The following is a 57,671-nucleotide window of genomic DNA, read 5'->3' on the forward strand; positions in this document are numbered from 1 at the left end:
TGCTTGGTAGCACCGCCGTTAGACGCTAGGTCGTTGGCTTGAGGAGGCGTATTCTACACTCCTCGTGGTTGGCGTCAAGGGCTTTTAAAAATTTAATTTTCAACCGCTTACTTATCACCCTGACTGCCTTTCAGCTTGGTTTAACAAGACTGGGTTGCCGTGTCAGTGGATGCGCATTATAGGGAGTTTAGATGTGAGCGCAAGGGCTAAACTTAATAAAACTAGCCAATAGCTTCCGAATGGGCACTTTACCGACAATGAGCTTACTTAAACAACAAATGTAGGCTTGAAACAGACGATATAAACGAAAAAGGAGCCTTAGCTCCTTTTATTTGCTCTTCACTCGCTATTGATTTAGCCAATAGCGACGAGTGCTTGCACTATTGGCTAAAGAAGCGCGACTCCTGTGTTGCTTCTATTAACTCATTGCCTGCGGTATTTGTCGTGACCTTAAAATCAATTTTGATCATGGGACGCGAAAGCTCTACAGGGTCGACGGCTACACTAATTGGTAAGGTTAACACTTCCCCAGCAGCAACCTTGACTTGCTGTGGACCAAACCATTGATACTCAGGTAAACCTTGCACCGACAATTTATATTCGTGGGCCTGTTCGGTTTTATTGAGGATCTTTATCGTAAAGGTATTCTCGATCAGTCCATCGTTATTCTCCCTGAATAACTGGTTACGATCTCGAATGATATCGATTCTAATTGGCGCTATGGTTGCACTGGCATAGACAAAGACCAATATCATCGCGGTTAGAACCACACCATAGCCGACTAATTTAGGCCTAAGAACCTTCTCTTTAATACCCTCGAGCTTATTCTCTGTAGTATATGAGATTAAGCCTTTCTTATATCCCATTCTATCCATGGTATTGTCACATGCATCGATACAGGCACCACAGTTAATACATTCATACTGAAGACCATTCCTGATGTCTATACCTGTTGGACAAACCTGAACGCACAGATCACAATCGATACAGTCACCTAAACCAAGTTCTTTTGGATCAGCCTTACGAGATCTAGGACCACGGGTCTCGCCTCTCTTGGAATCGTAACCAACTATAAAGGTGTTCTTATCAAACATCACCGCCTGAAAACGAGCATAGGGACACATATGAATACACATGATCTCTCGCATCCAACCAGCATTACCATAGGTCGCTAAGGTAAAGAGTACCACCCAGAAATAGATGCCCCCGCTTGCATTCAGGGTAAAGACTTCTATATATACCTCTCTACTCGGAACGAAGTAAGAAACGAAGGTCATTGCCGTCAGTAGGGATATCGTGATCCATGACGTATGCTTAGCAGTCTTGCGCCATAGTTTATTAAAATCCCAGGGCAACTGATCTAACTTCATACGTTTATTTCTCGCTCCCTCCAACTTTTCTTCGAACCAGATAAAGATAAAGGTCCAAACTGTTTGCGGGCAGGTGTACCCACACCAGACTCGGCCGAGATAAGTCGTCACAAAGAAGAGTCCGAATGCGGCTATGGTAAATAGTGCAGCCAAGAGTGTCAGATCTTGCGGCCATATGGTGAGCCCAAATATGTGGAATTTCTGCTCAGCCAGATTAAACCACACCGCCTGACGGTTCCCCCAAGGGATCCAGGGGAGTATGAGGAAGAATGACAGGGTGATCCAACCTAGTCTTCTCCTGAGCTGAGTCCACAGGCCGTTGATAGCTCTAACGTAAATTCTATTGCGAGGATTAAACCTATCAACTTTACTGGCATCCGGTTGGTGGATTTTAATCCGCTTAGCCTTAGAATAATCCTTATTATTAGAGTCTGTGCTCATCTTTGTAACCTTACCGCTTTAATCTTGCACGAAAATTAGCTTATTATACCTCTATAGTACATCTAAAAAACAAAGTTGGATTCAAAAATGAGAGGCTGGATTATATTAGGGTTAGGCGCCGGTATGCTGTATTACCTGGCAACTGAAACCAATACGCTAGATGACCCCATAGCGCAGACAAATGCCTTTCTGCAGCAGATAGAACGCAAGCTCGATGCCACGAGAGGCACTAAGATTATCAGGGTGGATAATAAGACATCTCAACTCAAGAAAGAGATATCTCAGCGCATGTCTACTGGGGAACTCGGCGCGCTCGATGATATATTGGAATCCGAATACAGTGTTCAATCATTTCAAGATAACTATTGTAGTGGCTCAGCCCCGAGACACGAGAGTTTAAGCCGGGATAACCTGCAATATATCTGCGACAAAATCAGGTAACTCCTACCTAATAACCCTCTGATTCTAGGTCCAGTCGGCATTTATCCCTGCCTATTATTGACCTAGGTTAGGTTTCCGCCTAGCCTTTGGGCACAAATGCCATTAGGTGCCACGTTGAAAAGGCTAGCGCAATGACCCAACAGGTTTCAGACATATTTGATCCCACTCTGTGGGAACAAGTTTCCGGATTCGATTTCGAAGATATTACTTACCATAGGGCTAAAGATCAGGGAACGGTACGTGTTGCAATTAATCGTCCTGAATGCAGAAACTCCTTCAGGCCTAAAACCGTCGATGAACTCTTCACAGCTCTGGATCACGCAAGGCAATGGTCTGACGTCGGCTGTGTGCTCCTTACAGGCAATGGTCCTTCGGCTAAAGATGGAGGTTGGGCCTTTTGCGCCGGTGGGGATCAGCGCATTCGCGGTAAAGACGGCTACAAATATGAAGGTGCCGAAGCAGGTAAACCAGATCCTGCACGTATGGGTCGTCTACACATACTCGAAGTTCAGCGCTTAATCCGCTTCATGCCCAAGGTGGTTATTGCAGTCGTTCCCGGCTGGGCCGTAGGCGGGGGTCATAGTCTGCATGTCGTTTGCGACCTGACTCTAGCTTCGAAAGAACATGCCATCTTTAAACAGACAGATCCAGATGTGGGAAGCTTCGACTCAGGTTATGGCAGCGCCTATCTGGCGAAGATGATAGGTCAGAAACGTGCTCGAGAAATTTTCTTCCTTGGCTTTAACTACAGCGCAGATGAAGCCTTCGATATGGGCATGGTCAATCGCTCGATCCCCCATGCCGAACTTGAAACTGAAGCGCTAAATTGGGCCAGAGAGATCAACTCTAAATCGCCAACGGCGATGCGCATGCTGAAATATGGCTTCAACATGGCTGATGACGGTCTGGTCGGCCAGCAACTCTTTGCCGGAGAAGCCACACGTTTAGCCTATGCAAGCGAAGAAGCCAAAGAAGGAAGAGATGCCTTCCTCGAGAAACGCGACCAAGACTTCAGTAAGTTCCCCTGGCACTACTAGGGCTTATGCTTATATAAGACGTGTAATCTAAATAGAGCCATCGTTTTCGAGGGCTCTATTATTTTCCAGTCAGTCCATTCTGAAAATCTATAAAACAAACTGTTAAACCAAAGCCTAATCGGTAAATGTAATTAAACTCATCTAGCAAACCCTCCTTACCATAAAGATGATAATGATTATTATTTAATCCATATTACCCAGAGGCTCTCACCATGACTAAAACATTCACCTTTGCCATATTACACTTCATCGTCGCATTTACCGTAACCTATCTGCTAACCGGTAGCGTGATCTTAGGTGGAGCCATCGCCATAGTAGAACCAGCTATTAATACCCTGGTTTTTTACTTCCATGAAATGGTATGGAAAAAAATTGAGCACGGCGAAACATCTCAAGTGTTTAATCAACCCAACGACAAACCCACCCAAGGCTATGTCTGCGGTGAGTTCGGTTAACAAATACTGAATTGAATGGCGTCCGCCATAAGGTGACTTGTTTCAATCATGTTAATGAGATAACTTAGGAAGTATGGGTTTATCGCAAATAAGGTCGAAATTCATATGGAAAGAATGAAAGAAGTTCAAGAACACCTTAAAAACGAATTCGAAATCTATAACAATGCAGCATCGAAGAAGTTACCACCAACCTCCTTAGGTGACACTGAAAGCCTTGAAGTATTGCTCGAGTGTGTCACCCGACGCGATTCTTTAGGCCAAGCCAGAACACAGGTCTTACCGCCGTCATCAAAATTGAAAGCCGCAATTGCCGATACTCTGCTTTTACTGGACAATTTCGATATTAAAATATCAAAGGATAAAGGTGCAGCAGAAAGGAACGCCTTAAACAAAAAAGCCCCTGGCTAAAGTAAAGCCCCTATACTGGCATGGCATAGAACCTCAAAAGGCCATCATCCAGGGCAATCAACATCTCCAGGCTCACCGACAGAATGAAAAAAACCGCCAATCAGGCGGTTTTTTCATTCGATGTTCCACTACATATCTCTAATTTACCAAACTCAATAGCGGTGTTTGTACAACGGATTAAAAATCCAGTGCCATAATCACACTCAAAGCAGTAATGGTCACGATGGAAAATCCAAACACCTGACGTGCCCAGCTCTGCAGCTTAATGCCATAAATCATCACTGCACGCACAGAGAGATCCCCGGTCACGGTAACTCGATTGCGGGTACGCTGCATCTTGGCATCGATGTCACGATCGATGCAATTATTGATCGCGCACCCCGAGGCTACCACTAGGGATAAGCCAATCATGGTTGTAAACATCATTGGCTGTATCGATATGATTTAGAGATTTTAGTAGACGGGAGTAACTTACTTAAAAGGATGAGGGATCTCTATTAAGTGAGCTTCAGCATCCGATACACCAGCATACAAGGTCACAGTATCTTTATTAAAAACCAATCCAGATGAAAAAATAACATCGACTAAATCAGAACGTTTAGCTGCACCTTGTTGAAACTGATCGCGAGAGGCGATAATTTTAAAGTCTCTGAAACTTTTCTGCTTAGGGTCAAAAATAAAACTTGCCGAGTAGTAATGACGCTCATTTCCCGTATCGTCACTAAAACAGGCCACATGTGCGAGTAAGCCTATTTCCCCATTTTCTAGCAAGTGAGTTTCATTGACTCCGCCCCAATCCATTGGGTGGAACATGCCCTCAATAAGAGGCGCATTATCTATCGCTTCAAGAGAAAGTTCAGCTAAGCTTGCGACTTCGGTATAGCCTATAGTACCTCGGCCGCCTATGTCGCCCTGTGGTCGTGTAAATACCGCAATGCGACCATTTTTCATGTCACAAAGGCGAATGTCTTTCATTCCTGAAGGACCACTGAAAAAGTGACTAAGATTAAAAATATCTTCACCACGATAAAATACGGTATGCCACAGCATACCCTGCTCAACTTCTTTCACTTCAACCCCACCAATGATTAATTCATCATTGATAAAGGTGAAAAAAGGATCTTGTAATTTAAAGCTTGGCGCACCATCAATCGGACACCACTGACCATCAATCTGTTCGAAAAATACCACATCAGAATGTTCTTGATCACGTGGCTCGACACGGCCAGCAATAACTGTCTTACCAGCAGATTGGAACGGGGCGGTAATGTTATAAACATCAAAACCATTAACACCGACAAAACTCAGCTTTTCAGTCTTGATATCTGTCGTTTGGCGAGTTTGTGTAAGCTCGTTAAAAAGCTCGGTTACACGCTTAATCTTAGTTGACATAAAAGATCCTTAACAAGTTGAAAGTCAATTTTAAAATGAGGTTGATATCGTTACAGCTCAAGACCTAAATAATGCCATAACTGATCATAATTAATTACCGCAAGCGCCATAGTTTCATCTGAAGCACCATAGTAGATATGTAAACATTCATCTTTAATAAGCGCTCCACAAGAGAACACTACATCGGCAAAGAAGCCATCGATTTCATAGCTGGCTGTCGGTTCAATTAATGGCTTATCTGAACGCGCAATGATTTTAGTAGGGTCATTTAAATCCGTTAAAAATGCCCCTAAACAGTATCGCTCATTCGCATCAACACCATGGTAAACTTGTAACCAACCATATGGGGTTTTCAGCATTGGCGCACCACCACCAATTTTGAGGGTATCCCAACCATCAGTTGAACAACCTAATAGGCGTTGATGATCACCCCAATGCATTAAGTCGGGTGATTTAGCAATCCAAATCTCTGGAGACCCAAAGTGCTTCGGTGCAGGACGATGCAAGGCCCAATAGAACCCATTAATTTTTTCAGGGAAAAAGCACACATCACGATTATCGGGTGCAAAAATTAACCCTAGCTTTTCAAACGTTTTAAAGTCTTGGGTTTTAGCTAAGCCAGTGGTGATACCAAAGTCTGACACCGCTGAATAATTTATATAATAAGTGCCTTCAATCAAGGTTATGCGTGGGTCTTCACAACCAAATAGTTCATAACGATTATCCGGAAAAAAACAAGGTACCTCATCAATTTCAAAGTTCACCCCATCATCGCTTCGCGCGATACGAAAGTGTGACAATGAAGTCAAAAATACTTTCGCAGGATTCTTTTTAAGTACAATCAATCGAGGATCACTAAAGTCATACTCTGGGTCATCTTTACTAAAAACTTTAACTTCAATGACATACTCGCCATTATATTCCGCCAAAAGGGGAACATTTACTTCAGTAGCATTAGAGCTAATAACACTTTCAGCGACCCTTACCAACTGTAAGATCTGCCCTTCAAATTCAACCACACCAGCATTAAATGTTCCTTCAACTTTAAAGTTTTTCTGGCTAGGTTTGACCATTTTCGGGGTGATCAGTGGGTTTTGTTGATTTCGTTGTACAAACATAGTTTATTCTCGTTCTTAGATTATTTCGGCAATGCAAACACCAAATGGTTGAAGCTTAATGGCATGAACTCCTTGCGCGCCAAAACTTGCAAGTATCTTGTATGGCTTATCCACATAGACAGTTTGGCTTTCTGTATTGAAGTTAATAAACACCACAACATTGGTTTGCTGGTATTGACGTTTAAGGGTCAATAATTGATTGTTCAAGGTTAGGCTTTGATAACTCCCTCGCGATAATGCTGGAGTTGAGCGTCGTAAATTCAGCAGTTCACGATACCAATACCACAAGCTTGAAGAAGTGAGTTGTTGTTCACAGACACTAGGCATTGTTTGTTGACATTTATCGCCAATCCACGGTTTAGTATCACTGAAGCCGGAATAAATACTGTTATCCCATTGCATGTACAATCGTGATTTATCGCGTGATTCATCTAGGGCTTTTTTGAATGCCTCGGCGTCAGAAAGTCTTTGTTGTTTAGCCAGTTCATAATGCGTTAATGCCTTAACATCACATATTTGCTCAATGTCAGCAGGCATAAAATCAGGCATGCCAATTTCTTCACCAAAGTACAAAAAGCTCACACCTTTAGCTGTTAACAGTAATGCAGCGAGTGCCTTTGCATGATCGACATTGTTTTGGCATAAACGGCTCATTGAGCGCGGCATATCATGGCTATTGAAAAATAGTGTCGGTAGCCCTTTATGTAGGTCTTCCATTTTGACCAACTGCTCATAAATATATTCAATATTAAATTCGGCCACTGAGCCCAAATTAAAATTAAAAACCACATCTAATAATTGTCGCCCTTGATATGGGACTAATTTTTCAAGCTTGTCATGCCCCACTTCTCCCACGAGGAAAGGCACCTTATTTAGCCCTTTGGCATAATCTTTTACTGAGGTTACCACTAATTGAATATTTTCTAGAATACTCGGCTGATCAATATCATAAAGATGTTGTTGCTCACCCTTATCATCAACAGGGTTATTTTGACCGATACCATCACAAGTTAGAAAATTAATCACATCAAAACGGAAACCATCTACTCCGCGGTCTAACCAAAACTGCAGCACCTTAATGAGTTCTTCTTTAACGGCTGGGTTTTGCCAATTTAAGTCGACCTGCTCAGGCGCAAATTTATGATAATAATATTGTTGACCATTAGGCTCTTTAGTCCATGCGCTGCCACCAAAAAATGACTCCCAATTATTAGGTTTATCTTGAAAAATAAAATAATCACGATAAGGACTATTAGGATCAATAATCGCGGACTGAAACCACTCATGTTTTGACGAAACATGATTAAGCACAACATCAATAATCACTTTGATGTCACGTTGATGTGCCTCATGAATGAAGTGGTCAAAATCAGCTAACGACCCAAAGTCAGGATCCACATCCACATAATTCGCTACATCATAGCCATTATCGACTTTTGGTGATGGGTAAAATGGGGTGATCCACAGCCCATTAATGCCTAAGCTTTTCAGATAGTCCAACCGTTGAGTTAGCCCTTTAAAATCGCCAATCCCATCGCCATTTCCATCTTGAAAGCTGGAAATATACACTTCATAAAATATGGTGTCTTGCCACCAACCTGTTGTATTTATTGACTTCATTTATTAATACTACTTAAGTGACAAAGACATTCCCTGCAGGAAGTATTTTCTAAATACGATAAACAGGACAAGTAAAGGTAAAGTCTGTAAAACTGCGCCGGCCATAACAGGGCCTACATAAAGACCATATTGTTTACTAAAAGTGGCCAGTAACACGGATAGCGGCATCTTATCGACATCGGATATTACAATAAGAGGCCACATGAAATTGTCCCATGCCCCAGTGAAAGTAAATAACGCCACAATTGCAACAATTGACTTATTCAAAGGTATCATTAACTTAAAGATAATCTGGTGGATATTGGCACTATCCAACTTAGCGGCATCGATATAATCGTTCGGCGTACCCTTAAAGACTTGACTCATCATGTATACACCCCAGCCAGACATTAACGTCGGAACAATCAGCGCGGCATAACTATCAATAAGTCCAAACTGTTTAATTAATACAAACAGCGGAATGGTAAGCATCATGCCAGGCAACACCATTTGGAAAATCAAGAAACCTTCAAGTTGTTTGCGTCCTTTAAAATCAATCTTAGCCATGGCGTAAGCCACATAAGCAGAAGTCAGCAGAACTGAGCAAGTTACCGTCACCGCCACAAAAAATGAATTAAATAAGGCGCGCATAAACGGGCGATTTAACTTCTCAGCCGTATCAAACAAGAACACAAAGTTATCTAAACTAAAGCTGCCTTCAAACAGCCCAGTGTTATAAATTTCTTCTGTCGACTTCAGTGATGAGGTAATCATCCATAGATAGGGGTATAACCATGTGATGGCCAACGCATACATAGCCAGAGTGATACACCAGGCGCCGATACTTTTTTTCTTAAAGGCCATCTAAACGATCTCCACATTTTTTTCGAAGATTTTTCTCACCAATTTGATAAGTAAATAACTTGCGGTAGCAATAATAATCGCCATTAAGGCGGCACGACTTGGCTCTAACCGTTTAAATGCAGTTTCATACATCACAATTTGTGGCATGTTGGTGCTATCAAGCGGCCCACCGCCAGTCATCATGAATGGCTCGGTAAAAATACCAAAGCCGACTGTGATTGCAAAAACTAGCACCATAATGATTTGCGCATTTAGCATTGGCAGGGTGATCTTAAATAATCGTTTAAAGCCAGATGCATTATCTAAAGTGGCGGCATCATAGATTTCTTTCGGAATAGCAAGTAAGCCCGAATATAAAATCAAACCGTAGTAGCCCACAAATTTCCATGTCACTACTAAAGTGATGGCTAACATTGCAAAGGTCGGGCTTGTTAACCATGGAATTTTGAAACCAAAATATTCAAACAAAAAGCTATTCAGTGGTCCGGTTGAACTATAAATCTTAGTAAAGACCAGTGAGTAGGCGACCCCTGAAGAAATATTGGCCAGTAAAAAACACAGCGCGATAAAGGCTTTTCCCCGACCAATAAATTGCAAACCAAACGCAAAAGCTAATGAGCAAGTTAAGACAATAGGGATATACAAGAGCAAAAACCTTGCGACATTCCACATTGAATTCCAAAACTCAGGGTCCTGTAAAATAAAAAATAAATTATCTAAACCAGCATAACTGGGCGTACCAAAAAAGCGCCAATCACTTAATGATAAAATCGCTAACCATAAAAATGGATATGCCCAGAAAACCAAATTGTATAACAAAAAACCGATGGCAATGGCTGCACCAACCTGTGCCTCTGTCACCCTATCAAATAATTTCATTATTTTAACCATTTCAATAATTTATCCGTTCTGGCTTGTGCGTCATCAAGCGCTTTTTGCGTGTTTTTTAACTGATGCTGTATTGGTTCCATCATTTCAACACTCATAATTTTTTGAACATCAATGGTGTGTTCAATAAATGCAGGCGGGACCGCGACATCCACATAAGTGGCATACTCTCTGGCTAATGGATTGTGCAGGTAAAAATCTACAAAAATAGGATTATCAAGTAAATCACCTCTTGCAGGAGGAAGGCCTGTGAGTTCTAACCAAAGCACGTTTAAAGTATCATCACTTAATACCCAGCGAACAAAGTCAAAGGCTTCTTCCTTTACTTGGCTAGAATTGAAAATTACTAAGCCCTTAGAATCAGAAAACGTATAATGTTTTTGATCACTTTTGCGGGCGCGAATCATAGGGCCAATGGCAATGTTTTTAAGCGTTTCTGGGTACATACGACTAAAGTAAGCAATATCCCAAGGGCCTCTTACTGCACCGACTGCTGTACCTATGACCAATGGATCTTCACTATCAAAGTCGGTGGACGTCCATTTGTTTTTAAACATGGTGTTAATAAAATCCAACACCTCTTTGCCCGCTGCGTTGTTATAGGTAACACGATTGTCCTCAATATAAGGCTGACCATTACTAGTCGCATAATAATAAGAAATAAAATCGAACCAGCGGTCAGCCCAATCATTACCAGCGATAATTTGCATGCCAAAACGGTCATTTTTATTGCCATAACGCTTTGACACTTCGTAAATATCATCAAAGGTTTCAGGTAATTTATCGATACCTAAGTCGGCTAAAATATCCTTTCGCCACCAAACCAAAGTCGGGTTTGAATATAAGGGAAGCACATAATATTTATCATCTTGTCGCCAACCTTGCATAACCCTGTCCATCTTGCGATGTTCAATTAGTTCCTCAAAACCCGTTAACGATGATAGGTCTGTTAATTGATCTAAGTTCACTAGTTGGGCGGCAAAACCTGAAAATATGTTGGTTGAGATATCTGGTGCATTCTCAGACACCAATGCTGTTAGCACTGCTTGCTCTGAGCTTCCTGTTGCAGGAATCGTAGTAAATTCAACTTGAAGACCCTTCCCAGACTGATTCCACTTATCAACAGCAGCCTTCCAAAACATCTCTTGTGTTTCATTCGGTGCAACCCACATTTTAATTTTTTGTGGCTCATCACCGGAGTCCACTTTTGAACAGGCATTCAAACTCAAAAAACTGAATACCAAAGCTAGCTTTATCATCAGCTTGAGCATCTTATTTCTCCTGCAATTGTTTGTTTTTTATCAGCACCATGAGACCTTCAATGGTCGACTCCGCACCTGAGTTTTGATTGACTTTATCTACTGAAATCAGTGCATCATAAAAACGACCATTTTCAGGGTGATACATGGCCACTTTAGTGTCGTTGTCGCCAAAAAACCATCCGGTTAATTTATGAGCAAGCCGTAAGTATTTCTTATCTTGAGTGATCTCATAAGCTTTAGCTGTAGCATAAACCATTGGGCGAATGCCGTAGGCAATTTGAGGAAAAGCATTTTTTGCCGATTGATGATATTCGCCTTGCACTTTTTCAATCCAAATCCCCTCAGCAAAACCAGACGATAATAAATGAGGATAAAAGTGATTAATTTCTATTAACGCGCTGTCGATATACTCCTGTTTGTTCAAGGCTTGCCCCGCCAGTAATAATGCATAGGCTTGATTGTTACCCCATGAATGCCATTGATTTTTCCAACTTAAAAACATTCCATAAGGGTAATTGTCAGCATCCCCTTTTTGCATCGCCATCAAACCTCTTGCTTGGGCGTGGAGTATCGCAAGAACCTCTTCATCATGATTGGCTTGATATAATGGCAGTAAGGAAATAATCGCTAACGCCGCCTGATCTGCAGCATAATCATTAGGTAACCAATTGGGAACTAGCACCCCTTCAAACACATTAAAGGCTTCTTTCTTGGGGGCTAAATCCACTTTAATATTATCAACTGCATTGTTAATCGCTTGATTGACACGCGCCACCAGTGCCCTATTACCCTCTAAGTAAGGAAGCGCAGAGCTCAAGCCCCATATAGCACGAAATGTCCACCAATTCATTTCAGCCACTGTGGTGCGATATTCGGTATTAATTGAGTGGTCATGCCAAATAAAGTTATTGAAGTAACCATTTTCATTTTGCATATACAACACGAACTCAGTCATTTTCTTTATTTGTTCGATATGCTGCTCAGAAGAGGTATCACTTTCAGGTAATCTCAAATATTCCGTTAACATCACCATAGCTCTAGCCACGTCATCGACACAGGTATAGCCCTCTGCAGGCTCGATAGCAAAGCGATAATCAGGTGCTTCACTGTAGATATGAACAATCCCTAAGGTCTTAACCTCAAGTGGACTTTGTTGAACCTGAATTTCGGTATAGAGATGATTGAAATGAGAAAGGTTGATACTAGGTAATACCAAAGGCACTTGAGCGAGCTCGGTTAACGAGGCAGCCGCATAACTACTTATTGGCATCAATGAGGATAATAAGAAAAAGATACTGCTGGCTTTATTTTTAATCATTTTTATCGACCTCTGTCTGTATGAGCAATCTTCACACTCGGGAGCGCATGATTACTTTAATGGACACCAACTCTTCAATGGTTGATTTCAACTTAGTTTAACGTTAAAGTTCATCAAAGATCAAGAAAATATATATAATGCTAAAGCATCGCTGTTATTAGGTTTGCAGACATACTTCATTGCGATCCGATGTTAATTCAGTCGCTTGAATCAACTTAAGCTTCACTTTACATACGGATTAGCCATCAGCATACTTAGCTATAAACCACATTGGCTGCCGAACAAGAGCACGAAGGAAAAAACATGAAGAAAAGGGAAACTCTTAAATCTATCGCAGCCACATTAGGCGTGACGCATACGACTGTATCTAATGCTTTTAATCGCCCAGAGAAAATGTCTAAAGAAGTCAGGAAAAAAATATTAGATTATGCAAAATCAATAAAATACTACGGCCCAAATCAAGCAGCTAAATCACTAAGAACGGGAAAAAGTGGCTCGATTGGTGTCATTTTTAACGACCAACTCAGTTATGCTTTTACGGATCCCTATGACATTTCGTTTTTACATGGGGTATCAACAGTCTGTGAGAAAGAAGGCTTAAACATAGTACTTATTCCACTCAAAACTAAAGATCACGGCATTAGCGATCCGCTAAGCGCTATGGTTGATGGTTACATTCTCAACGCACCCTATAAAAATAACATCGTCACCCAAGCGGCGTTAAACAAGGGCGTACCTATTGTAGTAGTGGATTTCGATGCACCAGAACACATCAATATCAATACCAACGATCTTGAAATGATGGGGGAAGTCACCAGTCATTTGGTTGAACTTGGACACAAAAATATTGGCATTATCACCTTTGGTATGCACGAAAATAAGCATAATTATTATACCCTTGAAGGTGAAATTGATACGGATAACTTTGTTGTTAAAAACAGGTTGTTAGGCTGCCAGAATAGTTTTATCGAACACAATGTCGATTTAAAAAATATTCATATTCAAGAAACCCAAAATAACGAAGAAAGCGGTGCTGAAGCTGCTGAAAAATTAAAACAGCGTTTTCCAGAAATTACCGCATTTATATGCTTTTCAGATCGTTTGGCCTATGGTTTGATGCAGTTTTGTCATCAACAAGGTTTAGCAATTCCTGCTGACATTTCTATTACCGGATTTGATGATATTAATCAACCACAGTTTGCTCAGCACTTTCCAGAATTGACCACAGTTAAGCAAGATCCACTTTTAAAAGGGCAACTAGCAACCAAAGCTCTCATTGATGATTCAATTGAACCCGGTAGTTATATCTATATTCAATCTGAATTTATCATCAAACAAAGTACTTCCAAAGCCCCATAACTAGGAAAACAATTATAATGGCCGATCTTAAACTTCAATCATTAGTTAAACGATATGACGATGTTGAAACTATTCATAAAGTTAGCGCTGACATAAACTCGGGAGAATTTATTGTATTGATTGGCCCTTCGGGTTGCGGAAAATCCACACTACTGCGCATGATTGCCGGACTAGAAGAAGTCACATCGGGTGATATTTATATTGAAGGGGAAAATGTCACCAATGTGGTCGCCGCAAAGCGTGGCATTGCCATGGTATTTCAATCATATGCTTTATACCCACATATGAATGTCAGAGAAAACTTAAGCTTTGGATTAAAAAATCTTAAGCATGAACAGAGTTACATCGATGAAAAAATCCAATATGCGGTCGAAACACTTCAGCTTTCTCAATACCTTGACAGAATGCCGAGCCAATTATCAGGCGGACAGCGCCAACGTATTGCAATCGGCCGTGCGATAGTTCGCGATCCAAAAATCTTCTTATTTGATGAGCCGCTATCAAACCTTGATACGGAACTAAGAGTCCAAATGCGCCATGAGATTATCAAGCTACATAAAAAGCTTGGTAATACAATGATTTATGTTACCCACGATCAAGTTGAAGCCATGACCATGGCTGATCGTATTATCGTGCTTGATAACGGCAATATCGCACAAATAGGTGCCCCTTTAGAGCTTTACAATAACCCTCAAAGCTTATTTACTGCCAGCTTTATCGGTAGCCCCAAAATTAACTTACTAAAGGGTGTGGTTAAAAGTAATACCGATGGTCAAATACAGGTCGACCTTGAAAACAAACAAACTATCAGTATTCACAAGCAGGTTAACTCCCTCAGTGCTGGAGATACTATTACCCTTGGCATTAGACCTGAGCACATTAACAATCAGTCTGTGACTAACTCCATCACATTTAATTTCACATTGGATGAAATAGAATGCCTGGGTGATTCCACACTTATTTATGCACAGTTAGACGGTGGCGCAGACGCTGAAAGCATCGATGTTAGAATCAAGCTTCAAGGGCAACACTCATATGTTTCTGAAACAAAAGCCACATTTCAAGTTTCTTCAGAACATGTATTAATTTTTAATGAAAACGGTCAAAATACGACTTATGATAATTAATCGGCCTTGTTTCCTTAATAGATTGAAGCTTTCATCGTTAGCGTGTTCTACCTTCTAGTAAGTATTTAGGAAACATGAAACCGGTAAAAATAACCAATAGGTCACAGTACAACAAGGCGTTAGTTAATCGAGGTTCGCTCACCTTCTGAATTGATATGTTGTGAGCATCATGGGCGTCGAGGTCGAGGGTACATTTACTCCGATGTAGCCACTGAAACGGCACAGGTTGTCAAAGGTGTATTCGACTTATCACTGCGAGTACTTGAAGATTTCACTAACTCGGCTTTCCAGCTTATGGGTATACCACTAGATGTATTAGCAAACGAGCCATCCTATATTACTCAGGATGGCTGCTGATGGCATCTGACACAAAGCGTGCCATAAGTTACTTCATAGCAAAGGTTGCAAAACCCACGATCCTGCCAAGAAGTAATGCTGGGTATTGTGAGGACGGGCATCCTCGAAATAAGCAGCTGCTCAGCCCGAAACTTAGCCTGCGCAATTATAACGCTCAGTTAGGTGAAGCTTTAGCGGGTGTAAAACCATTAACAAAGCCATAGAACTAGATATGCCAATTAGGAAATAAGATGCTTAGTTAACTCAAGCTGGAGTAATACTTTGGGGGCATTGCGTCTCTACTAGTGCCTATTTTCTTAACAACGCCTTATGAACCCATACTCGATGAATGAAACATGGATTCATACTTCCGCCAACTTAATTACTATAAATTAATGACCATGCAACTAAATAACAACTCTATCGATGAATTTCTTAATCAAAATAAACTCACCGCAAGTAATATTGACGAACAGAAATTTATCAATACCTTCATCAATCATATGGACTTAGGGCTGAATAAAGAGTCATCTTCTTTAGCTATGCTGAACTCCTATATTGATAGCGATACCCCTATAATTACCAATAAAAATATCATTGTACTGGATGCGGGCGGTACCAACTTAAGAGTCTGCTTAGTTAACTTCGATGAGAAAAAACAAGCCAACATTGAATACTTCTCTACTCACTCTATGCCTGGACTTTCAGAGCATTTATCGCAATCTGATTTCTATGCACGCTTGTGTGAGTATCTACAACCGGTAATCCATCTTTCAGACACTATTGGCTTTTGCTTTTCATACCCGACAGAGATTAATGAAGAAAAAGACGGGCGATTGTTATATTGGACCAAAGAAATCAATGTCCCAGAAATGGTTGGCCAATGGATTGGCCAAGGCTTATTAAACGCGCTTCACCATCAAGGGCATTCAAATAAACGCATCTGTTTGCTCAATGATACCGTTGCAACATTACTGGCCGGACGCCCTCAAGGTGAAAGTCTAGATTGCCAGCAATTTATTGGATTTATTCTTGGCACTGGCACTAACGCAGCGTTTGTGGCAAATGACGGCCAATCGAACAAGATATTCAATCTGGAATCAGGTGATTTTGACGAATTAATATTGGGTGATATCGATCGTCAACTTGATCGCAGCACTTCGAATCCTGGCTGTTATTTGTTTGAAAAAATGATTTCAGGGTGTTATTTGGGTGAACTTGTTACAATGGCTTTGAAACAGGCGACTATTGACTGTGTCATAGAGGATATATGGCCGTTCACAACCTTACCTGCAGCCATGTTGACAACTGCGCTAGTCAGCTTGCTTTTAGCCAGTCCAGAAAACTTCAATAATGAATATTTTCAAAATAATATTGATAGTACAACCTTGGTTAATATTAACCACATTGCACAAAGTATCGTCGATAGAGCGGCAAAACTGACCGCATTATCATTGAGTGCGATAATGCTAGCTTCGCAGAAGCATAATCAAGATAAAGGTCAATCCATCTGTATTAATCTTGATGGTTCAACATATTTTAAATTACATGGCTTTAGTGATAGCTGTAAAAAATACATGGAGCAATTAAACCAATCTCATGGTATTAATTATCACCTTATTTCTACAGACAACGCTCCCATTATCGGTGCAGCCATTGCTGCTATGTAATGGCGCTAAGCGACTAATAAAATCACTCTTATTAGGCTAATCACCACCCGGAGACCTAGGGCGGTGATAATAGGACCGGTGTTTTTAAGACAAGTGCTGTGGGATGCGGCTTCTAAAAATCTGCACATCACCGACCACTGAATATTGTCCAACTGAAGCAGGAACTAAATAGGAGTGACCTTTTTTAATAGGTAAAGTATTTCCGCTACAAAACAGCTCCCCTTCCCCACGACTACAAAACAAAATTTCTACACTAGCAACTTGGCAATCCACATTTTGCGATGCTTCAAGGTTAATGACTGATAAAGAAAATTCACTTGCGGGGGTCCGATACTCTTTTTCAGCATCTTGTGCTGTTGATTGAGCCGTTAATATGTCTAGGTCACCATAATTAAACGAAAGAACCTTCAACAACTCTGCTTTATCAACATGTTTAGACGTTAACCCTCCCCGCAACACATTATCTGAGTTGGCCATGATTTCCATGCCCACACCTGATAAATAGGCATGGTACTCGCCAGCTTCTAAATACATAGCCTCACCAGGTGACAGTGTGATCACGTTAAGTAACAAAGCACACAAAATACCAATATCATTAGGGTAAAACTCATTTAAATAATCAAGTGTTTGATACGCTTTATTATCTGCTTGCAGCTTTGCTGCAACCACTGCTGCCTGGGTTAACACCAAGCTATCTTTTTGAGACAATGACATTAGCCAACGATAAAACTCCTTTAAACCCGCTTTATCTTGACTCGCTTTTAGTTGTGCCAACGGTTTAACTAATAATGCTGTATCAATCAGTTCAAACAAAGCGATGATCTGTTCAATCCGACGAAATCCGTTTAATGCCTCAAATTGAGTAAGCGCACAGATAAGCTCAGGCTTATGGTTATCGTCTTTATAGTTACGCTCGAAAGCATCAAGCGGGATCGCTAACTGTTCCTCAGCATCATAGCCTGCCTTTGCTTGCGATAAATTAGGGTGAGACTGAATAGACAAGGGTTTACCCGCAGCAAGAACCTTAAATAAGAATGGTAGTTTATTGGCAAACTCTGTTGCTGCCTTTTGACCAAGACAAGCAACCGGGTCGCGGTCAATGAACTCAAGTAATGAAATAGAATCGTTTTCTAGCAAGACCTCAGATGGTGCTTTGGAATGTGCTCCCATCCATATTTCTGCTTGAGGTAAGTTTTGTGGGTTTTCAATAGCAAACAAATTGAATAATGCCTGCTTATCTCCCCAGTCATAATTTAAAATAGGGCTTTTCAATTGATAAACTTTATTCATACGACACCTTATTTTCAGCAATAAAAAATGCAGGACAGTTATATGGCCTGCATTAATTAGTCATCACGAAATGATAAAAATGATTTATTTAAAACTTATATCTGAGACCCACATTGTATCGAGCACCTGTATCGGTATATTCAATCAAGCGATCTTTATGGACTGAGTAGATAAACTCTTTCTCATTAGTGATATTGATGGCTTCAACAAATACAGTCAGAGAATTAGTAAAATGATAGCTTGCACTGGCATCTAATTGTCCATAATCATCAATCATACGTGGCTGACCACGGTTTGCATTTAACGATTCGGTATATCCATCTCGATAGTTATAAGCAAAACGAGCCTCAAAGCCATTATTCTCGTAGAATGCCACTAAATTATATGATTGTGAGCTGTTATCTAAATCACTATCATCGGTGGTTTCTTTAACGTCAGTGTAGTTAGCCTGAACACCAAAACCATCAAACGGATAAGGTAATTGAGTAAAGGTGTATTGGAATGCAAGTTCGATACCTGATACATTACCGTTTCCAATATTGGTTGGAGTATCAATTAAGTAAGTCACACCATCAATATCAGTTTCAACAGTGTGGGTGCCCCACTTATTCGTTAACTCTTTGTAGAAATATGCCAAACTCAAATAGCTAACATCATCGATATACCAAGCCAAAGAACTATCATAATTCCATGAAGTCATAGGCTCAAGTGAAGAGTTGTTAGTATAGCCTGTAAGTGCTGAATATCTGTGGTTAAAGCTTGTCGTCAACATCAAGTTACTCAATGTAGGTCGAGTAATGGTTTTTGCGACACCTAAACGTAATTCTAAGTCGCTCAGTAAATTCAGCTTAAAGTTAACAGAAGGCAACCATTCAGAGTAATTTCCTTCCTCAGAAATATGTATAGGGTCAGATAATTCTGGTATGTATTCACCGAATTTATCATCAGGAGTTAAGCTAATTATCTCTTGGGAAACGCCACTAGAAGTGACATCTGTATATAAATAACGTAAACCAAAGTTACCCGCCCAAGACATGTCTGCGAAGTAACCATCTAGATTAGCCTGCACATATGCACCGTAAGTATTTTCTTCAACAGTACCAGACTCTTGTGCACGATGAACAACGCCAAACCCACCGTTGTCCAATAAGGCTTGTCTTGCTGCTTCACGTTCCTCAGGGTCGGCAATGCCATCAATGCCATCAGTGATCATCCATTGGTATAAATCATCAATGCTGCCACTTAAGACATCTTCTGGAATGAAGCCTTCATAGCCACCAGAACAATATGTACATGCAATACTATCAGGAGTTTTATAAATATCACGAGATTTTGCACGGTGATGATAACTCACCCCAGACAAAATTTTGGTAAAGGCAGTATCGCCTGCTAAGTGATAAACCGTATCGAAAGTCACTTGTGATGCAGTATCTTCAATATTTCGACCTTCAAGCGTTGACCAACTTGGAGTTATCTCCTTAGAATTGATGTCACCAATATTTGTATACACTGGAATTAATTGACCAGGTCGTTTGGAGAAGGTTAACTCCCCAGGATTATTAAGCATACCGGTAAAGTAAGATTGGTCGCCTGCAATGATGTCTGTCGCTGTTGACCATGAAGCATCAAATACTGCGGTTAAATTATCTGAAATAATCCAGTCTACATTGATACCGACTTGCTTAGTTTCAGCAAAACGAGGACGGCTATATCTAACAAATTCTGTCGGACGAGCACCAGCCGATAACTGATAATCTGTAATGGTGCCATTTTCATCCACATCAAGGTTTTGAACCGCATCAGCAGGTGCCCACCAAGCGATACCCGATGTATCAGAATTAACATCTAGTCTTGAATACAAGCCGTCTACCGTCACCAACACATCATCGCTTGCTTGCCACTGACCAACAAGCGTACCACCGATGCGTTCGCGAGTGGACTGATCTACATCGTGGGTATAATAAGACTGATAATGTACCTTGCCATTTTCGTCAGCGTTCTCCTCAAGCTTTTCACGGTCTGCATCTGAAATGCCGGTAAAGTCACTGGCGTTTCTGGCTTCATAACCATCGGTATAATGTCGCTCAGTTCTAAATTGTCTTTTAGAGTAATTAAATGAAGCGAGGAGACCAAATCGGTCATCAAGAAAAGTATTACTAACTAGCCCTGAAAGCTGAGGAGTAATTTCGTCAGAGTTTTCATCATATTGACCTTTTACAGAAGCTACTGCTTGAAAACCATCTAGGTTAAGTGGGCGTGCTGTTTTTAAATTAACGGTAGAACCAATGCCCCCTTCTTGCAAACTAGCTGAAGGAGATTTATACACGTCAATCCCAGAAATCAACTCAGTCGCTAGCACATCAAAGCTAAACTCTCGACCATCGTTTTCTGTGGCTAAAATACGGTTATTTAACATCACCACGTTGTGTTCAGGACCCATGCCCCGAACCGTAATGAACTGTCCTTCACCGCCATTTCTTGAAATCGTAATCCCCGGTATACGTTGTAATGACTCAGAAATATTTTGATCAGGGAACTTGCCTAAATCTTCATTCGCAATCGAATCCATAACAGAGTCGGCGTTACGCTTATCATAAAGCGCTTCTTTTAACGCATTGCGGATTCCAGTGACCTGTATGACTTCTATAGTTTCACTTTTCAACGCTTCTGTTTCTACTTGTAACTTTTCAACCTCCTCTGCGGTGACTTGAAACGACATTGCTGTGATAATTGATACAGCGAGTAAGCTTTTATTAAATTGATTTTTAGCTAACATATCCCCACCTTCGTTACCCTCATGGGTCAGCTTGATGCAGTACTGTTTAATTGTTTTTACTGCGCTGACTCTCATCCATCTCAAAAAAGATTAACGTTAAACGAGGATCTTTACAACAAAAAGATTAACGTTAAACAAAAATGTGGCTACATCAATAATTTTGCGTTAACCTTTCGGTGTGATTAACTAATTATGATGATTATAAAATTTATTATTTATTATGATAAATAATAACAATGATATTTTTGAGGGTTAGGAATGACTGAAACACTTTCATGTTTTAAAGCCTATGATATTCGAGGCGAATTGGGAAAAGAGCTTAATACCGATATAGCGTACCGTATAGGAAGAGCTTATGGGCAAGCGCTGCAACCAAAAAACGTTGTTGTTGGAGGTGATATTCGACTGACTTCAAATGAGTTAAAAATGGCTTTAGCTGAAGGCCTAATGGACTGTGGTATTGATGTTATTGATCTAGGAATGACGGGCACAGAAGAAATTTACTTTGCTACGAGCCATTTAAATGCAGATGGGGGAATTCAAGTTACAGCCAGTCATAACCCCAAAAACTACAATGGTATGAAGCTAGTAAAGGCTAACTCAGTGCCTATTAGTGGTGATTCTGGTTTATTCGATATTAAGCAGCTTGCTGAAACACAAGTGTTCACTCCTATTTGCAGTAAAAAAGGCCAGTATACGCAAAAATCCATTTTAACAGAATATGTCCAACATTTACTTTCTTATATTAATCTAAAGAATATTAAGCAACTTAAACTAGTTGTTAATGCTGGTAATGGCGCCGCAGGTCATGTAATTGACCATATAGAGCAGCAGTTTACCGAGTTAAATGTTCCCATAACATTTATCAAAGTAAATCATGAACCTGATGGTAACTTCCCTAATGGAATTCCCAACCCGCTGCTACCTGAAAACCGTCAAGATACCATTGATGCGATAAAACAACACGGCGCAGATATGGGCATTGCTTGGGATGGAGACTTTGACCGTTGTTTCTTTTTTGATGAGAAAGGTCAATTTATTGATGGTTATTATATCGTCGGCCTGCTTGCCGAAGCTTTTTTACAAAAAAATAAAGCAGCTAAAATTATTCATGATCCGAGACTCACTTGGAATACAATTGATTTGGTTGAAAAAAATCAAGGCACAGCAATCATGTGTAAAACAGGGCATGCATTTTTTAAAGAAAGAATGCGCCTAGAAGATGCTGTATATGGTGGTGAAATGTCAGCTCATCATTATTTCAAAGATTTCTTTTATTGTGATTCGGGTATGATCCCCTGGTTACTGGTAGTAGAGCTTTTATGCGTTAAAAACATTCAGCTTTCTGAAGCGGTGGCAGAACGTATTGCGGCTTATCCCTCTTCAGGTGAAATCAATTCAACAATTGATAATCCGGCTGAAGCAATTGAAAGTATCTATCAACAATATAAAGCACTAGCCCACAATGAAGATCATACTGATGGTATTTCACTGTCTTTCATTGAAAATGGTGAGCATTGGCGTTTCAATTTGAGAAGGTCAAATACCGAACCGGTTGTTCGGCTTAATGTTGAAACAAAAGGTAACGAAATATTACTAAAAATTAAAACCCAAGAAATACTCAATAAACTCAGGAACGTATAAACTTAACACGGTTAAATAATTACACATACCATTAAATAACCGGCTTTGGCATAGTGCTTCCTCACAAAGGCGGCGCTATGAACCAATCGCAAAACACGATCTGGGAACTCAGATTCTCACTGTGCTTTTTCTCGCTGCAAGATCGTGAAATACTCAAACATACCAGAGCTTAAGTGTACTTCCCCCCACTGCTTGACTTCTTCCATGATAGACAATGAGTGCTGCTGATGGTAAGTCTGCTTGGCACTGCTAGGATGTGTGCATCATTTACCCAAATCTCAACATAGCGCGTCAGGATATGTTCAACTTCATCAGGGGAATGCGTTATCACTACCATGACTTATAGCCTTAGATCATAATCAGGAATTATTGTTTACCAATTAATCTAAATAAACACAAGATGTTAGTGATGGCATCATAGATAATGCCTATATATAATTTAGTCATGAAAATCTTCCGGATTATCCGGCGTGACTAAAGAAAATCATTCTGTATCAACAGAGTAAGCAGCTGCATCTCGAAGAACAATATCGCTTATCCCAGCCAAAGCAGTTCGGCAAAAGTGCTGAGAGTCACCCTAGGCAAGGTGAGCGGTTTAACGAGGAGGAAGTCGAAGCTGAAAACCTTGAGACTAAAGAGTTCGTTCAGGATAAAAAGCAATTTATAACATTAAAAAACCGCCATTTAGGCGGTTTTTTAATGGTGCTACAGGAGACAAGTTATTCAACCGTCACCGACTTGGCCAAATTACGTGGTTGATCCACGTCTGTACCTTTAATTAGAGCAACATGATACGAGAGTAACTGCATCGGAATAGTATAGATAAGTGCGGCCATAAACTCATCACAGTGAGGCACTTGAATCACCTTCATAGTATCATCAGATTTAAACTCGGCGTCCACATCGGCAAACACATACATCAAGCCGCCACGGGCACGCACCTCTTCGACATTCGACTTAAGTTTTTCTAACAGTTCGTTATTGGGTGCGACCACGATCACCGGCATATCGGCATCGATAAGCGCCAATGGACCATGTTTCAGTTCACCCGATGCATAGGCTTCGGCGTGAATATAGGAGATTTCCTTGAGCTTGAGTGCTCCTTCCATGGCGATGGGGTACTGATCGCCGCGGCCAAGGAAGAGTGCATGATGCTTGTCGGCAAAATCTTCGGCCAGCTCGGCAATAGCGCTATCGAGTCCGAGTGCCTGTTCAACTTTGGCCGGCATAGACTGCAGGCTCTGAGTGATCTTAGCCTGGATATCAGCGGACATGCCATTATGGCGACCGATAACGGCAGTTAGCATAAGCAGGCCGGCTAACTGCACCGTGAAGGCCTTAGTCGAAGCAACACCAATCTCGGCGCCCGCTTTCATCATATAAGCCATATCAGATTCACGTACCAGAGACGATCCAGCTGAGTTGCATATGGTCATGGTGGCCGTGTAACCCATCTCTTTCGCCAGGCGTAATGCGGCCAAAGTATCGGCGGTCTCGCCAGACTGAGAGATGGTCACCAACAAGCTGTTGGGGAACATGTGCGACTTGCGGTAACGGAACTCGGAAGCAATTTCCACGTTACATGACACACCGGCCCAATCTTCTAACCAGTAACGAGCGGCCATCCCCGCATGATAACTAGTACCACAGGCGATGATCTGCACATGCTTAATGTCTTTCAGAAATTCGCTCGCATTGTCACCGAAGGCAGTATCTAATACCTGCTTATTGGCGATACGCCCTTCTATGGTGCGACTCAATGCTAATGGCTGCTCATAGATCTCCTTGAGCATGTAGTGACGATATTCGCCCTTATCACCGGCGTCATGGGTCACATCTGACTCTTTAACCTCACGCTCAACCGCATTGCCATCGACATCATAGATAGCTACGCTACGACGCGTCACTTCGGCTACATCTCCCTCTTCGAGGAAAGAAAAAGAGCGGGTCACGGGGAGGAGTGCCAACTGATCCGAGGCGACAAAGTTCTCACCTAAGCCATAACCGATAACCAGGGGACTACCCGAACGCGCTACTATCATGCGCTCGCCGTCACGGCGGTCGATAACCACAGTGCCGTAGGCGCCTTCCAGCTGTTTAACCGTGACCTGAACCGCAGCCAGCAGAGTCTTATGGGATTTAAGCTCGTGATGAACTAGGTGACAAATAACTTCGGTATCGGTATCCGATGCGAAGCGATAACCTAAGCCTTTTAGCATCTCGCGCAGCTTATTGTGGTTTTCTATGATGCCATTATGCACCACCGCAATATCACCTTGTGACTGATGTGGGTGTGCATTGCGTTCACTGGGCTCACCATGGGTAGCCCATCGAGTGTGAGCGATACCGGTTCCACCGCTTAGCGGCGCAGCGTCGAGTGCACTGGATAACTCTTGCACCTTACCCACGCGGCGAGTACTGCTAAGCTCTGCATTATTAATCACCGCAACACCCGCCGAATCATAGCCGCGATATTCCAGACGACGTAAACCTTCGACCAGTATTTCGGCCACATCTCTTTGCGCTACCGCGCCAACTATTCCGCACATATTGATACCTAATATTTATATAAATTGAACAATTAAAATCGAATTAGCTTGAGTAAGGCGCCACGATAACTCGTACGCCTTGCTCGGAAATTTTTTCAGCAGCCTCATCGGGAAGCTTGTCATCTGTGACTATCACGCTGATATCACTCCAGGGCAATTCCAGGTTAGGAATGCGCCTGCCTATCTTATCGGACTCCAACATGACTATGACTTCACGGGACACCTCGGCCATCACCTTACTGAGTCCGGTTAACTCGTTGAACGTCGTGGTGCCACGTTCGATATCGATACCATCGGCACCGATAAAGAGTTGATCGAAGTTATAGGAGCGTAATACCTGTTCGGCAACCTGGCCTTGAAATGATTCAGAATGCGGGTCCCAGGTCCCGCCAGTCATCAAGAGCGTCGGCTCATACTCTAATTCATGGATCGCGCTGGCCAGTTGCAGGGCATTGGTCATCACCACTAGACCACGTTTACGGCCTAACTCTTGGACTAGACCCGAGGTGGTGCTGCCACTATCTATGATGATGCGATTATGATCTTTTATTAGCCTGGCCGCCGCCTTGGCAATACTCTGCTTATTAGCGGAAATAACTTCTGTGGTCGCTTGAGTCATCTCTCGAGGCACAGATACCGCACCACCATAACGCCTCAACAGCAGGCCAGTTTTTTCTAATGCGCTAAGATCTTTGCGAATGGTGACTTCAGACGTGTCAAAACGTAATGCCAGCTCATCGACACTCACCTCACCATCCTCATTTAAGAGACTGATTATGGTATGACGTCGCTGCTGAGTATTACGTTTAGTCATTAAAGTTTCGCTTAAGTTTCGTTTCGAAAGCAAGATTATAGACAAACGAAACATATTTGCAATCATTAGACAAATTATAGTCAACAAATTCGACTTGCTTGCTGCATTGATAATGACAGCAGACGGGACACACGCCACAATGACCCAAGGCAGCCCATTGGCTGCCTTGGGTCATTACATCTAGGATAGGTAAGGAGTGAAACTTAGAACTTAGCGTGCAGTGCTAGGCCGAAGTGACGTCCTTCACCCACAGTCACATCGGTAGTCGTACCGCCGGCTAGATAGTCTTCATCGAATAGATTCTTAACATTTAAGCGCACGCTAACATCACTGCCCATGACATCCATGGTATAAGCCGCGCCCATATCGAAACGAACATAAGCATCTTTAGTCACAGTATTACTGGTATTAGCGAAACGCTCGCCCACATAGATGGCGCCGAAGTTAAATGCCAGCTTATCTGTCATCTCATAACGGGTCCAAATGTTGGCCGACCACTCGGGGGCATCCACAGGTGTCATTCCATCTAAGTTATCACCTGTTTGATATTCAGCCTCTAGGTACATCATGGAACCGGTCATAAACCAGTTGTCGCTGACCTGACCCTGAGCCCCCATCTCGAAGCCTCTATGATGTTGCTCGCCGCTTTGAGTGGTGATCGTTTGCTTGCCGTCAGGATTATTGGTCTCTAATTGCTGAGTCACAGTAACGTTAGATACGGTAATATCGAACACGGCACCGGTTAATAGTAGGCTGCCATCGAATAACTCCCACTTAGTCCCTATCTCATACTGCTCACCGTACTCAGGATCTAGGTTAACACCATCGTTAACATCTTCTTCATTATTAACAATACCTTGAGGAGTAAAACTCTGAGAGTAATTGACATAGATACTGGCATTTGCCGCCGGCGAGTAGATCACACCAAACTTAGGTGATAGCGCATAGCTATTATTACCCGCACCATCCTTCTTCTGCTCGTCATAACGCATACCGGCCAATAGCTGCCATCGATCGTTAATCGTCATCAGGTCCTGAATATAGAAACCATAATGCTTATATTTTGTTGGAGTGCCAGGCTCTTCAAGCTTGTAATCAAGATCTGGCTTAGGGATCGGCTGACCCGGCATAACCAGCTGGCTGCTACCTTTCATTTTTGTTTGCTGATAAAAGTACTCCAGCATATTAGCACCGAGTAAGAACTGATGATCTAGGCTGCCGGTCGAGAAGTTACCGACAAAATCGATATAACTGGTCTTATGCTGCCAATCATCGTAACGATCGAATGGGCTAACATTGTAACCATACTCATAGGGATCTAGATAATTTCCATCAGCATCTTTTAATTGTGATGGCGAGGAGTCCAGACGCTGACGATTAAACTGCTGCTCGTTATACCCCGCTTTTACCTTCCAGTCGTCGCTGATCTGATAGGTGAGATCCGCGCCCATGTTAGTGATGGTGTTATCGGTGAAGGCCCAAGGTTGATCCCAGATGATGTCTTCGCCACCAATCAGGTCGCCGCTGCTATCTAGCCAACCACCACGGTCGATACCCGTCTTATCTTGGGTATGATCATATTTGAGTGATAACAAGAGATCGTCGCTAATATCGAACTCAAGGTTCAGATAGCCTAACCAACGATCACGCTCCTGGTTAGTACCTTCTTGCCCATCCTCTGCAGAATACGTGCGCCAATATTGGGTGTCTTGCTTAACCAGCACGGTGCGATAACGAATAGTTTGATCTTCATTGAGGCTGCCACCGGCATCGAGCTGAAAACGAGTTGAACCATGCTCATCGGTATCAAATCCAAGATCGAAAACTGTATCATAGGTCGGCTTCTTGGTGACCATGTTGATCAAGCCACCCGGGCCTGACTGACCGTAGAGCATGCTCGATGGCCCCTTAAGCACTTCAACCTGCTGCAGTGTCTCGATAGGCTGCACATAGTGTGACCACTGCTGATGGCCATTGATCAGGTAGCCAGAACCAGAAGACAGTTCGAAACCTCTAATGCTGAATACCTGACGGTTCCACTTCTCTGAGCCGCCAGTGACACTGGAATCGTTTACCAATACTTCAGATAAGTTAGTGGCTAGTTGTTCGTCGGTAATAAAATTGGGAATAACCGCTACAGATTGTGGTGTATCCATAAGGCTTATGTCGCCGCGCATGGCACCGGAAGCGCTGCCAATCTTGTAGTCATTGAAACTACGACCCGTTACCGAGATACGCTCTATCTCTGCGCTAGGTAGTGTTTCTGTCTTCGCCTCTTCGGCAACCGCAGGCACAAGGGTAAGAGCAGAGACAACTGCTACACAAATGGGTGAAGCTCTAAATGAACGGGAATGTAACGACATGGCCAACCTCAAAATGGATATCACGAAAGTTGGCGTAATATAAATAATAATAGTTATTATTTAAGGTTATTTACAGTAATTTACAATACGAGATTAATCATCTCAAACAATTGAAAAGTAACAATATAAAATAAAACATCGACACAACAAAAGTATCAAATTGTATCGCGATACGCTAGACCATTTTACGTATATTTTATCGCGGTTAAAACAAACCAGCGACCCGATTGGGTCGCTGGTCAACACGGGTATTTTAGGCTGTTTATTTAGGCTTCTTTACCGGCCTAACCCAAGCAGATAAGTGGCGCTGCTTTACTCGAGTGATAACCAACTCATTCTCACCCACATCTCGGGTGATAGTAGAGCCAGCACCCAAGGTTGCCCCTTTGCCGATAGTCACAGGGGCAATAAGCTGGGTATCACTGCCGACAAATACATTGTCTTCAATAACCGTGAGATGCTTGTTAGCGCCATCATAGTTACAGGTGATAGTACCAGCGCCTATGTTCACGCCGGCGCCTATCAGTGCATCGCCGATATAGGCCAGATGACCCGCCTTGGAGCCCTCACCTAACACCGCCTTCTTCATCTCAACGAAGTTACCGACATGAGCATCTGTTTTTAACTCGGTTCCGGGACGCAGACGCGCAAATGGCCCCACGCTGGCTTTGACGCCGACCTTAGCACTCTCGACGATAGAATAAGGCTTGATCTCGGCGTTATCGCCAATCTCACAATCGATAAGAATGGCGCCGGCACCGATAGTCACGTTATTGCCTATGCTGACCTTGCCCTCAATGATGACATTGATGTCTATCATCACATCCATTCCCACAGATACATCACCTCGAATGTCGATACGGGCAGGATCTCTTAAATTAGCCCCGGCCAACATCAACTTCTCCGCCTCACGAGCCTGATAGGCACGCTCTAGTTGCGCCAGTTGGACTCGGTTATTGGCACCTTCCACTTCGACAGCCGACTCAGGCTGGGCAGTTGTGATGGCAACACCGTCTTTATGGGCCATGGCGACGATATCGGTCAGGTAGTACTCACCTTGAGCATTATCTGCTGATAACTGTCCAAGCCAAGCTTTAAGTTGCTTGCCTGGCGCCGCCATGATGCCGGTATTGACCTCTTGGATCAGTAACTGCTGCGCATTGGCATCTTTTTGCTCGACGATACCGATAACCTTACCCAGTTCTTGACCTTCACCAGCAGTCCGCACGATACGGCCATAGCCTGTTGGATTAGGCAGGTTTACTGTAAGAATGGCCAGGCCATCGGCTGCACGCGCCATTAATAAATCTTCAAGTGTTTTTGCCTGAATAAGCGGCACATCACCATAGAGGATCAGCACGGTATCATCATCCTCGATATTCGCATTGGCCTGAGCCACCGCATGGCCGGTACCCAACTGCTCGGCTTGAAGCACCCAGTTAAGATTTTGCTCACCTAAGGCACTCTTTAGCATATCCGCACCATAGCCATACACTAACTGGATCCCATCGCAGCCCACGTCATGAGCGGTATCGATAACATGCTGCACCATGCTCTTATGCGCAATAGGGTGTAAGACTTTAGGAAGATCTGAGCGCATGCGGGTTCCCTTGCCTGCGGCCAAAATCACTACGTTCAATGCCATGGAGTTATCCTTGAGCTAATGCTTATCAAAATAATAAAGAAAAATGGGAGGGATAAATTTTCGTGGGGCCGATTTTAACGGAAAAGCGGAGAAGATAGAAGGTAAAGACGACGGCTACGCCTACTCGACGCTTACGAGTAAGCCCGTGGACACCAACAAGTTGGCTCAAGGATAGTAAAACTAAGACGACTACGCCTACTCGTAAGCTAATAGACGCTAACAAGTTGGCTAAACTTATTTGTCATCCTGAAATGGTTTCTGGATGCCGCTTTAATTTAAGCCGAAGCGTGACTTCCGGCCTGAGCCGCAAACACGATAAATGAGGCATCGCTTATAAAATAATTTCAGCTTGCGCAGCAAGCAACAAAAAAGGCGCCCTTAGGCGCCTTTTTTCATCAAACAATAACCTTATCTGGCAAAGTTCTTCTTGATGGTTTCGACAACGCGCAACTGAGCCATAGCCTGAGCTAACTCAACTGCTGCTGCTGCATAGTTGAAGTCGGCGCCCGCTTCGGCCATAGCGGCTTCGGCGTGGCGTTTAGCTTCTACAGCTGCTTGCTCGTCAATTTCATCGGCACGCATAACGACGTCAGCCAATACTGAAACAGAAAAAGGTTGTACTTCCAGGATACCACCCGAAAGGTAGAACACCTCTTCTTTTCCGTCTTGCTTGACGATGCGCGCCATGCCAGGTTTGATATTAGTAAGCAGAGGTGCGTGACCAGGCATAATACCCAACTCGCCTTCTCCACCGGTAACTTGTAGGTGTGCTACAAGACCAGAGTAGATGCTGCTTTCTGCACTTACAATATCGAGCTGTACTGTCATGGCAGCCATCAGTTCTCCTTAAACTAGTACCCTGCACTAACTTTACACTAGTGCAGAACACCTAGTTATATTTTGTTAGCTTTCTCAACGGCTTCGTCGATAGAACCAACCATATAGAACGCTTGCTCAGGAAGATTATCGAACTCACCCTCTAGAATACCCTTGAAGCCACGGATGGTGTCTTTAAGAGAAACGTACTTACCTGGAGAACCGGTGAATACTTCGGCGACGAAGAAAGGCTGTGAAAGATATTTTTCAATCTTACGAGCACGAGCTACGGTAGTCTTATCTTCATCAGATAATTCATCCATACCTAGAATCGCAATAATATCTTTCAGCTCTTTATAGCGCTGAAGTACGGTTTGCACACCGTTAGCAACATCATAGTGCTCTTGACCAACAACCAGAGGATCTAATTGACGTGAAGTCGAATCCAATGGGTCAACCGCTGGGTAAATACCCATAGAAGCGATGTTACGTGACAATACAATAGTCGCATCTAAGTGAGCGAAAGTTGTTGCTGGTGACGGATCCGTTAAATCATCCGCAGGTACGTATACGGCTTGCACAGAGGTAATAGACCCTGATTTAGTCGATGTAATACGTTCCTGAAGTACACCCATCTCTTCAGCCAAAGTTGGCTGATAACCTACCGCTGAAGGCATACGGCCCAGCAGTGCAGATACTTCAGTACCCGCTAAGGTGTAACGATAGATGTTATCAACGAAGAAAAGAACATCTTTACCTTCGTCACGGAATCTCTCAGCCATAGTCAGGCCAGTAAGTGCCACACGTAGACGGTTTCCTGGAGGCTCGTTCATCTGACCATAAACCATGGCCACCTTATCGAGAACACCAGCATCTTTCATCTCGTAGTAGAAATCGTTACCCTCACGAGTACGCTCACCTACACCGGCAAAAACAGATAAACCTGAGTGTGCTTTAGCGATGTTGTTAATAAGTTCCATCATGTTGACGGTCTTACCAACACCAGCACCACCAAACAGTCCAACTTTACCACCCTTAGCAAACGGACAGATAAGGTCAATAACCTTGATGCCTGTCTCTAAGAGTTCAGTCGAGCTTGATTGATCTTCAAATGTAGGAGCTTCACGGTGGATCACATAGCGATCTGTTCCACCGATTGGACCCGCTTCATCAATAGGCTCGCCCAATACGTTCATGATACGGCCTAGGGTCACAGACCCAACCGGAACAGTAATTGGTGAACCTGTATTTGTCACCTCAAGACCACGACGCAGACCATCTGAAGAACCCATGGCGATAGTACGAACTACACCGCCACCGATTTGCTGCTGAACTTCCAGCACCAAGCCTTCACTTTTGATCTCTAGAGCGTCATATATCTGAGGTACAGCATCTTGTGGAAACTCAACGTCCACAACCGCGCCAATAACTTGGACAACAGTACCTGTGCTCATGATTAATCCTCTAAAACTTGTATTCGTTACCTAGCCTAAACGGCAGCGGCACCTGAAACAATTTCCGACAGTTCCTGCGTAATCGCAGCCTGACGGGCCTTGTTATAGACCAACTCCAAGTCAGTGATAAGATCACCGGCATTGTCTGTTGCAGCTTTCATGGCGACCATACGGGCCGCCTGCTCAGATGCAATATTCTCGACAACACCTTGGTAAACTTGAGACTCCACATAACGTACCAGTAATGTATCCAAAAGTTGCTTTGGATCTGGCTCGTATAGGTAATCCCAGCGATGAGATTTCACATCACTTTCTGACTTAGGCAAAGGTAGCAGCTGCTCGATCACAGGCGTCTGACTCATGGTATTAACGAACTTGTTAAATACCACGTACAGACGATCCAGCTTGCCTTCGTTGTATGCTTCTAGCATGACACGTACCGTTCCAATCAGATCTTTCAACGCCGGAGCGTCGCCTAGAGCCGATGCGGAAGCAGATACCTGACCGCCAAAATTATTGAAGAATTGTATGCTACGTGCACCAATGGCGCAGAATTCAACTTCTGCTCCGGCTTCACGTTGCTTCTTCACGTCTGCGACAACCTTCTTGAACAGGTTGACGTTCAGACCACCACAAAGACCACGGTCGGTTGACACAACTATGTAACCAACACGCTTAGCCTCTCTCACTTCCACATATGGATGCTTATATTCGAGAGAACCTTGCGCCACGTGACCGATCACCTTACGCATATTTTCTGCATATGGACGGCTCGCTGCCATGCGCTCTTGTGCTCTACGCATCTTGCTCGCAGCAACCATTTCCATTGCAGACGTGATCTTCTGAGTGTTTTGCACACTCGAGATCTTGGTTTTAATCTCTTTAGCGTTAGCCATCTTTACTCTCCAATCTGGACCTGAGGCGCCTCACGACACCTCTTCTATTTACCAGGTTTGGGTTTCGACGAACTTATCGAGGCCGGCCTTCAACTCACCTTGGATATCGGCATTATAATCGCCAGTATCGTTGATGGTCTTCATCAGGTCAGCATGCTCGCTGTTCATGTATGAGAGCAGAGAAGCTTCGAAATCACCGATTTTATTCAGCGCAACGCTCCGGAGGTAACCTTTTTCAGCTGAGAAAATAGACACAGCTTGGTCGGCAACGCTCATAGGTGCGTATTGCTTTTGCTTCATAAGTTCGGTAACACGCTCACCATGCTCAAGCTGAGCACGAGTTGCCTCATCTAAGTCAGATGCAAACTGTGAGAACGCTGCAAGCTCGCGATACTGTGCAAGTGCGCTACGAATACCGCCTGACAGTTTCTTGATGATCTTAGTCTGAGCCGCACCACCAACACGAGAAACCGAGATACCTGGGTTAACAGCAGGACGTAGTCCAGAGTTAAACAGGTCAGTTTCAAGGAAGATCTGACCATCGGTAATCGAAATTACGTTAGTCGGTACGAATGCAGATACATCACCCGCTTGAGTTTCAATAATAGGTAGAGCAGTCAAAGAACCCGTTCGGCCTTTAACTTCACCTTTAGTGAACTTCTCAACATACTCAACGTTAACACGTGAAGCACGTTCTAACAGACGAGAGTGAAGATAGAATACATCACCTGGGTATGCTTCACGTCCTGGTGGACGCTTAAGCAACAATGAGATCTGACGGTAAGCAACTGCTTGCTTAGAAAGATCATCATAGACAATCAGTGAATCTTCACCGCGGTCGCGGAAGTACTCACCCATTGAACAACCAGCGTATGGAGCCAAGTATTGCAGTGCAGCAGCTTCAGAAGCTGTAGCAACAACAACAATTGTGTTCGCTAATGCGCCGTGCTCTTCAAGCTTACGTACCACGTTAGCAACAGTAGAAGCTTTCTGCCCGATTGCTACGTATACACACTTGATACCAGTATCTTTCTGATTGATGATGGCATCGATTGCTAAAGCGGTTTTACCGATTTGGCGATCACCAATGATCAATTCACGTTGTCCACGACCGATTGGGATCATAGAGTCAACGGCTTTATAACCAGTTTGAACTGGCTGAGATACTGACTGACGTTCAATAACACCTGGTGCGATTACTTCAACAGGAGAGAAACCATCGTTGTCGATAGGTCCTTTTCCGTCGATTGGCTCACCCAATGTGTTGACTACGCGGCCTAATAGACCACGGCCAACTGGGACTTCCAAAATACGACCAGTTGTTTTTACTTTGTCGCCTTCTGCCAAAGTGGCATAAGGACCCATTACTACGGCACCGACAGAATCACGTTCTAAGTTCAACGCGATTGCATAACGGTTACCAGGCAGCTCGATCATCTCACCCTGCATCACGTCGGCAAGGCCGTGGATGCGAATGATGCCGTCACTTACTGCAACGATAGTACCTTCGTTGCGAGCTTCACTAACGACTTCGAACTGCTCGATCCGCTGTTTAATCAGATCGCTGATTTCAGTGGAATTCAGTTGCATGCTTAAACTCCCAATTACGATTGCAGCATATCAGACAGACGCGAAAGTTTTCCGCGAACCGAGCCATCTATGACTAGGTCTCCTGCCGTGATAATTACACCAGCAATAAGGCTGGTATCTATGCTGCAATTAAGCTTAACTTTGCGTGCTAGACGTTTCTCTAAAGAAACACTAATGTCCTGTTGCTGAACTGAAGTAAGCTCAATCGCTGAAACTACATTAGCTTCAATCTCTTTTGCCCATTCATGTTTCATCTCAACAAATAGTTGAAATACAGCAGGTAGCGTTCCTAAACGACCGTTTTCAGCCATTACCTTTAACAGGTTTTGAACTTGCACATTGATCTGCTCACCACAAACTCCGATAAAGAGTTCGGCCAGTTTATCACTGGATAGAGCGCCAGATAGCAGAGGCTTAATGGTGTCGTTTTCACTGACCATAGCCGCGAAGTTAAGCATTTCTGCCCAACTGTCTACTGCATCTTTTTCAATGGCAAAATCAAAAGCTGCCTTTGCGTAAGGACGAGCGATGGTAGTTATTTCAGCCATAACTCAAACTCCTTATTTAAAGTTCAGCAACTAGTTTATTAACTATGTCACTGTGGGCGGCTTCATCAATCGAACGTTCAAGAATCTTCTCTGCACCTATGATGGCAAGAGCAGCTACTTGCTTGCGCAAGTCTTCTTTAACGCGATTACGTTCAGCTTCAATTTCTGCTTGACCCTGAGCGATGATTTTCGCACGCTCAGTATCTGCTTCGGCTTTTGCTTCATCGATGATCTGAGCTTTGCGTTTGTTCGCTTGCTCAATGATCTCGTTAGCAGTAGCTTTGGCTTCTCTTAGCTGGCCAGTGGCTTTCGCCTGAGCCAACTCAAGATCTTTCGCAGCTCGATTAGCATCAGCTAGACCGTCGGCTATCTTTTTCTGGCGCTCTTCGATGGCATTAATCAAAGGCGGCCAAACAAACTTCATGCAGAACCACACGAAGAGAGCAAAAGAAATAGCTTGACCTAGCAGGGTAGCGTTAATATTCATAACTACAACTCCTTTTACAGGGTGCTATGAGCCAAGTTGAGTTAAGAATGGGTTAGCGAATACGAAGAATAGTGCAACACCAACTGCTATCATAGATATCGCATCAAGTAGACCCGCTACGATAAACATCTTAGTTTGAAGTACTGGAGCAAGTTCAGGCTGGCGAGCAGAAGCTTCCAAGAACTTACCACCTAAGATAGCGAAGCCAATCGCTGTACCTAGTGCAGCTAGACCAATCATTATAGCAACCGCTATTGCAGTAAAGCTAATTACAGTTTCCATTTTATCTCCGAAAAATAACTAATTTATTAATGTTCTTCATGTGCCATGCTTAGATAAACAATCGTCAGCATCATGAAAATAAAGGCCTGTAGCACAATAACCAAAATATGGAATATAGCCCATGGCACTGAAAGTGCGAACTGAACCCACCAAGGCATAAGTGCAATCAGAATAAAGATCAACTCACCTGCATACAGGTTACCAAACAGACGAAGTGATAATGAAATCGGCTTCGCTATCAAAGTCACTGTTTCCAATACCAAGTTAACTGGAATCAGTGCCCAATGATTGAAAGGTTTCAATGTCAGCTCTTTAGTAAAGCCTCCAAAGCCCTTAACTTTAATACTATAAAAAACAATCAAAACCAACACACTCAAGGCTAGGCCAAGGGTTATGTTCAAGTCTGTTGTTGGTACAATTTTAAGGTAAGGAACACCTAATAATCTGTTTGCGGCTTCAGGGATAAAGTCAACAGGGATTAAGTCCATTACGTTCATCAGAAAAATCCAGACGAAAATAGTCAGAGCTAGTGGTGCGATGACAGCGCTACGTCCATGAAATGATTCTTTAACGATGCGATCGACCGATTCCACGCACATTTCAACAAAACATTGAAAATTACCTGGAACTCCAGTTGTTGCTTTTTTTCCTACTTTATAGAATGACCATAAAAATAGAACCCCAAGACCTACTGAAAACAAAAGCGAGTCAATATGCAAACTCCAGAATCCAGCATCTTGACACGCATAGTTAAATGCAACTTCGCCATCGGCTAAGCACATTACTGCATTTGTCAGGTGATGCTGGATGTAATCTGAAGCATTTAATGCTTCACCAGATGTTGCCATGATTTATCTCACTTAATTTTGCTTGAAATATAAAGAAACTTTCCAAGGTACAGTTACCCCTAGCGCATAACTGATAAAAAAGGGCAAAAACCCAATTTTAAACAAGCTAAACGTTAGCGAAAAAAATACGATGGTTAAAAGAAACTTTATAGCTTCCCCCCAGTAAAAAGTCTGCATGACTTTTGCTGTTGAACTCGCTCCCATATGGGAGAAAGCGAAGGTCGCAAATACAAAATTAGGGAGTACAGCAATAGCACCACCTGCCAAGGCAGATAGACCATACTGTTCCCCCCACAGAGCGAAAAAGAAAACCGAAGTTCCCCCAGCCACCGCCGCCTGTATCAAAACCAATTTATAGGCAGACCACCGGCCACGACGTGCTAAAATGTTACTCAATTCATCTTCTCCGCATTTATACTTTTCGTTTCGATGACCGGACTACATAAACCCGGTCGATGACGATGGACAAAAAGCTTGCGAAAGTATACCGTTTCGGGCCTTCAAAGCAAGTTTAAGCTGAGGAAAATCGACTCTTTTAACGTGATCTAGCGCCAAATATGTAAAAAGCCAAATTTAACACATGTCACAAAATTACATAATATGACGTTAACTTGGGATTTTTAGTGGATTTTATTGATTATACCGTCTAATTCAGCGAGATCCTGATAATTAATTACCAGTTTGCCCTTACCTTTTTTATTATGGCTAATTGAAACCTTGGCACCTAATCTTTCGACTAATAGGCCTTCTAGACGGGTGACATCGTGATCTTTTACTGGTTTACCTGCAACTTCAGGTTGGCTTAAGGTTTTATTAACTAATCGTTCAGTTTCACGAACGGTTAATTCTTTTGCTGCGACTAATCTGGCAATATTTGTTTGCTCATCGCCCTCGATGGCGAGTAATGCTCTGGCATGTCCCATGTCGATGTCACCGTATTCTAACATGCGTTTTACCGGCTCATTGAGACCGTTGAGACGCAGTAAATTAGACACTGTCGCGCGAGACTTGCCCACCGCGGTGGCAATTTGTTGATGAGTCAGTTCAAATTCGCGCATTAATCGCTCTAATGCAATCGCTTCTTCCATCGCATTGAGGTCTTCTCGCTGAATATTTTCGATTAACGAGATGGCAATGGCGGCTTCATCAGCCACCTGCTTGACGATACAGGGCACCTTATCCAGCTTAGCTATTTGAGCCGCACGCCAGCGACGTTCGCCGGCGATGATCTCATACATGGACGCTGAAACTTTACGCACCACAATAGGCTGAATGATGCCTTGAGCCATTATCGACTCGGCGAGCTCTTCGAGCGCCTCGGTTGACATATCTTTACGCGGTTGATACTTACCAGGCTGCATCAAGTCTATGTGCAGCATTAACAGATCATCTGTTTTAGCTGTTACTCCGGCAACTTCTTCAGCTGAATACAGTTTATTACTTGCCGCATGGCTAGTACTGAGTAATGCATCCAGACCCTTACCCAGTCCACGTTTTTTCAATGTCATTTCCACTGCCTTTATTTAAGCTTGTTCTAGCTCTTGATGCTGTTCTGCTCTGCGAATTATTTCGCCGGCCAGGGCTAAATAAGCCTTAGCGCCGGCACTCGATTTGTCGTAATACATGGCCGGAGCACCAAAGCTAGGCGCCTCAGCCAGTCTGACATTTCTTGGAATGACGGTACGATACACTTTTTCGCCGAAATGCTGTTTGAGCTGATCGGATACATCATTAGATAGACGATTTCTGGGGTCGTACATGGTACGCAGTATCCCTTCGATATGAAGACCTGGGTTGACCATGGCGCCAATCTTAGTGATGGTGTCCATAAGGGCCGTTAAGCCCTCCAGTGCATAATATTCACACTGCATGGGAACCAGAATAGAATCGGCAGCCGACATGGCATTCACAGTTAGCATGTTCAATGAGGGGGGACAATCGATAAAGATGTAGTCGTAATCGTCTTTAATCGGTGCTAATGCATTTCTTAATCTAATCTCACGGGCGAAAAACTCCATTAACTTGATCTCAGCCGCAGTAACGTCACCGTTACCCGCGATCAGATCATATTTTCCGCTGGTATTTCTATAGACAACTTCATCGAAAGGCTTTTCATCGACTAACAACTCATAAGCGGTATTCTCGACACTGTACTTGTCGATACCACTTCCCATGGTCGCATTACCCTGAGGATCGAGATCAATTAACAGCACCTTGCGCTTTGTGGCGGCCAAAGATGCTGCTAAGTTGACACAAGTTGTTGTTTTTCCGACGCCACCTTTCTGGTTAGCCACGGCAATCACTTTACCCACAATACCATCCTGTATGTCGCGTATACGTTATCGACGCAATTGAATCCAATACCAAATTGCTTGAATCACTGAAAGAAAGCAACTTAAACACTATTTTTAACGACTCTTAGCAGGTGTCTCTGTTCATCCAGACGGGGGATACTCAGCTCGATGACATCTGTGAGCTCGTAACCCTGAGGAATTTTTGTCATTTCATCTGCGGCCAATTGCCCCTTGAGTGCGTAGTAACAACCATTCTCCGCCGGCAGGTGATGACACCAGTGCAACATGTCTTCGATAGAGGCGAAGGCTCGACTGAGCACGCCATCAAATTTTTCTTCAGGTACATAGGCTTCGACTCGACTCTCTACAGAGCTGATGTTATCGATACCCAGATCGAACTGAACCTGCTTCTGGAAGCGAATTCGCTTACCTAGGCTATCCAATAACACAAAATGTTTATCTGGATTCATTATCGCCAACGGGATGCCGGGTAAACCCGGTCCGGTGCCAACATCGATGAAGCGTTCACCCACCAGATGTGCCGACACAGCGAGACTATCCATGATATGCCTGATCAGCATCTGCTCGGGATCTCTAACCGATGTCAGGTTATATGCCTTATTCCACTTGTCGAGCATCTCAACAAATCCAACCAGCTGTTGCTTCTGCTGCTCGGTGGCAGTCAAATTCATTTCAGCTAGATATTCATCTAATAGGGCTGATAACACGGGATTAATCCTTAATAACAAACTTAAATCGGCATGAACAGGCTATTATGAAGCCGTCAAAACAGTAAGGGAAGCCTTTAGCGCTTCCCTTAGTAACAATTCATCAAAAAGAGTAAAATTTACGAGGCTTTTCTACGAAGTAAACCACGTCGCTTCAGATGCACTAATAAAATCGAGATAGCGGCGGGGGTCATTCCCGAAATTCTCGACGCCTGACCTATGGTTTCAGGCTTATGTTCATTCATCTTAGCGATCACTTCATTGGACAATCCCGGCACTTCCTGATAATCCAGATCTAACGGCAGTCCGGTAGTCTCATGTTTAAGTGCCTTGTCTATCTCATCTTGCTGACGCTGAATATAACCAGAATATTTAATCTGGATCTGTACTTGTTCAGCGGCGCGTTGATCTTCGAGTCCCGGACCGAAGCCTTCGAGTCTCATTAATTTAGGATAATCCATCTCAGGGCGGCGAAGCAGATCTTCGAAAGACGCTTCTCGAGAAATTGGCGTATTCAACTCAGGGTTTAACACATCCAACAGCGGCGAATTAGGGTGAACCCATAAGCCTCTTAAACGTTGTAACTCCAGCTCGATAGATTCACGCTTCTCACTGAACTTACTCCAGCGGTTATCATCGACCAAGCCAAACTCGCGGGCTTTCTCGGTCAGACGCAGATCCGCATTATCTTCACGCAACAATAAACGATACTCGGCGCGGCTGGTGAACATGCGGTAAGGCTCTTTGGTGCCAAGAGTCGAAAGATCGTCAACCAAGACGCCTAGATACGCCTGATCACGACGTGGAGCCCAGGATTCTTTACCCTGAACCTGCAAAGATGCATTCATACCGGCCAATAATCCTTGAGCAGCAGCTTCTTCGTAACCTGTTGTACCGTTGATCTGTCCGGCAAAGAAGAGTCCGCCGATCGCTTTAGTCTCTAAAGAGTTCTTCAGATCCCTAGGATCGAAGTAATCATATTCGATAGCGTAACCAGGACGAATGATCTGTGCATGCTCCATTCCCTTGATCGATCTAACCAGATCCAGTTGTACATCGAAAGGCAGACTGGTTGAAATCCCATTGGGATAGATCTCATTGGTATTGAGTCCTTCAGGCTCGATAAATATTTGATGAGATGTCTTGTCGGCGAAGCGATTAATCTTATCTTCGATAGAAGGGCAATAACGTGGACCTATGCCTTCGATAACCCCTGAATACATAGGGCTACGGTCTAGACCAGCGCGAATAATATCATGGGTACGCTCATTGGTATGGGTCACATAACAAGAGATTTGCCGAGGATGATCTTTCACATCACCGATAAACGACATCACAGGCAGTGGCGTATCGCCTTTCTGCTCGGCCATAAGATCGAAATTTATGCTATTGGCATCGACTCTAGGTGGTGTCCCAGTCTTCAAGCGACCAATACGGATCGGTAACTCACGTAAACGATCGGCGAGGGCGATCGATGGCGGATCACCGGCTCGTCCGCCGCTGTAGTTTTGCAATCCTATGTGGATCTTACCACTGAGAAAGGTGCCTGCAGTCAAGACAACGGTGGGCGCTTCGAATGCGAGTCCCATCTGAGTGACAACGCCGGTGATACGGCCATTTTCAACAATCAGGTCATCGACGCCTTGCTGAAACAATCTTAAATTCGGTTGGTTTTGCAGTATTTGTTGGATCTTAGCTCGGTAGAGTGCTCTATCGGCTTGGGCTCGAGTGGCTCTAACCGCGGGTCCCTTGCTCGAGTTGAGAGTTCGAAATTGAATACCTGCAAAGTCAGTGGCAACAGCCATGGCTCCGCCCATTGCATCGATCTCTTTTACCAGGTGCCCCTTGCCGATCCCGCCGATCGCTGGATTACAGGACATCTGTCCTAAGGTATCGATGTTATGCGTCAACAACAGGGTGTTAGATCCCATTCTTGCTGCGGCCAGCGCGGCTTCCGTACCGGCATGACCACCACCAACAACAATTACATCGAACCGTTCATGAAAATGCATTACAAAACCTTAAATTAAAACTGACGTCGATAAAGAACTAATGTGAATTTGAGGTGCATATTTTAGCACCTGATTGACCCAAGGTGAAAGATCATTTTCGATCGTTTTATCTTGAGAGGATCTGCTTAATAGATCTTAAGATCTTTATATAGATCCTTTATTATTGTTATTATTAAGGGAGCGATCTTCTGTGGGTAACCGCTTTTTTCCTTTATCATTCATGAGTTAGCGAGGATCAGATCCTGTGATCTTAGTATGATCAAACTAGGATAAGCCTGTGGGTAGATCGACCACTTATCCACAGGGTGGATCCTTGACCGGATCGGACCTTGAGTAATGCAGAGCTTAACCAGAAGAAAATAATAGGTTATCCACATATTTATCCTTTTAGATCGTAAATTGTGGATAAGTTAGATCTAATCTGTGAATTGATCCTTAACTTATCCTCGAAAAAGATCTTAAAGACGATCTTGCCATTGCTCTAACCAAGCCAGAGCGGGATCTTCTGGCACATGATCCTTCTGCACATCGATCTGGATCTTATCCACATAGACTTGTGCACCGCAACTCTCCAATGCTCGAGCTAATTTTTCCGGTCCCTGACAGAAAGTGTCGTAACTCGAATCCCCGATCGCACAAATCGCATATTTAGTGCCGCTAAGATCGGGTTTTTGAGACAAGATCTCCGCTAAAAATGGCATTATATTGTCCGGAAGATCCCCTGCACCGTGTGTCGAAGAGACTACCAACCACAAGGATTTTGGGTCTAGATCGGTGAATTTAGGGGTCATATGTATGACATTTTCATGGCCTAATCCGCTTAGAACTGCCGAAAATTCGTCGGCTACGTACTCAGCATTACCCAGAGTTGTGCCTACTAATATGTCTATTTTTGCCATCTGGTGTCCTTATACTTACTGCTAAACAGCTTATTGATGTCTTTTTAACGTGATGAAATGACCAAGTTTGACTCTATAACTGGCCAGAGATGCTTGGCTATTGGCTTTAATAGTAAGTGAAAAGCCTGCTTGGATCTTGCTACTTAGTGGGATTTACATCTGAAATTTCGCCGATTATGACTCATAGCCTGAACTAAACTGATGAGATTTCTGCTGGTTTTGCAGCGAAAAGTAAGTAGTTAACCTTAGTATTCTGGTTGATACTCCAATGTTTAGTGAAAGGGTTAAACGTCATGCCTGCCACATTTATGGTCTCGAGACCTTGTTTCGAGATCATGGCCGATATCTCTTGGGGTTTAACGAAGTAGCGCCATTCATGGGTGCCTATAGGCAGATACCTCATGACATATTCGGCGCCAATGATGCCGACTATATAAGAGGTTATGGTTCGATTTAGGGTCGCCATTACCAATAAACCACCGGGTTTGAGTAGCCTACAGCAGGTCTCTATTAATCCTTGTTGATCGGCGACATGCTCTATGACTTCGGTATTAAGTACGATGTCGTACAAGTATATTTCGGTTTTATCTTCAAGATCACTGGCTAAACAATGAAGGTAATTGACTGATATATAATTTGTTTGCGCATGTTGGCTAGCGACTAATATGTTGTGCTCGCTGGCATCTATCCCAGTGACATCTGCACCAAGTTTGGCTAAAGGCTCACATAGGAGTCCGGCACCACAGCCTATATCGACCAAGCTAAGGCCAGTCAAAGGGGCTGGCTGATTAAGATCGCGACCTAAGTGCTGAGCTATCATCTTCTTGATGGCGATTAATCTCGTCTGGTTAAACGCCAATATCTGTTTGAATTTCCCCTTGGGATCGCGCCACTCTTTGGCTAAGCGATCAAACTTAGCTATTTCTTCTGTCGTATCAAGGCCCGTACTGTGACGGGAGGTTAACTTGCTTCTGTCTAACACAATATTCTGCTCAACATTAACTAATAACATGATTATACCAAGTCTTGGTCTTGCTATTAATACCTTGTCCCAGCTGACTATCCGCTCAATTGCACATATTAGCGAATAATGAATCACTGCTATACTTGAAATATTAACTCAGGCTGTTTTCATTACTGCGATGCCAGAACAAGGCATCAGCTAAAGGATGAAAAAATTTATTGTGAGGGTAAGGGCATGTTAAGACATTACTTTATTAGCAGCGATCTCGACGATCTGGAGAAGGTTGAACAGGAACTCGAGGCCGAAGGGATCACTGAACCCCAGATACATATATTGAGTGAGAAAGATGCCGATGTCGAAAATCATCATCTGCATGAAGTCGAGCCTGTGCTAAAGCTGGATGTGGTACATTCGACTGAAATTGGCGCCGTGATAGGCTTTGTTATCTCAGCCGCGACCCTGATGTTGGCCTATGAGATGGGTTGGACCCGGAGTGCTGCGGGTTGGCTACCGTTTATATTTCTAGCCATAGTGATACTGGGTTTCTGTACCTGGGAAGGTGGCTTCATCGGTATACAAAAAACCAATATACATTTCGAACGATTTCAGGAGTTACTGCATAAGGGTAAGCATGTGCTATTTGTCGATGTTGACCCAAATCAGGAGCCTATCTTTGCCAAGATCATCAATGCTCACCCCAAATTAGAGCCCGCGGGGCTGGGATCGGCGACTCCACATTGGGTGGTTCGCTGGCAAGATAAGTTCCACAGTTTTATGAAGACCATGCCCTAAACCATAAGAGTTATCTCTATTCCAAGGCGCCTTTCTGGCGCTTTTTTTATTGCCGCTGTTTAGCCCGAGATAAGGAGATAATGCCAAACATGGTCTATGTTAATAAGTAGTTGGAGAAAACTGAATTATCTGATTACTTTTAGTCTGGTCACTACACATCTGCACTTCGCAGGCGTGTGAGGCTAGATTTTATAGGGATGGGTGGCATGGCTATAGCGGTTGTTATCCTGTTATTAGTACTGGTATCTGTGGTATTTCACTTCGCAAGTCCTTGGTGGTTTACTCCGATCGCGTCCAACTGGACCGCCATCGACGATACTATCACGCTTACCTTCTGGGTCACTGGCATCGTCTTTATCGCGGTCAATGGCTTCCTCGCGTATTGTGTTTTTCGCTTTCGTTTCGATAAAAACAAACGTGCCGATTATGAACCCGAGAATAAAAAACTCGAAATTTGGCTAACCGTGTTCACGACTATTGGAGTGGCTGCCATGCTTGCCCCTGGCTTGGTCGTCTGGGGGGAGTTTGTCACTGTGCCCGATGATGCCAAGACATTCGAGGTCGTGGGGCAGCAATGGCATTGGAGCTATCGATTACCCGGTAAAGACGGCGTACTCGGTCAAAGTGCCGTTGACTTGATGGATGAGAAAAACCCGTTCGGCCTCAATCCCGATGATATCCATGCCCAAGACGACATTTTGATCCCCAGTAACGTGATGCATATCTTGCTCGATCAGCCGGTAAAGGTACTGATGCGCTCTAAAGATGTATTACATAACTTCGCGGTGCCGCAATTTAGGGTCAAGATGGATCTGGTGCCCGGAATAGAGACCTACCTCTGGTTTACACCAACCAGGCTCGGTCGTTTCGAGATGTTGTGCGAGGAGTTATGCGGCATGGCTCACTACACCATGCGCGGCCAGATCGTGGTGGACACGGCTCAAGACTACCAAGTCTGGTTGGATAAACAGTTCACCTTCAGAGAATCACTCGATGCCCCCGCTGGGGATCTGCAGCTAGGTAAAAAATTATATGCCAGCTGCGCCGCCTGCCATGGCAATGATGGTCAGGGCAATGAAACGCTCAATGCACCTATGCTGGCGGGTCAGTCTGCCTGGTATTTAAGCCGCCAGCTTCACTATTATAAGACTCAGGTTCGCGGTAGCCATCAGCAGGATATTTACGGTCAACAGATGGCTGCTATGGCCAATACCTTGGTCGATGCCAAGGCGATAAAAGATGTCACCGCTTATATCGCATCCTTGCCAGCGCTGGCTATCTTTCCTAGGGCGGTGAATAGCGGCCCTCTGGCTCGATCCATCGCCAGTGGGCAGCGGCTATTTACCAACTGTGCATACTGCCATGGTGACAAGGCTCAAGGTAAGTTTGCCCTCAATGCTCCCAGATTAGCGGGGCAACATGCCTGGTATCTCAAGCGTCAGTTACAACATTATCGCGCCAGCATTCGCGGTGCTCATCGTGAAGATCTCTACGGCACTCAGATGATTTTGATGTCGCGATTACTGCAGAACGAGCAAGCCATAGATGATGTGATTGCCTATATCTCTAGGTTAAAGCCGACTGCTGATGCCGATTTTTACCCATCGTCGAGCAGGGCGGTGAGCGCAACAGGATCTCCGAGCATCACAGGCCAGAGTCATAGCACACAGGAGGTGAGCCGATGAATTATACCGCCATTGTCGATCAAGCCGACGAGTCCCATCATCCCACCAGCTTTATGGCTAAGTATATCTGGAGCCAAGATCATAAGGTCATCGCCATCCAGTATTCCATCACGGCTCTCTTCGTTGGCTTAGTCGCCTTGGCGTTGTCGGCTATGATGCGTTTGCAGCTAGGCTTTCCCGATAGTTTCTCCTTTATCGATCCCAGTAGTTACCTGCAGTTTGTCACCATGCATGGCATGATCATGGTGATCTATCTGCTCACCGCCTTACTGCTCGGCGGCTTCGGTAACTATTTGATCCCCTTGATGGTGGGTGCCAGGGACATGGTATTTCCCTACCTTAATATGCTCAGTTACTGGACCTATTTACTCGCGGTCATCGTCCTGCTGGCGAGTTTCTTCGTTCCCGGAGGCCCGACTGGTGCAGGCTGGACCCTGTATCCACCGCAAACTATCTTACCCGGCACCCCGGGAAACGATGGCGGTATCATCTTGATGTTGGTGTCTCTGGCGATATTTATCGTCGCCTTCACCATGGGGGGACTCAACTACGTCACCACCATATTGCAGGCTCGTGCTAGAGGCATGACCTTGATGCGCATGCCACTAACGATATGGGGGATCTTCACCGCCACCATCTTAGGCCTGTTGGCATTTCCGGCACTATTGGTGAGTGCCATCATGATGATGCTAGATAAGTTAGTGGGAACCAGCTTCTTCATGCCCGCCATCTTATCTCTGGGTGAGCCTCTCAATTACACCGGCGGCAGTCCGGTTTTGTTTCAGCATCTGTTTTGGTTTTTCGGTCATCCTGAAGTCTATATTGTGGCGCTGCCGGCCTTTGGCATGGTGTCCGATGTGATTGCGACCCATGCCAGAAAAAACATCTTCGGCTATCGCATGATGGTGTGGGCCATAGTCGCCATTGGTGGTCTGAGTTTTGTCGTCTGGGCACACCACATGTATGTCAGTGGCATGAATCCCTATTTTGGTTTCTTCTTTGCCACCACCACCTTGATTATCGCCATTCCCACGGCGCTTAAGGTCTATAACTGGTCCTTGACTCTGTGGCGGGGCAACATACATATGACAGTGCCGATGATGTTCGCCATCGGTTTCATCTTCACCTTTACCCACGGCGGATTAACCGGACTGTTTCTCGGTAATGTGGTGGTCGATTTGCCCTTGTCTGATACCTACTTTGTGGTGGCTCATTTTCATATGGTGATGGGGGTTTCGCCTATCATGGTGCTGTTCGCCGCCATCTATCATTGGTTCCCTAAGGTCACTGGACGTTTCCTGCATAGGGGTCTGGGTAAGTTTCATTTCTGGATGACCTTCATCGGCACGTATTCTATCTATCTGCCCATGCATTACTTGGGGTTTCTCGGGGTACCGCGGCGATACTTTGCCATGGGGCCAACCGAGTTTATCCCTGAGTCGGCCCAATCCCTCAATGCCAGTATCACCATATCAGCACTGATTGTCGGCGTGGTGCAGCTGATATTTCTGTTCAACATCATCTGGAGTACCTTTAAGGGCAAAAAATCCGGCCCTAACCCCTGGAATGCCACCACGCTGGAGTGGCAAACCGAATATACACCGCCAAGACACGGCAACTGGGGGGACAAGATCCCTGTGGTTTATCGTTGGGCCTACGATTACAGCGTACCTGGGGTGAAGGCCGACTTCATTCCGCAGAATGTCTCGCCGGAAGAGGTCGAGATGATGGATGATAAGGGAGGCGCTTGATGAGCATTTTCAGCACGCTTACTGAGAAACCTTGGTTGGCCCAGTCTACGGCAGCATTGGATCAGGAGTTAATCGACTATCAAGCGGGTTCTCCCGGCAAGACTGGGCTTAAATTTTTCATCGCCGTGGTCACAGTCATCTTCTTCCTGTTTAGCGTGACTTATCTGTCGCGTTCTCAATATGCCGACTTCCAGGCCCTGGGTGGTGAGCCCTGGTCACCTCTGTATCAACCTCTCTGGTTATGGGTTAATACGGGCTGCTTGTTGATGGCTAGCCTGAGTCTGCATCTTGCTGTCGGCCAGGTGAGCGAAGATAAGCTCAACAGATTACTGGGTCTGCTGACCCTGAGCGTTATTTTTTCCCTCTTGTTCATATTCGGTCAGTGGAGCGTATGGCAACAGCTGAGCCTGCAAGGTTTTGTTATCAACTCTAATCCGGCCAACAGCTATTTTTATATGCTAACCGCAATTCATGGTCTGCACTTGTTGGGCGGTTTATTTGCTTTGGCTCGGGTGCTGATTATTTTTAGCCGCAGGGTGAAGCTGGATATATTGCAGCCAAGCTTAGTCTTATGCGCCTGGTATTGGCATTACCTCTGCTTGCTCTGGTTGTTTATCTTCGCCTTGCTGACCGCCTCACCCAGTACCTATAACACCATCGCAGCCTGGTGTGGCTTGTAGCAATCAACACATGAGCATCGAGATAAACAACAAAAACTAGCCTGATGTGGCTTGTAGGACTCGTGTTAGGAGTGGAGTGACACATGAGCACAGATGATAAACAACAAAAAGTAGCAGCGCCCATAGCCTCCGACAATTGGCAGGGGGCCGTGAGTGATTGGGGAGCCGACAAGCAGGTTTTCAATATGCCTTGGGGCAAGTTGATGATGTGGTTATTTCTACTCAGCGATACCTTCGTCTTTAGCGTGTTTTTGATAGGCTACATGAATGTGCGCATGTCCAGCATGGACAGCTGGCCACTCACCAGTGAGGTATTCGCGCTGACCATAGCCGGGTACCATATCCCGTTAGTGCTTATCGCCATCATGACCTTCATCTTGATCACCAGTAGCGGCACCATGGCGATGGCGGTGAATTTTGCCTATCGCGGTGACAGACGCAAGACCGTCTTATTTATGACTGCTACTGCTTTATTGGGAGCGTCTTTCGTTGGTATGCAGGCGTTTGAGTGGACCAAGTTGATCATAGAGGAGGGGGTACGCCCCTGGGGAAATCCCATGGGCTCGGCACAATTTGGTGCCACCTTCTTCATGATCACCGGCTTTCACGGCTTGCATGTCACCGCAGGGGTTATTTTTCTGTTGGTGATTGCGCGGCGGGTCGCTAGTGGTCACTACGAAGGCAAAGGCTATCACATAGTCGAGATAACGGGTCTGTATTGGCACTTTGTAGACTTGGTCTGGGTGTTTATCTTCGCTTTGTTTTACTTGTGGTAACTCAGAAGGTTAAGGCCTTTATTGGGCGCAATTATGGTAGATTTGGTCTGGGTGTTTATTTTCGCTCTTTTCTATCTCTGGTAAGCGATAACAGCGATAACAGCGATAACAGCGGTAAATTATTGAGGTGGTGTATGAGTCAGATCACAAATAAACAGGCGGTGCCTGCTGAGGCGGAACAAATGCAGCCCAAGCTACATCCCATCAGTCTCTACCTGAAAATATGGGGGCTACTGTTTGTGCTCAGCACCATGTCCTATATGGTGGACTTCTTCGAAGTGCAGGGCATATTGAGATGGACGCTGATCTTGCTATTTATGTCATTGAAGGCCGGGCTTATCATCACTATCTTTATGCATGTCAGGTGGGAACGGCTGGCATTAAAACTGGTGTTATTCTTACCGCCTTTGGCAATAGTGGTGTTTATTAGCCTGATGGCCATAGAAGGAGACTACACCTTTGTTAATCGCTTATTCTCTTTCATCTCGGTATGAAGTTATGCTTTGGAGACCCGTGATAAGGAAGCAAAGAGATAAGTCAGAGATTTATGAGTCGCTAGCGAAAGTGGCTCGCTAACATGCTGCGCGAGGTGAAGACTAAACTCTTGCTGGGTGCCAGCATACTTATCATGGTCACCTTAGTGCTAATCGGTATCTCATTCATTCTGGTCAAGGCCAGTCCCTCGGTTAATTTACCGCTGCAAAGTGCCAGTCTGCTACAGGAGCCGATCACACTCTCAGATTTCACCTTAGTGAATCACCATAACCAAAGTTTTACTCAAGCTGACTTGCTCGGCCAGTGGCACCTGTTGGCTTATGGATATCTTAATTGCCCGGATGTGTGCCCAGCAACCCTGCTGCTGTTGAATAGCCTGATGCATAGCATACAAAAAGATAATCAATTTACAGATGTTCAATTACTCTTCTACACCATAGATCCTGGCAGGGATTCGATTGAAAGATTGGCCGAGTATGTGGCGTTCTTCGGTAAAGGTATCATTGGCTTGAAGTCTATTGAGGTTGGGGGATTAGATGGAATGGCCAAGCGGTTCGAACAAGAGTTGGGAATAAGAGTCAAAATAAGCACTCAGATGGAGAGCGAAGACAGCTATCAGGTAGGCCACGGGGTTGCCATCTATCTGTTAGATCCACAAGGCCGGCTTCACGCCGTGTTTGAGCCGAGCGTCGATCCCTTCGGCAATCGTCATTTCAATAAAGATGATATTTATCATGATTATGTTTTGATCCGTAAACATGCCAACAGCTTTACTGTGCTCTGAATACCCCGAACAGTCTAGCTAGCCCATGGCTTGAACTTGAGAGCCCAGTAACCAGATGGCCAGAGCGAAGAATATCATCCCCATAAACTTGTTCTGATTAGCCCTGAACTTGTCATTTTTAAGTAATGGCTTACCCAAGGTTCCCACCATTAGCACCAGTAATAAGTTAAACAGTAATCCCATTACATTGAGTAGCAGGCCAAGAGCCAGCATCTGTTCGCCTGACGTTGCCGTTAGCTGAGGCGAAACAAACTGAGGCAGGAACAGCACGAAGAAGAGTAGGGCCTTAGGGTTTAACAGATTACTGAATACCGCGCGGCGGTACAGCATCTTAGCCAGACCCGATTGTTGTTCGACTTCCGGGGCATCAAGGGGGCCACTGCGCATACAATCCCAACCCATCTTCAATAGATATGCTCCGCCTAAGATACGAAGTACCTGCAGAGCCATAGGGTTCATGGCGATTAATGCTGACACACCCATGGCGGCCAATAGTGTCAGTATTAGCCCAGAGGTGGCATTGCCCAAGCTGGCAAATACACCGACTTTTTTGCCGTAGCTTAAGCTAGAACTTGCTATCAATAGCATGTCCGGGCCAGGGATCAGTAACAGGGCGATAACAGTGGTTAAATACAATGGCAGTACAGCGAGATCGATCATCATAAATGCATAGGTTGGAACAGACGGCGGCATTTTACCTCTATCACGATCTATAGACAGTATTTTCTCAAGTGTTTTTGATTACTCTTAGTAGGTAATGTTTTAAGTTATTGATATTTAAGTGGTGTTTTAATGTTGGCGACGAGTGGTGAGTTCGGGCTAGCCATATCTTAGTATCTTGCTAGTTTCGAACAAGCTGGCATCAATACGGATGGATGAGAGTTACCATTTTTTGTTGATGAAGATGTAATGACTTCTGTAAAAATGGTAACTCTCAACTAGGACCTAGAGACTAGAGGTCATGTTCAAATTGCTGATTGATATTGGACTCATTACAAGTCCATAGAATGATATTGCCACTGCTATTTCTGTCCATGCATCTGGCCGTGCCACTCAAATCAGATTTAATTAATTTACCATCGAGTGTCCATTGCTGATTGGTTCCAGAATTACAGGTATATGCCTGCACAGTTTGACTATTTTGGTTCTCACCTTGATAGACATCCAGGCAGAGATTAGTGTCTTTAACTTGTATCCTCTTCGAATTTAGATCGTAACTAAACTGTTGATTTTCACCGTCGGTACAGGCATAGGTGATGACCTTTTGTCCAGACTGTAAGCCTTGATAGACATCCAGGCATAGACCGGTAGCGCTGTGGATGATGCTATTAGTCCATTCATAATCAGGATAGGTTGGCGCGTCGACACTGTGCTTGCTCCCCGTGGCCAGACTATTACCATTTAGGCTGCTATATGGCGTGACTTCTAGCTTGTCAGATAGAAATCTAGCCTGCATATAAATATTGTTCTCTGCGCTGCCAGAATAGAAGATGGGTAATCTTCGTCCTTGTGGGGTGTCGAAATATTTCGGCCCAGATCGAAAATCCCTGCTACTGTTCTGCCAGCCATTCATGACATAACTGTGTATGTGTCCAGCGAAAATAGCCACCACCTGCGGGTTCTCATCTATGATCTCGCCCAACTCTTGATATTCCTCTGGGTTCTGGCCTTGGTTGAATCTATCCGCATTGATGACATGCATGTTGAGTACCGCTTTTTTACCTCGGCTTCTCCTAAGATCATCGCGCAACCAATTCAATGACTGATAGATATTCACGTCTCGGTCTTGTGCTCTCCATGAATCATAAGAGGAAAACTCTCTTTCATATGCTGGGTGATTGTGTAGCTGCACGAAGTGCCAGCTGCCTATGTCAAAAGAATAAGACAAGCTGCCGGTAAAATCGTAATTACTATAATAATAATCTTTGGAGACAGTCTGTACCGTTTGTATTCTATTGTGCCACCATTCGAGCAATCTAATGGCGCAGAAATTTTGTGAGAGAGCCCTATATTGTCCACCATCGATAAAGTAACCATCGCATGTCTTGTCATCGATATAATTATCGTAATCGTGGTTACCTAAGCCGACATAGGTGTTAAACATGCCGTAATCAGTGATAAAACTCTCTATTTCATCCTTATCCATGACATTGGTGATATCACCATTGACGATCACACCGGCAAATTTGCTAAAACCAGTCGTATCGCGCATTTTTTTTAAGCTACTAGCATGCCATCGATTTGCAACAAAGCCATCGCCCGGATCTGATTGGCATAGATCGGTGACACAATATTTGTATTGGGTATCGGATATGATGGCTAATGTGAAATCGTCAGCATTAAATGCCCCGTAACGTACAAAAGAAAACGCATCATCATACACGCCACCTATGGATGATCTGTCTTCAAAATAACTGCGACATTCCCCGCCTTCTGTGGCATTACCTGAGCTGTCTCGGTCGAAATCAGTACAGAATAATGCTTTCCTACCATCGGGCACTAACGCCGAAGATATTTTGTCATTCCAGCGGCTGTGTTCCGGCGCTAATATGCCTACGGATGATGGGCAAAAAGCAAACTGTTCGCCGCGGTAATTGGCATGGGTATAGGCTACGACACAATCATCGACCCCACTCTTGGTCGACTTACTGATCAAGGATATGGAATCATTAACATCGCTACCAACGTTTGGCACCGAACCGATAAAATGTTTCTCTTTGCCGGACCTATCGGAATGCTGCCAGGTTTTAATTAACCAGCCTTGAGGAATAATCATCGAAGTGATTTTATCATTCCATGATTTATCTGTGTCCCCGGTAGAACCGTTACAAAAGAAGGTCCACTCCTTACCTGCAAAATCTTCATGTTCGAAGGCCCGCAAACACGTGCTCGAAGCTCTGCCCTCTAACGAAGGGTTACTTACGGGGTGATCTTCTGCTGCCGACGCTATTATTTCTTCTGTAGCGTGAACATTAAATACCAAGCTGCTAAAAACAATGGAACCTGAACTAAAAAACAAAACCATATTGAAAGTGTTTTTTATATTAAAACTCATCATGAGATCCTTTATGAATTATTATAAATATAGCCGATTCGAATATATACACAGCAGATACGCGCATCTACTGTGTATATGTTTTATATGATATAGAAACCTAGTTGAATATATTTATTTAGGTCGGTGTCTACAGGTCATGTTCAAATTGCTGATTCTTGTTTGAGCTACCACAAGTCCAGAGGTTAATATGACCATTGCTGGCATTCCTATCCATACACCTAGCCGTGCCACTCAAATTAGATTTAATTAATTTACCATCGAGTGTCCATTGCTGATTGGTTCCAGAGTTACAGGTATATACCTGGATAGTTTGGTTATCAGCATTCACGCCTTGATAGACATCGAGGCAGAGGTTGGTGTCTTTAACTTTTATGGTTTTATTACTGGAATTATAAACGAACTGTTGATTGCTTGACTCTTTACAAGTGTAAGTGATGATTCTATTACCGGATTCGACTCCACTCTGGACATCGAGGCACAAGCCTGTTTCCGTGTGTATGATGGCGTTTTCCCATTCATCGGCCGAATATGGATTAGATGCTTCTATGCTTGCTTGAGTAAAAGCGGGATAACCGCTCGGGCGAGTGGAGTTGATATTGCCAAGATAGTTGGAGTCTTTCATGGGAATATTGGCAGAGCCATAATCAAAACTATTAAGGTTTGCCCTCATGACCTTATTGGCCACATCATCACCATACATCTCATACCAACTGGTTATATCTGGGGTTATCCAGTTTCCTGTTGGGTTTTCAGCCACAGGCTCATCGTCTTTTGCGAATCTAAATGCATGGGTTGATAAGCCATCCTTATGATAGACAAATTTAGCTCGTCCATTCAGTTTAGGCACTTGTGACCATTCTTTGAGATAATGACCCCCATGGGCGCTATACCCCCCATGAGTTTCATTGCCATCTTTCGTCCAGATAGAGACATACTCCCAATCGTGTCTATGGCCAAAACCAAGGGAAGCTTGATCTTTTTTGAAGTACAAGGCATAAAAATGATTACAATATTCGATGCCATCACTAGGAATAATACAGGCGTATCTGTGCAGTGTATTTGAATAATTTAAAAAATCATCTCGTCGGCAGTCTCCATCTATGGCTCCACTATTATTTAAACCGCCATTTTGTATTCCATCTCGGCTAATCCCCGCGCTAGGAAGACAACCGTCCATGTCCATATCAAATACCGGCCTTAAATCTTTAGATCCGGTTCCCCCGGTATAGGCTTCATCGAGTTTGGGGAAGTCATCGGCAATGGATGGGCTAGATATTATCAGTAAGGCTAATCCGCAAAGTTTAATATTCATAAATTAATTCCTTTAATTATATAGATACAAAATGTTTCACATGCTTGGCGGCATGTGATTTTTATTGCAATTAAGTACGCGCGGGTTACAATGGGTTACAGTTGATAAGTATCAGTGCGTTAGTTAGCATCTGAACCTCATCTTGGTAACTTTTTAATCACCTCTCTTTTGTTGGTTTTATATGCTGGTGTAATATTTATACGAGCTAATTATTAATTTAAACTTATCTGAATATTAATTATTCCTTAAATTAATCGCTGATTTCGCTTACTTCAAAACTATATCTCGCATCTTATTTATTTAACTTGACACCAATAACCTCAACCCTGCCGCTTAATTAATGAATTCAAATCTTGCCTCTAGTACTATATTTAATCGCTATTATCTAACCGGATAAAAAAATTACGATTTTTTGGAATTAATGGGGGGAATGAAAAAAAACCAGGGTGATTTGAATAATTATTGTCTAGGCATAATCATTTACCTCAGTTTTTCGCCTCTCTGAAGGATTATGCAATCTCAAATCATGCCGATTTAAAGCAGAAATATGGACTTGTGTTAACAAGTTTGGTAAATAACGTTTTAAGTTAGTCTGTTGGCTTCATTAGGCTGGTTTTTTTTTGCTGGGGTATTTGGCAAGCATGGCTTCATTGGTGTTTATCGCTTGCAGCAGGTGCTGTATAGGGTCAGATGTGAATGAACGACCTTATGTGCAGATACTTCGCTTGGCTAGCCTTCGAATGAAGGCTGCTCACATTGTTTACCTCATTAGGCCATTTTGATATTTGGCAGAATGTTTGCAGGTCGTACCTTGCTAGTTATCTATCACCTGCCGTGAGCTTTCATGCAGATACTTCACCGAGTCTTTCGCTCGAAACTCGTTCTTACAAGCAGAGGTAAGAACGAGCTGCTTTTATGTTGTCATAATACAGATTAATCGGTGAATTTTACCACGCAAAAATAACTGTTTACGTCAGCGCTAGTGCTCCACGCCTTCAATATATATTCCAATGTCGTATCTGGTTCATCTAGAGTGCCATCTTGAAACCAACAGTATTTTCCTGTAGCTGCAATATCTCCTACGAATTTTATCGTTTTATGGGTTGAATGCCAATCACTGGGGTCTTCTCTATCACCGTTAATCCCGGTGATGATCTGAGTGACGCTACTGGCACTTATATCATCAGCATCATGAATAGTGGCACTAACGTAAGACGATGCTATTTGCCATGGTTCTTTATCATCAGCGATGGGTGATAAGTTCAATAGTATATTGTTAGGGTGGGTGCCGATTAATTGTTTAGTTGCCGTGTCAAAAACCATCAGCTTTAATGAGCAACCATCACCGTCTGCGCAGATTGATCGTAATGCATTATTGTTAATGTGTACGAGACTGGCATTGGCGTTTAACGTTGAATAGGATATCACCGAGGGTTCACTCATTACTGAAGCGCTCATCATGGTGAGCGCTGCGGCCGCACAGGGTAAAAACGTGTTAGCTGACATATCAAATCCTTTGTTATGTTTATATTGTGTTATCAATAGGTAAATTTAACGTCTGGTCTGATAACAAGTCTTATTCGTATCGAGTGTTATGTGAATAGCGCTTTTAGGCTAATTTCCATTTTTTAGCCGATGCTTACATTAAGCGCGGTAAGAGTCATTAATGTTTGCCTCTGAACCTGGTTGATTTTCTTTCTTCGATTGGTCGTTTAGCAAAAAGTAAAAGTATTTTCGATAGTTCCTCTTTAGCTTCCTCTTCTACTATTCTATGATGCGAGTTCACCTCTTTCCGTTTGAGTTAAATATGAAATTAGCAGAGATAATCTCCATTCTCAGTAGTGATGACCTAACAGAACTACCGGTTGCAGCCTTACAGGGTGCCAGAGAGCAGTGGTCGGAGTTATTGCCGGTGATAGATGATCTGATGCAAAAGTTTATCGTTACCGAAGACTTGAGCGAATCCGAAGTTAACCTGCTCTTTTTCGGCATCTGTCTGATTATCGATCGTAAGCAATTTAGTTGTTTTGATTCCCTGATAAACCTAACCAATAAACAAGACTGTGATAGTCCATTAGAGCGTCTACTCGGTGACTTTATAGCTTCAGAACTCTCGACTGCTTACTATATTTTGGCTCAAGGAAAACCCGAACAACTGTGTTATCTAGTGAACTCAGACCAAGCCGGCGAGATTGTCAAAATGGCTGCCTTGGGCGTCCTATTTGCTCAATTACATACTGATCAAATCGATAGAGAGACGCTGAATAAAAGCATTCCTGGTTTTATCGACTGTCTAGTTAAAAATAATCACTCCATAGCCCTATTTGAATTGGTTAATCTGTTAATTTCTCATC

Annotated in this window: 50 protein-coding genes and 2 pseudogenes (1 of these 52 running past the window's edge); 18 read left to right on the top strand and 34 right to left on the bottom strand. The window is 43.7% G+C overall.

Annotation, left to right across the window (positions count from 1 at the left end; genetic code table 11):
- Positions 1 to 380 precede the first annotated feature (380 nt).
- Positions 381 to 1,811: a cytochrome c oxidase accessory protein CcoG gene (gene ccoG, locus HRU42_RS10625; RefSeq protein WP_295030969.1), complete on the bottom strand. Its 1,431-nt coding sequence runs from the start codon at positions 1,809 to 1,811 to the stop codon at positions 381 to 383.
- An 87-nt stretch (positions 1,812 to 1,898) separates the two neighbouring features.
- Between ccoG and HRU42_RS10630 the strand changes: the two genes are divergently transcribed.
- The 4 genes from HRU42_RS10630 (at position 1,899) to HRU42_RS10645 (ending at position 4,152) form a co-directional block, all read left to right on the top strand.
- Positions 1,899 to 2,252 (top strand): hypothetical protein, encoded by a 354-nt coding sequence (locus HRU42_RS10630; protein WP_295030971.1) that lies wholly within the window; start codon positions 1,899 to 1,901, stop codon positions 2,250 to 2,252.
- Positions 2,253 to 2,383: 131 nt separating this feature from the next.
- The gene (locus tag HRU42_RS10635) at positions 2,384 to 3,289 is read left to right on the top strand and encodes a 1,4-dihydroxy-2-naphthoyl-CoA synthase (RefSeq protein ID WP_295030973.1); all 906 of its coding nucleotides are present in this window, start codon (positions 2,384 to 2,386) and stop codon (positions 3,287 to 3,289) included.
- 212 nt (positions 3,290 to 3,501) lie between these two features.
- Entirely contained in the window at positions 3,502 to 3,744 is a 243-nt protein-coding gene (locus tag HRU42_RS10640; RefSeq protein WP_295030974.1) for a DUF2061 domain-containing protein, read from the top strand.
- Positions 3,745 to 3,849: 105 nt separating this feature from the next.
- Positions 3,850 to 4,152, top strand: a complete 303-nt coding sequence (locus tag HRU42_RS10645; protein ID WP_295030976.1) for a hypothetical protein — start codon at positions 3,850 to 3,852, stop codon at positions 4,150 to 4,152.
- A gap of 186 nt (positions 4,153 to 4,338) precedes the next feature.
- Here HRU42_RS10645 and HRU42_RS10650 read toward each other — a convergent pair.
- The 8 genes and pseudogenes from HRU42_RS10650 to HRU42_RS10685 all read right to left on the bottom strand — a co-directional run.
- Positions 4,339 to 4,566, bottom strand: a pseudogene (locus tag HRU42_RS10650) (UbiA family prenyltransferase); the annotation flags it as partial.
- Positions 4,567 to 4,623: 57 nt separating this feature from the next.
- On the bottom strand, positions 4,624 to 5,544 hold the full coding sequence (locus HRU42_RS10655) for a DUF1861 family protein (protein ID WP_295030978.1): 921 nt from the start codon (positions 5,542 to 5,544) through the stop codon (positions 4,624 to 4,626).
- Positions 5,545 to 5,594: 50 nt separating this feature from the next.
- Positions 5,595 to 6,662, bottom strand: coding sequence for a glycoside hydrolase family 130 protein (locus HRU42_RS10660; protein WP_295030980.1), 1,068 nt, complete (start codon positions 6,660 to 6,662; stop codon positions 5,595 to 5,597).
- A gap of 15 nt (positions 6,663 to 6,677) precedes the next feature.
- Positions 6,678 to 8,282 (bottom strand): alpha-amylase family glycosyl hydrolase, encoded by a 1,605-nt coding sequence (locus HRU42_RS10665; RefSeq protein ID WP_295030981.1) that lies wholly within the window; start codon positions 8,280 to 8,282, stop codon positions 6,678 to 6,680.
- A gap of 9 nt (positions 8,283 to 8,291) precedes the next feature.
- Positions 8,292 to 9,125 (bottom strand): carbohydrate ABC transporter permease, encoded by an 834-nt coding sequence (locus tag HRU42_RS10670; protein ID WP_295030983.1) that lies wholly within the window; start codon positions 9,123 to 9,125, stop codon positions 8,292 to 8,294.
- Entirely contained in the window at positions 9,126 to 10,004 is an 879-nt protein-coding gene (locus tag HRU42_RS10675; RefSeq protein WP_295030985.1) for a carbohydrate ABC transporter permease, read from the bottom strand.
- On the bottom strand, positions 10,004 to 11,284 hold the full coding sequence (locus HRU42_RS10680; RefSeq protein WP_295030986.1) for an ABC transporter substrate-binding protein: 1,281 nt from the start codon (positions 11,282 to 11,284) through the stop codon (positions 10,004 to 10,006). Before HRU42_RS10680 ends, HRU42_RS10675 begins: the two co-directional genes overlap by 1 nt.
- Position 11,285: 1 nt before the next feature.
- Positions 11,286 to 12,593 carry a hypothetical protein gene (locus HRU42_RS10685; RefSeq protein WP_295030988.1) on the bottom strand — a complete coding sequence of 436 codons (1,308 nt, stop codon included), beginning with the start codon at positions 12,591 to 12,593 and terminating at the stop codon, positions 11,286 to 11,288.
- 303 nt (positions 12,594 to 12,896) lie between these two features.
- Here HRU42_RS10685 and HRU42_RS10690 point away from each other — a divergent pair, with 303 nt between their 5' ends.
- From HRU42_RS10690 to HRU42_RS10710, 5 genes and pseudogenes are all read left to right on the top strand, one after another.
- Positions 12,897 to 13,952, top strand: coding sequence for a LacI family DNA-binding transcriptional regulator (locus tag HRU42_RS10690; RefSeq protein ID WP_295030990.1), 1,056 nt, complete (start codon positions 12,897 to 12,899; stop codon positions 13,950 to 13,952).
- Between the two features lie 17 nt (positions 13,953 to 13,969).
- Positions 13,970 to 15,079 carry an ABC transporter ATP-binding protein gene (locus HRU42_RS10695; RefSeq protein ID WP_295030991.1) on the top strand — a complete coding sequence of 370 codons (1,110 nt, stop codon included), beginning with the start codon at positions 13,970 to 13,972 and terminating at the stop codon, positions 15,077 to 15,079.
- Between the two features lie 150 nt (positions 15,080 to 15,229).
- On the top strand, positions 15,230 to 15,436 hold the full coding sequence (locus HRU42_RS10700) for a transposase (RefSeq protein ID WP_295030992.1): 207 nt from the start codon (positions 15,230 to 15,232) through the stop codon (positions 15,434 to 15,436).
- Positions 15,437 to 15,495: 59 nt separating this feature from the next.
- A pseudogene (locus HRU42_RS10705) lies at positions 15,496 to 15,639 on the top strand (IS5/IS1182 family transposase); the annotation flags it as partial.
- 132 nt (positions 15,640 to 15,771) lie between these two features.
- Positions 15,772 to 17,085: a hypothetical protein gene (locus HRU42_RS10710; protein ID WP_295030993.1), complete on the top strand. Its 1,314-nt coding sequence runs from the start codon at positions 15,772 to 15,774 to the stop codon at positions 17,083 to 17,085.
- A gap of 84 nt (positions 17,086 to 17,169) precedes the next feature.
- Here HRU42_RS10710 and manA read toward each other — a convergent pair whose 3' ends face one another.
- A complete protein-coding gene (gene manA, locus HRU42_RS10715; protein ID WP_295030994.1) occupies positions 17,170 to 18,375 on the bottom strand; it encodes a mannose-6-phosphate isomerase, class I in 1,206 nt (401 codons plus the stop codon).
- Positions 18,376 to 18,463: 88 nt separating this feature from the next.
- Positions 18,464 to 21,151, bottom strand: coding sequence for a TonB-dependent receptor (locus HRU42_RS10720; RefSeq protein ID WP_295030996.1), 2,688 nt, complete (start codon positions 21,149 to 21,151; stop codon positions 18,464 to 18,466).
- A gap of 258 nt (positions 21,152 to 21,409) precedes the next feature.
- On the opposite strand from HRU42_RS10720, the gene HRU42_RS10725 reads away from it, so the two are divergent.
- The gene (locus HRU42_RS10725) at positions 21,410 to 22,795 is read left to right on the top strand and encodes a phosphomannomutase CpsG (RefSeq protein ID WP_295030998.1); all 1,386 of its coding nucleotides are present in this window, start codon (positions 21,410 to 21,412) and stop codon (positions 22,793 to 22,795) included.
- Positions 22,796 to 23,514: 719 nt separating this feature from the next.
- Here HRU42_RS10725 and glmS read toward each other — a convergent pair.
- The 19 genes from glmS to ubiG form a co-directional block, all read right to left on the bottom strand.
- Positions 23,515 to 25,344 carry a glutamine--fructose-6-phosphate transaminase (isomerizing) gene (glmS, locus tag HRU42_RS10730; protein ID WP_295031000.1) on the bottom strand — a complete coding sequence of 610 codons (1,830 nt, stop codon included), beginning with the start codon at positions 25,342 to 25,344 and terminating at the stop codon, positions 23,515 to 23,517.
- 43 nt (positions 25,345 to 25,387) lie between these two features.
- Positions 25,388 to 26,158 carry a DeoR/GlpR family DNA-binding transcription regulator gene (locus HRU42_RS10735; protein WP_295031002.1) on the bottom strand — a complete coding sequence of 257 codons (771 nt, stop codon included), beginning with the start codon at positions 26,156 to 26,158 and terminating at the stop codon, positions 25,388 to 25,390.
- Between the two features lie 203 nt (positions 26,159 to 26,361).
- Positions 26,362 to 28,521, bottom strand: coding sequence for a TonB-dependent siderophore receptor (locus tag HRU42_RS10740; protein WP_295031004.1), 2,160 nt, complete (start codon positions 28,519 to 28,521; stop codon positions 26,362 to 26,364).
- A gap of 262 nt (positions 28,522 to 28,783) precedes the next feature.
- Positions 28,784 to 30,166 (bottom strand): bifunctional UDP-N-acetylglucosamine diphosphorylase/glucosamine-1-phosphate N-acetyltransferase GlmU, encoded by a 1,383-nt coding sequence (gene glmU / locus HRU42_RS10745; protein ID WP_295031005.1) that lies wholly within the window; start codon positions 30,164 to 30,166, stop codon positions 28,784 to 28,786.
- A 408-nt stretch (positions 30,167 to 30,574) separates the two neighbouring features.
- Positions 30,575 to 31,003, bottom strand: coding sequence for a F0F1 ATP synthase subunit epsilon (locus HRU42_RS10750; RefSeq protein WP_295031007.1), 429 nt, complete (start codon positions 31,001 to 31,003; stop codon positions 30,575 to 30,577).
- 56 nt (positions 31,004 to 31,059) lie between these two features.
- Positions 31,060 to 32,436, bottom strand: coding sequence for a F0F1 ATP synthase subunit beta (gene atpD, locus HRU42_RS10755; RefSeq protein ID WP_295031009.1), 1,377 nt, complete (start codon positions 32,434 to 32,436; stop codon positions 31,060 to 31,062).
- Positions 32,437 to 32,471: 35 nt separating this feature from the next.
- Positions 32,472 to 33,332, bottom strand: coding sequence for a F0F1 ATP synthase subunit gamma (atpG, locus tag HRU42_RS10760; RefSeq protein ID WP_295031010.1), 861 nt, complete (start codon positions 33,330 to 33,332; stop codon positions 32,472 to 32,474).
- A 48-nt stretch (positions 33,333 to 33,380) separates the two neighbouring features.
- Positions 33,381 to 34,922, bottom strand: coding sequence for a F0F1 ATP synthase subunit alpha (gene atpA, locus HRU42_RS10765; RefSeq protein WP_295031012.1), 1,542 nt, complete (start codon positions 34,920 to 34,922; stop codon positions 33,381 to 33,383).
- 14 nt (positions 34,923 to 34,936) lie between these two features.
- A complete protein-coding gene (gene atpH, locus HRU42_RS10770) occupies positions 34,937 to 35,470 on the bottom strand; it encodes a F0F1 ATP synthase subunit delta (protein WP_295031013.1) in 534 nt (177 codons plus the stop codon).
- Positions 35,471 to 35,486: 16 nt separating this feature from the next.
- Positions 35,487 to 35,957, bottom strand: a complete 471-nt coding sequence (gene atpF / locus HRU42_RS10775; RefSeq protein WP_295031014.1) for a F0F1 ATP synthase subunit B — start codon at positions 35,955 to 35,957, stop codon at positions 35,487 to 35,489.
- Positions 35,958 to 35,981: 24 nt separating this feature from the next.
- A complete protein-coding gene (gene atpE, locus HRU42_RS10780) occupies positions 35,982 to 36,239 on the bottom strand; it encodes a F0F1 ATP synthase subunit C (protein WP_295031016.1) in 258 nt (85 codons plus the stop codon).
- Positions 36,240 to 36,265: 26 nt separating this feature from the next.
- Positions 36,266 to 37,087 carry a F0F1 ATP synthase subunit A gene (atpB, locus tag HRU42_RS10785; RefSeq protein ID WP_295031017.1) on the bottom strand — a complete coding sequence of 274 codons (822 nt, stop codon included), beginning with the start codon at positions 37,085 to 37,087 and terminating at the stop codon, positions 36,266 to 36,268.
- Positions 37,088 to 37,099: 12 nt separating this feature from the next.
- Positions 37,100 to 37,483: an ATP synthase subunit I gene (locus HRU42_RS10790; RefSeq protein WP_295031019.1), complete on the bottom strand. Its 384-nt coding sequence runs from the start codon at positions 37,481 to 37,483 to the stop codon at positions 37,100 to 37,102.
- A 224-nt stretch (positions 37,484 to 37,707) separates the two neighbouring features.
- Positions 37,708 to 38,595, bottom strand: coding sequence for a ParB/RepB/Spo0J family partition protein (locus HRU42_RS10795; protein ID WP_295031021.1), 888 nt, complete (start codon positions 38,593 to 38,595; stop codon positions 37,708 to 37,710).
- Between the two features lie 15 nt (positions 38,596 to 38,610).
- Entirely contained in the window at positions 38,611 to 39,399 is a 789-nt protein-coding gene (locus HRU42_RS10800; protein WP_295031023.1) for a ParA family protein, read from the bottom strand.
- Between the two features lie 83 nt (positions 39,400 to 39,482).
- Complete coding sequence (gene rsmG, locus HRU42_RS10805; RefSeq protein ID WP_295031025.1) at positions 39,483 to 40,109, bottom strand: 16S rRNA (guanine(527)-N(7))-methyltransferase RsmG; 627 nt, start codon at positions 40,107 to 40,109, stop codon at positions 39,483 to 39,485.
- A gap of 119 nt (positions 40,110 to 40,228) precedes the next feature.
- Positions 40,229 to 42,121, bottom strand: a complete 1,893-nt coding sequence (gene mnmG, locus HRU42_RS10810) for a tRNA uridine-5-carboxymethylaminomethyl(34) synthesis enzyme MnmG (RefSeq protein ID WP_295031027.1) — start codon at positions 42,119 to 42,121, stop codon at positions 40,229 to 40,231.
- A gap of 458 nt (positions 42,122 to 42,579) precedes the next feature.
- Complete coding sequence (gene mioC, locus HRU42_RS10815) at positions 42,580 to 43,020, bottom strand: FMN-binding protein MioC (protein WP_295031028.1); 441 nt, start codon at positions 43,018 to 43,020, stop codon at positions 42,580 to 42,582.
- Between the two features lie 193 nt (positions 43,021 to 43,213).
- Positions 43,214 to 44,032, bottom strand: coding sequence for a bifunctional 2-polyprenyl-6-hydroxyphenol methylase/3-demethylubiquinol 3-O-methyltransferase UbiG (gene ubiG, locus HRU42_RS10820; RefSeq protein ID WP_295031030.1), 819 nt, complete (start codon positions 44,030 to 44,032; stop codon positions 43,214 to 43,216).
- A gap of 186 nt (positions 44,033 to 44,218) precedes the next feature.
- Here ubiG and HRU42_RS10825 point away from each other — a divergent pair, with 186 nt between their 5' ends.
- From HRU42_RS10825 to HRU42_RS10855, 7 genes are all read left to right on the top strand, one after another.
- Positions 44,219 to 44,776: an NAD/FAD-utilizing enzyme gene (locus HRU42_RS10825; RefSeq protein ID WP_295031031.1), complete on the top strand. Its 558-nt coding sequence runs from the start codon at positions 44,219 to 44,221 to the stop codon at positions 44,774 to 44,776.
- 206 nt (positions 44,777 to 44,982) lie between these two features.
- The gene (locus HRU42_RS10830; RefSeq protein ID WP_295031033.1) at positions 44,983 to 46,461 is read left to right on the top strand and encodes a c-type cytochrome; all 1,479 of its coding nucleotides are present in this window, start codon (positions 44,983 to 44,985) and stop codon (positions 46,459 to 46,461) included.
- On the top strand, positions 46,458 to 48,212 hold the full coding sequence (locus HRU42_RS10835) for a cbb3-type cytochrome c oxidase subunit I (RefSeq protein ID WP_295031035.1): 1,755 nt from the start codon (positions 46,458 to 46,460) through the stop codon (positions 48,210 to 48,212). Before HRU42_RS10830 ends, HRU42_RS10835 begins: the two co-directional genes overlap by 4 nt.
- On the top strand, positions 48,212 to 48,892 hold the full coding sequence (locus tag HRU42_RS10840) for a cytochrome c oxidase subunit 3 (RefSeq protein WP_295031037.1): 681 nt from the start codon (positions 48,212 to 48,214) through the stop codon (positions 48,890 to 48,892). Before HRU42_RS10835 ends, HRU42_RS10840 begins: the two co-directional genes overlap by 1 nt.
- Before the next feature lie 83 nt (positions 48,893 to 48,975).
- Entirely contained in the window at positions 48,976 to 49,668 is a 693-nt protein-coding gene (locus tag HRU42_RS10845) for a heme-copper oxidase subunit III family protein (protein WP_295031039.1), read from the top strand.
- A 134-nt stretch (positions 49,669 to 49,802) separates the two neighbouring features.
- Positions 49,803 to 50,162 carry a cytochrome C oxidase subunit IV family protein gene (locus tag HRU42_RS10850; protein ID WP_295031041.1) on the top strand — a complete coding sequence of 120 codons (360 nt, stop codon included), beginning with the start codon at positions 49,803 to 49,805 and terminating at the stop codon, positions 50,160 to 50,162.
- 95 nt (positions 50,163 to 50,257) lie between these two features.
- The gene (locus HRU42_RS10855; protein WP_295031043.1) at positions 50,258 to 50,947 is read left to right on the top strand and encodes an SCO family protein; all 690 of its coding nucleotides are present in this window, start codon (positions 50,258 to 50,260) and stop codon (positions 50,945 to 50,947) included.
- A gap of 18 nt (positions 50,948 to 50,965) precedes the next feature.
- Here HRU42_RS10855 and HRU42_RS10860 read toward each other — a convergent pair whose 3' ends face one another.
- From HRU42_RS10860 to HRU42_RS10875, 4 genes are all read right to left on the bottom strand, one after another.
- Entirely contained in the window at positions 50,966 to 51,607 is a 642-nt protein-coding gene (locus HRU42_RS10860) for a LysE family translocator (protein ID WP_295031052.1), read from the bottom strand.
- 292 nt (positions 51,608 to 51,899) lie between these two features.
- Positions 51,900 to 54,002, bottom strand: a complete 2,103-nt coding sequence (locus HRU42_RS10865) for a ricin-type beta-trefoil lectin domain protein (protein WP_295031045.1) — start codon at positions 54,000 to 54,002, stop codon at positions 51,900 to 51,902.
- 130 nt (positions 54,003 to 54,132) lie between these two features.
- Positions 54,133 to 55,317, bottom strand: a complete 1,185-nt coding sequence (locus HRU42_RS10870) for an NPP1 family protein (RefSeq protein WP_295031046.1) — start codon at positions 55,315 to 55,317, stop codon at positions 54,133 to 54,135.
- A gap of 933 nt (positions 55,318 to 56,250) precedes the next feature.
- A complete protein-coding gene (locus HRU42_RS10875) occupies positions 56,251 to 56,823 on the bottom strand; it encodes a hypothetical protein (RefSeq protein WP_295031048.1) in 573 nt (190 codons plus the stop codon).
- A 301-nt stretch (positions 56,824 to 57,124) separates the two neighbouring features.
- Here HRU42_RS10875 and HRU42_RS10880 point away from each other — a divergent pair, with 301 nt between their 5' ends.
- On the top strand, positions 57,125 to 57,671 hold the 5' portion of the coding sequence (locus HRU42_RS10880; protein ID WP_295031050.1) for a DUF1186 domain-containing protein. 413 nt of this gene lie beyond the right edge of the window; 547 of the gene's 960 nt are visible here — the first part of the coding sequence; its start codon is at positions 57,125 to 57,127; its stop codon lies off the right edge, out of view.

Origin of the sequence: Shewanella sp. (genome assembly GCF_013214165.1) — a bacterium.
Classification (GTDB): Bacteria; Pseudomonadota; Gammaproteobacteria; order Enterobacterales; family Shewanellaceae; genus Shewanella.

What these genes read in the sequence shown, in the direction of transcription:
- HRU42_RS10835 (WP_295031035.1), top strand. Translation starts at nt 46,458, where the DNA reads ATGAATTATACCGCCATTGTCGATCAAGCCGACGAGTCCCATCATCCC.
- HRU42_RS10640 (WP_295030974.1), top strand. Translation starts at nt 3,502, where the DNA reads ATGACTAAAACATTCACCTTTGCCATATTACACTTCATCGTCGCATTT.
- HRU42_RS10840 (WP_295031037.1), top strand. Translation starts at nt 48,212, where the DNA reads ATGAGCATTTTCAGCACGCTTACTGAGAAACCTTGGTTGGCCCAGTCT.
- HRU42_RS10740 (WP_295031004.1), bottom strand. Translation starts at nt 28,521, where the DNA reads ATGTCGTTACATTCCCGTTCATTTAGAGCTTCACCCATTTGTGTAGCA.
- HRU42_RS10870 (WP_295031046.1), bottom strand. Translation starts at nt 55,317, where the DNA reads ATGAATATTAAACTTTGCGGATTAGCCTTACTGATAATATCTAGCCCA.
- HRU42_RS10845 (WP_295031039.1), top strand. Translation starts at nt 48,976, where the DNA reads ATGAGCACAGATGATAAACAACAAAAAGTAGCAGCGCCCATAGCCTCC.
- HRU42_RS10635 (WP_295030973.1), top strand. Translation starts at nt 2,384, where the DNA reads ATGACCCAACAGGTTTCAGACATATTTGATCCCACTCTGTGGGAACAA.
- ubiG (WP_295031030.1), bottom strand. Translation starts at nt 44,032, where the DNA reads ATGTTATTAGTTAATGTTGAGCAGAATATTGTGTTAGACAGAAGCAAG.
- mnmG (WP_295031027.1), bottom strand. Translation starts at nt 42,121, where the DNA reads ATGCATTTTCATGAACGGTTCGATGTAATTGTTGTTGGTGGTGGTCAT.
- HRU42_RS10830 (WP_295031033.1), top strand. Translation starts at nt 44,983, where the DNA reads ATGGCTATAGCGGTTGTTATCCTGTTATTAGTACTGGTATCTGTGGTA.
- atpE (WP_295031016.1), bottom strand. Translation starts at nt 36,239, where the DNA reads ATGGAAACTGTAATTAGCTTTACTGCAATAGCGGTTGCTATAATGATT.
- HRU42_RS10685 (WP_295030988.1), bottom strand. Translation starts at nt 12,593, where the DNA reads ATGATTAAAAATAAAGCCAGCAGTATCTTTTTCTTATTATCCTCATTG.
- manA (WP_295030994.1), bottom strand. Translation starts at nt 18,375, where the DNA reads ATGAATAAAGTTTATCAATTGAAAAGCCCTATTTTAAATTATGACTGG.
- HRU42_RS10655 (WP_295030978.1), bottom strand. Translation starts at nt 5,544, where the DNA reads ATGTCAACTAAGATTAAGCGTGTAACCGAGCTTTTTAACGAGCTTACA.
- HRU42_RS10675 (WP_295030985.1), bottom strand. Translation starts at nt 10,004, where the DNA reads ATGAAATTATTTGATAGGGTGACAGAGGCACAGGTTGGTGCAGCCATT.
- HRU42_RS10680 (WP_295030986.1), bottom strand. Translation starts at nt 11,284, where the DNA reads ATGCTCAAGCTGATGATAAAGCTAGCTTTGGTATTCAGTTTTTTGAGT.
- HRU42_RS10645 (WP_295030976.1), top strand. Translation starts at nt 3,850, where the DNA reads ATGGAAAGAATGAAAGAAGTTCAAGAACACCTTAAAAACGAATTCGAA.
- HRU42_RS10695 (WP_295030991.1), top strand. Translation starts at nt 13,970, where the DNA reads ATGGCCGATCTTAAACTTCAATCATTAGTTAAACGATATGACGATGTT.
- HRU42_RS10670 (WP_295030983.1), bottom strand. Translation starts at nt 9,125, where the DNA reads ATGGCCTTTAAGAAAAAAAGTATCGGCGCCTGGTGTATCACTCTGGCT.
- HRU42_RS10660 (WP_295030980.1), bottom strand. Translation starts at nt 6,662, where the DNA reads ATGTTTGTACAACGAAATCAACAAAACCCACTGATCACCCCGAAAATG.
- HRU42_RS10825 (WP_295031031.1), top strand. Translation starts at nt 44,219, where the DNA reads ATGTTAAGACATTACTTTATTAGCAGCGATCTCGACGATCTGGAGAAG.
- HRU42_RS10850 (WP_295031041.1), top strand. Translation starts at nt 49,803, where the DNA reads ATGAGTCAGATCACAAATAAACAGGCGGTGCCTGCTGAGGCGGAACAA.
- atpD (WP_295031009.1), bottom strand. Translation starts at nt 32,436, where the DNA reads ATGAGCACAGGTACTGTTGTCCAAGTTATTGGCGCGGTTGTGGACGTT.
- ccoG (WP_295030969.1), bottom strand. Translation starts at nt 1,811, where the DNA reads ATGAGCACAGACTCTAATAATAAGGATTATTCTAAGGCTAAGCGGATT.
- HRU42_RS10665 (WP_295030981.1), bottom strand. Translation starts at nt 8,282, where the DNA reads ATGAAGTCAATAAATACAACAGGTTGGTGGCAAGACACCATATTTTAT.
- HRU42_RS10865 (WP_295031045.1), bottom strand. Translation starts at nt 54,002, where the DNA reads ATGAGTTTTAATATAAAAAACACTTTCAATATGGTTTTGTTTTTTAGT.
- HRU42_RS10710 (WP_295030993.1), top strand. Translation starts at nt 15,772, where the DNA reads ATGGATTCATACTTCCGCCAACTTAATTACTATAAATTAATGACCATG.
- atpH (WP_295031013.1), bottom strand. Translation starts at nt 35,470, where the DNA reads ATGGCTGAAATAACTACCATCGCTCGTCCTTACGCAAAGGCAGCTTTT.
- HRU42_RS10735 (WP_295031002.1), bottom strand. Translation starts at nt 26,158, where the DNA reads ATGACTAAACGTAATACTCAGCAGCGACGTCATACCATAATCAGTCTC.
- glmS (WP_295031000.1), bottom strand. Translation starts at nt 25,344, where the DNA reads ATGTGCGGAATAGTTGGCGCGGTAGCGCAAAGAGATGTGGCCGAAATA.
- HRU42_RS10630 (WP_295030971.1), top strand. Translation starts at nt 1,899, where the DNA reads ATGAGAGGCTGGATTATATTAGGGTTAGGCGCCGGTATGCTGTATTAC.
- HRU42_RS10720 (WP_295030996.1), bottom strand. Translation starts at nt 21,151, where the DNA reads ATGTTAGCTAAAAATCAATTTAATAAAAGCTTACTCGCTGTATCAATT.
- atpG (WP_295031010.1), bottom strand. Translation starts at nt 33,332, where the DNA reads ATGGCTAACGCTAAAGAGATTAAAACCAAGATCTCGAGTGTGCAAAAC.
- HRU42_RS10875 (WP_295031048.1), bottom strand. Translation starts at nt 56,823, where the DNA reads ATGTCAGCTAACACGTTTTTACCCTGTGCGGCCGCAGCGCTCACCATG.
- atpF (WP_295031014.1), bottom strand. Translation starts at nt 35,957, where the DNA reads ATGAATATTAACGCTACCCTGCTAGGTCAAGCTATTTCTTTTGCTCTC.
- HRU42_RS10725 (WP_295030998.1), top strand. Translation starts at nt 21,410, where the DNA reads ATGACTGAAACACTTTCATGTTTTAAAGCCTATGATATTCGAGGCGAA.
- mioC (WP_295031028.1), bottom strand. Translation starts at nt 43,020, where the DNA reads ATGGCAAAAATAGACATATTAGTAGGCACAACTCTGGGTAATGCTGAG.
- HRU42_RS10750 (WP_295031007.1), bottom strand. Translation starts at nt 31,003, where the DNA reads ATGGCTGCCATGACAGTACAGCTCGATATTGTAAGTGCAGAAAGCAGC.
- HRU42_RS10860 (WP_295031052.1), bottom strand. Translation starts at nt 51,607, where the DNA reads ATGATCGATCTCGCTGTACTGCCATTGTATTTAACCACTGTTATCGCC.
- atpA (WP_295031012.1), bottom strand. Translation starts at nt 34,922, where the DNA reads ATGCAACTGAATTCCACTGAAATCAGCGATCTGATTAAACAGCGGATC.
- glmU (WP_295031005.1), bottom strand. Translation starts at nt 30,166, where the DNA reads ATGGCATTGAACGTAGTGATTTTGGCCGCAGGCAAGGGAACCCGCATG.
- HRU42_RS10690 (WP_295030990.1), top strand. Translation starts at nt 12,897, where the DNA reads ATGAAGAAAAGGGAAACTCTTAAATCTATCGCAGCCACATTAGGCGTG.
- HRU42_RS10795 (WP_295031021.1), bottom strand. Translation starts at nt 38,595, where the DNA reads ATGACATTGAAAAAACGTGGACTGGGTAAGGGTCTGGATGCATTACTC.
- atpB (WP_295031017.1), bottom strand. Translation starts at nt 37,087, where the DNA reads ATGGCAACATCTGGTGAAGCATTAAATGCTTCAGATTACATCCAGCAT.